Below are 53,133 nucleotides of genomic sequence, written 5' to 3'. Positions count from 1 at the left end.
AGGATCTTGATGGTGTCCTCGATCTGCACCGCAAGTTCGCGCGTCGGCGCCAGAATCAGCGCACGGGTCGTCTTGGCGCGCCGCTTGGTGCCGAGCGCGATGATCTTCGACAGGATCGGCAGCGCGAAGGCCGCCGTCTTGCCCGAGCCGGTCTGGGCGATGCCGAAAATGTCACGGCCTTCCAGCTGCGGCGGGATTGCCTGGACCTGGATTGGCTTCGGATCGCTGAAGCCCGCGGCATGGGTCGCCTTGAGCAGCGCGCCCGAAATTCCAAGTGCTGCGAAACCGTTCAGTTCCGCGGTGTTTTCATTAGTCAAAATAATCTTCTTTCACGCGGCTCCTGGCCGCAAACATCAATGGCGGCAGGGCGCAACCTGCCGTCGAAAAATCTGTCATGAACGACAAGGCGGGCGGACGGGATCGTCCACTCGGCTGCGCTGTCGTGCCCGCAGGCATCATGCCACGGGGCTTTTTCGCCACCTTGCCGATTTGCCGGAAAGAGGGAAAACAGACGCAACCAGTCTCATTTGTCGAGAAGGCCGGAATGTCCCGGCCCAAGCGCCTATGCCGCTGCATATGGCTGAGTTCGCCCCGGAATGCAAGGGGCGTCATGTTGCAGCGCAGCAAAAACGAGCGCGAAAGCGGCGCTTGCGCTCGCTTGCGGGCATCATTACCACAAATGCAGCTTTCCATTTTGGGGACCGGCGATGAAGGACGTGCTGAAGGAACTCGAGCGCCGCCGCGAGATCGCCCGCATGGGCGGCGGCAAGGCGCGCATCGACGCCCAGCACAAGAAGGGCAAGCTCACCGCCCGCGAGCGCATCGACGTCTTCCTCGACGAAGGCTCGTTCGAGGAGTTCGACATGTATGTCGAGCACCGATCGACCGATTTCGGCATGGAGAAGACCAAGATCGCCGGCGACGGCGTCGTCACCGGCTGGGGCACGGTCAATGGCCGCCCGGTCTATCTCTTCGCCAAGGACTTTACCGTCTTCGGCGGCTCGCTGTCGGAAGCCCATGCCGAGAAGGTGGTCAAGGTGCAGGAGATGGCACTGCGCAACCGCGCGCCGATCATCGGCCTCTACGACGCCGGCGGCGCCCGCATCCAGGAAGGCGTGGCGGCACTTGGCGGTTATGCCGAGATTTTCCAGCGCAACGTTCTGGCCTCCGGCGTCATCCCGCAGATCTCGCTGATCATGGGTCCTTGCGCCGGCGGCGATGTCTATTCACCGGCGATGACCGACTTCATCTTCATGGTACGCGACACATCCTACATGTTCGTCACCGGCCCGGATGTGGTGAAGACCGTCACCAACGAAACGGTGACCGCCGAGAGCCTCGGCGGCGCCAGCGTCCACACGACCAAATCCTCGATCGCCGACGGCGCCTATGACAATGATGTCGAGGCGCTGCTGCAGATGCGCCGGCTGGTCGATCTGCTGCCCGCTTCCAACACGGCAGAGCTTCCCGAGATCGAATGCTACCAGTCGGTGACCGACCACGATCTGTCGCTCGACCGGCTGATCCCCGACAACGCCAACAAGCCTTACGACATCAAGGAACTGATCCTCAAAGTCGCCGACGAGGGCGACTTCTTCGAGATCCAGCAGAGCTTTGCCAAAAACATCGTCACCGGCTTCGGCCGCGTCGAGGGCCGCACGGTCGGCTTCGTCGCCAACCAGCCGATGGTGCTGGCCGGCGTGCTCGATTCCGACGCCAGCCGCAAGGCGGCGCGCTTCGTGCGCTTCTGTGACTGCTTTTCGATCCCGATCGTGACCTTCGTCGATGTTCCCGGCTTCCTGCCAGGTACCGCGCAGGAATATGGCGGGCTGATCAAGCACGGCGCCAAGCTGTTGTTCGCCTATGCCGAAGCGACCGTGCCGAAGATCACCGTCATCACAAGAAAAGCCTATGGCGGCGCCTATGACGTGATGGCCTCGAAGCATCTGCGCGGCGACATGAACTATGCCTGGCCGACAGCGCAGATCGCTGTGATGGGCGCCAGGGGCGCCGTCGAAATCATCTACCGCAAGGATATCGGCGACTCCGAAAAGATCGCAGCCCATACAAAGGCTTACGAGGACCGCTTCCTGTCGCCCTTCGTCGCCGCCGAGCGCGGCTATGTCGACGAGGTGATCATGCCGCACTCGACCCGCCGCCGCATCGCCCGAGCGCTGCGCATGCTGCGCAACAAGGACATGCAGAACCCCTGGAAGAAGCACGACAACATTCCGCTGTGAGGCGCACCGTCGACGCAACCTTCTTCCCACCGAACAGGTAATCACCCATTGAGTCCTATCCTTGTCTTCTGCTTGCCGGCGATCGGCGATTTCGTTCGCTGCCATTCGGCCATTCAGGTCATCGCCGAACGGTTTCCCGGCCATCCCATCGATGTCATCACCTCGCCGCTTGCAGCACCCCTCGCGCGGCTGATGCCTCACGTCAGGAAGGCCTGGGTGCTGGAGAAGCGGCACTTGCAGGCTGGCTTCGGCAAGCGCATGCAGTTGGCCCGCCAGCTTCGCGAGCAGAACTATCGCGCATGCTATCTTCTCTCCAGCAGCACCAAGGCGGCCCTGGTGCCCTGGATGGCGGGCATCCCTGAGCGCATCGGCTATCCGCGCGAACTGCAGTTCGGCATCGTCAACCGGCTGCCGGCCGGCTGGCTGAAGAGCTTGGTGGCTTTCGGCCCGCGCAAGACAAGGCTGTTCGAGCAGGTCTGCGCCATCGCCATGCTGGGTGAGAAGCCGGCCGACGGAATGCGCTTGCCGCCGCCGCGAATGGCGGTTTCGCCCGAGGAGTTGTCGGCTTGGCGCGTCCGGCATGGGATCGACGCGGCAAGGCCGGCGCTGGCGCTCTACACGTCGGATTTCGCCAACTTCCGCTCATGGCCGGCGGAGCGTTTCGTCTCGGTCGCCAGGGATCACGCCAGGCGCGGCTGGTCGATATGGATTGTCGGCGGTCCGCGCGAACGCGAGGCCGCTGCCCAGATCCGGGCAGCGCTTCCGGAGGCGGTGGATTTCACATCGACCCCTGACATCACCGACGCCATGTGCCAGATCGCTGCCTCGACCGTCTTCCTTGGCGTCGATGGCGGCGTCGCGCATGCGGCCGCGGCCTTAGAGGGGCCGTGCGTGCTGATATTCGGATCGAACCGCTCCTACGAAACCGGTCCTGTGAACGACCAGGTCCGGTATGTCGAGCCGCCGATTTCGACGCCAAGCTGGATCGAGCATACGCGAGACATCAGCGAGGAAAGAGTGCTTTCCGCCTTGGCGGACGCTGTGGCGCAAGCGCGCCGTCCGCAAGGCGCCTGACCTGGATATCCGGCGCCCTATTCCTCTTCCGCCGCCCCGAACCCCGCGCCCATGGTGGCGCGCGCCGCACTCGCCCATGGCGTTGCATGGTTGTCGATGCGCATCTGGAAGATGAAATAGGTCGGCGAGCAGAAGCCGATGCCTTTGACCTTGGCCACGCCGGGCGTGTCGGGCGGCAGCGACTGGCACATATAGTCCTCGCGGCAAAAGTGATCGGTCGAGCAGGCCGGACGATTGCCGCGATTGACCGCGCCGCCGAGGCACTGGTCGAAATTGTTGGTCGCCACGCAGGTATCGAACTTTTTCCCGCCGACCAGCCCGCAGATCTCGCTGGGCATCGGCTTGCCCGCCTTGAAAGCGGCAAAGGCGCGATCCTTGTCGTCGCAGCCGCGATAGGCGATGCCGGCCGGCACGCCGATCTTCGGCGGACGGCACGTATAGGCGGTGCGTGAAATATCGGTCGCGAAAGCGGCGAACTGCCCAGTGATTTTGTAACGATCGTTGAAAGGCTGCCTCTCATTGCTGGCGATCGAGCCGGTCAGGCATGGATGGCCGGAAAACATGTCCTTGCTGTCCTTGGGCAGCAGGCATTGCGCCAGCTTGGTGCGCACGCCTGAAGCGGTGGCCAGCGGCGTGCAGACGGTGCCGCCGCCGCACTCCCAGATGGCGCCGAAGCGGGCGGCATCCTCCGGCACCAGGCACGGCATCGCCATCTCGGCCGGTGCGTAGTCGACATTGCCTGTATCCGTCCAGGCGGCCGGCGGCGCGAAGGACAGCGGCCGGAACCGGTTCGGCTCCTTGCCGTCTGCCGTGGCGCGCAGCCAGGCCTTGCGGCGCGGTATTTCGGCATGGAGATGCGGCGAGACGCCGACCTCGATGCGATTGAGCGGCGACGTCGTTCTGTCGTCGAGACCGATGAAATGGAAGCCAGCGGTCGAGCCTGCCTGATGGCAGCCCTGGCAGGCGCCATTGTCCAGCCGCTCGACCAGGGCCTCCGGCGTGCGCACCAGCTTGAGCCCGGAATAATCGAGCCCGCCGAAATCCGTTGGCTGGAACAATGGCGTAAACGGGTGGTTGGCCTGCCTGGCGCTGCCGAAGTCGACCACGAAATGACCTTTTTGGCCAGGAATTCATCGGGGATTTCGTAGACGCCGAGATCGACCACCGCGACGTTGGCGCTGATATAGTCGGCAAGCCTTTTCTTGAGCGCGGCGTCTTCCGTTAGCCGCGCCGCATCCGGCGTGTTTTCCAGCGGCTTCTCGCTGATGGCGGCACCGTCAAAGTCGAATATCCGCATCAGATAGGCAGCCTGGCCGCCGAACTCGGTCTCCTGGCCGGAGGGAAAGCGGACGACTTGTGCATTGAGTTCGAGCTGCTTGAAGCTGAGGCCAGCCTTTTCCAGCGGCCCTCCAACAAGCCAGCCGGCATCGACGCTCTCGTCGAGCTGCGACGTCCAGCGCCCGGCAACGCCAACGCAGCCGCCATCGGCATCCGGCGCGGCACTGTAGACGGCATTGAAATTGAACGGCAGGCGTGAGGCCAGCACCTTGCCGTTCTTCTTGAAGCTATAGGCAAGCCGGTAGATGAACCGCACTTCGCCACAGCTGCTTTCGCCCTGAACATCAGCGAAGTCGCGCCGGTCGATCCGGTTGATGACGCCGACCAGACGGAAGCGCGCCGCGGCCGTCTTCAGCCAGCGCATGTCCATGATGCGGCCGACATTGCCGTCGGTCACCTCATAGAGCGTCCGCCCGCCAGCCTTCATTTCCGCCCGCAAGGCGGCGACGTCGCCTGCCACCGTGTCGACAATCGCGTGATAGGCCGGCGCCTCGTCATAGAGGGCCTTCAGGTCGTCCTCGCCATCGACGGCGAAAACTCCGGCAAAGCCAAAACCCCTGGCATCGAGGGCGGCGAGAATCGCCGGATCGTCGACCATGCTCACCGGACCCTCGGCGCGCGCCACCTGCGCCATCAAGAGCGCCACAAGAAATCCAAGAAGCAGCGTGAAGCGGTGGGTCATCCAGCGATTCCCTTGCGGCTGCCGATCAACGCGCGCAGCACCGGCACCATGGCAAGCGGCAGGTCCTCGGCGATCAGCCCGGGTCCGACGCGGCTACCCGCCTCGGCATGGATCCACACCGCCGCACAGGCAGCCTCGAAAGGCGGCATGCCCTGCGCCAGCAGTCCGGCGATGATGCCCGCCAGCACATCGCCAGACCCAGCGGTGGCGAGCCAGGGCGCACCATTGCTGTTAATCGCCATCCGGCCATTTGGTGCTGCGATGACCGTGTCGGCGCCCTTGTAGACGATGATGGCATTGGCACGTGCGGCAGCCGTGCGCGCCTTGGTCAGTTTGGAGAGCGCGTTGTCGCCTGCAATGTCCGGGAAGAGCCGACCGAATTCGCCCTCATGCGGCGTCATCACCAGCGCCGGGGCTTTTGGCTGACGCGCCGCTTCGAACAGCGTATCCGGCTCATCGCGAAATGAGGTGATGCCGTCGGCATCAAGCACCAGCCCGTCGATCGAGCCGGCGGCACCTTGCCGTCCGGCACCCAGCATCGCCAAGGCAAAAACCCGGGTCTTGTCACCAACTCCGAAACCGGGACCGAGGACGAAGGCCGATGGTCGCCGATCGCCGATGAAATCGTGCACGTCCTCGACCGTATCGGCCTTGCGCAGCATGATCGAGGTGAGGTGCGCGGCGTTGACCTGCATGGCGTTCGCCGGCGACAGCACCGTCACCGCCCCTGCGCCGCTTCTGGCAGCGGCAAGCGCCGACAGCCGCGCAGCACCCGTCGCCGATGGCCCGCCGGAAAAGACACCGGCATGGCCGCGTCTGTATTTGTGTGCATCGACCGCCGGCACGGGAAGCGTGTCCAGCCAAAGCGCCGGCACGTTCTCGAAGGCCTGCGTCTTGAGTTGCGCAATGATCTCGGCCCCGATGCCGATGTCGGCAAGCACGACCTCACCGCACCGCTCGCACCCCGGCAGCAGCAGATGGCCGGGCTTCTTGCGCGCGAAGGTAACGGTGGCGTCGGCACGGAACGCCTGCCCCAGTATGTTGCCGCTTTCGCCGGAAACGCCGGAGGGCAGGTCGACGGCGACAACAGGCAGGTTCAGCGTCGTGACGATTTCGACTGCCCGGGCTGCATCGCCCGACAGTGGCTTGGACAGCCCTGCCCCGTAGAGCGCATCAACCACGACCGCGTTCTTCTCGGCGCTGAATGCCGACAGCGGCCGGGGCGCGACCGGGCATTCGGCGGCGGCTATCGCCGCATCGCTGCCCGCCCTGGGCGGACCGGACGCCCACAACCGGATATCGACGCCGCTGTCATGCAGCACGCCGGCAACGACATAGCCGTCGCCGCCATTGTTGCCGGGACCGCACAGCACGTGCACACGTGCCGCGGCCGGATAGCGCGTCAGCACAACCGCGGCCACCGCTTCGCCGGCACGGCGCATAAGGCCGAAGCCATCCAGCGGGCCGGCGGCGATCGCCAGCCGGTCGGCTTCGCCCATTTCGGCCGGAAACAGAAGTTCGTTGCTCATGGATTGCCGTCCGCATTTCAATCGAGCATTGTCCAGTTTTCAGTCTGACGCAAACGCCGATAGGCGGATTGCGAGAGCGAAAGCAGCGTTGGAGGAACGAAGCGCCGCGCAAACTGCCCGCAAAATATACGGATTGCCTAAATATTGGGCGGACAAGCGCAACCGTTGTGACTAGGCTTTGGGAGTCCATGCCGCATCCAATGCCGCGAATGACGCGGATGTGCATCCCGGTGCGGCATGGTGTTGAAATCGCGTGATACCGCTTCGTTTCAGCCGAAATTGGCACAGTTCGTGCTTGAAGGAGGCGCAAGCGGGGCTCACAACCCGTCTTTTTGGCAGTGGAGGCCATTTTTTACATGAAAAAGATCGAAGCGATCATCAAGCCGTTCAAGCTAGACGAAGTGAAGGAAGCGCTTCAGGAGGCCGGGCTGCAAGGCATCACCGTCACCGAGGCCAAGGGCTTCGGCCGGCAGAAGGGCCATACCGAACTTTACCGCGGCGCGGAATATGTCGTCGATTTCCTGCCCAAGGTGAAGATCGAGGTTGTGCTCGGCGACGACGCGGTCGAAGGCGCGATCGAAGCCATCCGCAAGGCGGCGCAGACCGGCCGTATCGGCGACGGCAAGATCTTCGTCTCCAACATCGAGGAAGTCGTTCGTATCCGCACCGGTGAAACGGGTATGGACGCCGTCTGAGCTTTCTGATTTCAGTTTCCTCGAACCGTCAGCACACAGGGAAGAAATGACATGACGACAGCCAAAGACATCATGAAGCAGATCAAGGACAACGACGTGAAATTCGTCGACCTGCGCTTCACCGATCCGAAGGGCAAGCTGCAGCACGTGACGATGGATGTCGTCGAGGTCGAGGAAGACATGTTCGCCGATGGCGTCATGTTCGACGGATCCTCGATCGCCGGCTGGAAGGCAATCAACGAGTCCGACATGGTGCTGATGCCCGACCCCGACACGGTGCATATGGACCCGTTCTTCGCCCAATCGACCATGGTCATCCTGTGCGACATCCTCGATCCGGTCTCCGGCGAATCCTACAACCGCGACCCGCGCGGCACCGCCAAGAAGGCCGAGGCCTACATGAAGTCGGAAGGCATCGGCGACACCATCTATGTTGGCCCGGAAGCCGAGTTCTTCGTCTTCGACGACGTCAAGTACAAGGCCGACCCTTACAACACCGGCTTCCGGCTCGACTCCACCGAACTGCCGTCCAATGACGACACCGACTACGAGACCGGCAACCTCGGCCATCGTCCGCGCATTAAGGGCGGCTACTTCCCTGTGCCGCCGATCGATTCCGCGCAGGACATGCGCTCGGAAATGCTGACCGTGCTCGCCGAAATGGGCGTGCGCGTCGAAAAGCATCACCATGAGGTCGCCGCCGCCCAACACGAGCTCGGCATCAAGTTCGACACGCTGGTCCGCAACGCCGACAAGATGCTGATCTACAAATATGTCGTGCACCAGGTCGCCAATGCCTACGGCAAGACGGCCACCTTCATGCCGAAGCCGATCTTCGGCGACAACGGCTCGGGCATGCACGTCCACCAGTCGATCTGGAAGGGCGGCAAGCCGACCTTCGCCGGCAACGAATATGCCGGCCTGTCGGAGAGCTGCCTGTTCTACATCGGCGGCATCATCAAGCACGCCAAGGCGATCAACGCCTTCACCAACCCGCTGACCAATTCCTACAAGCGCCTGGTGCCGGGCTATGAAGCGCCGGTGCTGCTCGCCTACTCGGCGCGCAATCGTTCGGCGTCCTGCCGCATTCCGTTCGGCTCGTCGCCGAAGGCCAAGCGCGTCGAGGTCCGCTTCCCCGATCCGGGCGCGAACCCCTACCTCGCCTTCGCCGCCATGCTGATGGCCGGCCTCGACGGCATCAAGAACAAGATCCATCCGGGACAGCCGATGGACAAGGATCTCTACGACCTGCCGCCGAAGGAACTGAAGAAGATCCCGACCGTCTGCGGCTCGCTGCGCGAAGCCCTGCAGAGCCTCGACAAGGACCGCGGCTTCCTGAAAGCCGGCGGCGTCTTCGACGACGACCAGATCGACAGCTACATCGAGCTGAAGATGGCCGAGGTGATGCGCTTCGAAATGACCCCGCATCCGGTCGAATACGACATGTATTACTCAGTCTAGCCTTGGAGCCCTTGGAAATGCTGGACTCCTTGCAATGTAAGTGGTTCAGCCTTCCAAACTGGTACGTTTAGTGGTACGGAAGGTGGTACGAACCCCTTCTGGACCATTTGTAATGCGTGTTCCCAAAGACAGCTACATTCACAAGCATCCCGGCTCCGCCAACCTCTGGTACGTTCGGGATATCCCCGAAAAACTCCGTCATCTGCTTCCGCCGACGAAGAACGGAAAGCAGCCGACGAAGTGGAAGGTGTCGCTTAAGACCGCTATCCGGCGCGAAGCAGCAATCGAGGCTCGAAAGCTCGCCTCAGAGCACGACGCCTTTATCGAGTCCGGCCGTGCGCCCGACCCAAGGTCAAACCTCAGCGAGGCCGTCCGGAGCGCAATCGACGCGGCCGGCGGCGAGCAAGCCTTTCTCGAATTGCTGGACAAACGCGCAATCCGTGCCACCAAACTTGCCGACGAAGCGGAGTCGTGGCGGGATTTCGCGGCTGAAGAGACATCCCCTTCCGAAGCGCCGGACCCCGATTGGATATCTGTTACCACGGCGGTTATGGACGCCGAGCGGCTCCAGATCGAGCGCCAGCTTGCTCGCGACGTGCCGGTTATAAAGGCTCTCGGCAGTACGCCCAAGAAGCTGAATGACGCCGGGCTGCACTATGCGGCCGATGCCGTTGCGTTGAAACGACGCGACCCTGACAAGATCACTCTTGCCGGCGTGGTTGCTGAATGGAAGGAACACGCTTCGCCGGTAGCGCCGGAGCAGTATGAATACCCGGTGAAGCTCTTCGAGGAACTGAATGGTGCCCTCCCCGTGAAACAAATCACGGTCGATCACGTGCGTGCCTTTCGAGACGCGCTGTTGAAAATGCCTCCGGCGTCTGGCGGCAAGTTCGACGACAAGACCATGCCCGAGATAATCCGGCTTGCGGAGAGGAAGGGCTTGAAGCCGCTAAAGGCATCCACGGCGGGAAAGCACTTTCGCTGCCTGAAAGCGATCTTCACGTTTGCAGTCGACGACGGCTACGTCGAGGTGAACGTCGCGGCCGGGATCAAGATGCGTCGGCCCAAGGGCAACTACGTCGAGGCGAAGAAAGCCAAGCGTCGGACGTTTAGCCCGGCCGAAATGGAGAAGCTGTTCGCCGCCGCAGTTATCGCACCGTGGCGCGACAAGGAGGAGAATCTTTGGTTCCTCCGGTTGATGACCTACACCGGCGCACGGCCCGAGGAACTGGCGCAACTCTCGGCGCGGGATATCGTGACGGTTGGCGGTCACGTGTGCCTTAGCCTTCACGACGAAGGCGACAACCACATGAAGAATCCATCATCGGTGCGCATGGTGCCCGTTCATCCTGAACTGCTGCGGCTGGGCTTTGCGGACTTCGTGAAGGCGGCAGACAACCGCCCGTACCTCTTTTCCACCTTGGAGCCGGACGGCCGTGGACGCCGCTACGGCCGCATGCAGCGGCGGTTGACAGCCTTGATCAATGGGAAGGTGTCCAACGACGCCCGTCTGGTCCCCTACTCTCTCCGCCATACGTTCAGGAACACGATGGAGAACACCGACGCTCCCGAATGGGTGATTGAGGGGATCATGGGCCATAGCAACCCGGAGCATAAGACCGGGCGGGGTTACGGGATGCAGCAAGTTGCCAAGATGGCGGAGTTCATCGCCAAGGCCGATCCATTCGACAAGGCCCGTGCTGTGTGTGAATTCGTGGATGAGGAAGAGTCCGAGGCATTGGAATGAAAATGCCCGCGCTGCTTCGCATCAGCGTGGGGCAAAGCTATCTCCCGAATTCCTTGACCATCAAGTTGCCGGCCCACATGAAGAAACACTCGGTCTCGCCTTGAAGCATGAGTCGTCCGCGCGAAGCTGGGTCGAAATCGCTATGCAGACCGATCTGGACGAAAGCGTTCCCTTCAAGAGCCCTCACCAGAACGATGTGCCCGCCGTCCCACTCCGCCAATTCCAGCGGAGTGTCGGTGTCGGCGTCGATCATGAGGGCCGGCGCTATTGTGCGCCGGAGGGTCCTGTGATCGCTCGTGGTCAGCCATTGTTCAATTCTCAATAGCATAGGGTCTCCCGGCGCTCTGAGGCGCGTGACGGATGGGTCTGTAGTGGTTGACGGTGCTCCGCACCATCGTTGGGGTGTTAGGGGCCGGGCCAGCATGGGCCGAAGGGAACGGCAAGGCTGGCCCGGCGTACCCGGCGTGCCTGACGCGCCGGGATCGGTGCGACCGCCGAAGGACAGGCGGCGGTCGCCGTGTAGGTCTCGCCAGCGGGGTGGTCCAGCGAGACACACGTTTCTTGGTCTACTTCTTTGCCTCGCGTCGGGTGCGAGGCGTTACCGGGTAGATCGTCGTCTGCGTTGGAAGCGGGCGCTCAATCGGCCTGGGTCGGTGATCCAGCATGCCGGCTCATTCCATGTATGGCGCAGTGATCAGCCGAGCCCATTCGATGTCTTTCTGCGAGACACCGCTCGCTGGCCCGACCGTGGGATTTTTCCGCAGGAGGGCGTAGGCACCGTCGATGTCGAGCCGATGTTCCGGAGACAGCCCGGCCGCGTTGAGCTTGGCAATGTTGAGCGTCTTCGGCTTAAACGCCATCGGCTCTGAGGATGCCTGCTCCGGGACTTCGGCTTCCGGCGCTGCCGGCCGCTTGCGGTGAATAGGATCGCCCCACGCCTCGAATTCCTTGCGCTGGGCCTCGGTCAGATTTGGAATGTCTTTCGGTGACAGGCGGGAGTCCCGGAGGAAAAAGAGTTGAGCGTCGGTAAGCTCATCCTCTTCTGCGACAGGCAACGGCTCCGGATCAGCAACGTCGCCAAGGTGGCCGATGAACAGCCGAATTTCTGGCGGAAGGTCGTTGAGTTGCTTGTCGGGATAGCGGGCCTGCATGTAGGCGTCTTGGGCAGCGTTTAGGGTCATGGTGTGGTCCTTAGTTTTTTGATTCACTGGTCTGTTCTTCGCGTTCAAGATACTGTTTCAAGGCCTTGCGAACGATGTCGGCGCGCGTAACGCCTTCCCGCCGACATTGCTGGGCAAGGCGGTAGACGAGGTCGTCGGACATCAGGACCCCGACGTTTTGTGTTGACTCAGTCATTTTAGTCACGGCTCTGAATCTCTAGTTCGATTGCGGCGGCACGTGCCTTGGTGGCGAAAGCAAAATCCAGATTTTCGCGGATGATTGCGGCCTCGCTAGTATCCCGGCGCTTGGCTTCGTCGCGCACAAGGTCCCGAAGCCTGTTTGGCAACGAAACGGCTAGGCGGCTTTCGTCGGCACGCTCACCGGGACGGCACCCATTGTCTAGGTAATTCATCGACCCGCCTCCCGATTACGAGCGGCGAAGTCAGCTTCCATGTCTCTCTGGACCAGCTCGCGCAGGTAGGAACTGATAGACCGGCAACCGGTTGTCGCTTTTGCGTTGAGGTAGGTCAGTTGGAGTCTCTCAAACGAAACGTTTACGCCCATTTTTGCCATGGCGTTGCACTCTCTAAATTGTGGGAAAGAAAGAGGGCACCCCGTGCCTCTTAGTGGATCAAAGTATAGCGCTTTATGAAGACGAATGTCAAGTTTTGCTTGACAGTGGCTCACTTTTTATCTGAGTCATCTACTGACTCACTGTTTATCTCTGCACTCAACCTTATTGTCTTCTCAATCCATCACGCCGTTGCATGGGTGGGTCCCACGCGGCACGGGGTTCCCTGCCTGAATGCGTCCGAAGGTCCAAACACAATTCGTGCGCCCTTCAAGGAAGTGTTGAGGTCGTGGGAGGACAATGGTGCGAGCCTATAAAGGGGCGATTGCATCCGAGGAGAGGGATAATGTGGATAGTTGGAGGGATCGTTTTGGGTCTTATAGGCTGGTATCTGCTGCGAAATGGCAGAAGAAACGGCGATCCGCTTAACAGGAAGTGTGCTGCTGAAATATGCGAGTATCTAACCCACTCGGAGCAAGTAAACGCAAGCGGCATAGCCGAAATTTTTATGCGAAATGCTCGCTATAGGACTCAGGCTAGGCATGTCGTTTCCATGGTGCCGGCAATTTTAATCAAGGCTGGCTATCCAAGTGAGCAATCTATGAGCTTCGTTCCGATTATGTTTCAAGCTGCCGCTTTGATTCCGGAATAAATTCAAAATAATCGACTCAACCTTTCCGGCCCCGATTGCGTCGCATTGGAAGCCTCGTGGGAGGTTTGATGACTTTTACATTTGCTCCCTGATCCGACAGTATCTCACCCAGAGCTTGGGTTACGATTTCTGAGGAGCCGCCGTCTTCGATGAACTGCTTCCGTAGGTGCCTTGCCTTCTCTACATTGTCGAGCTTTAGCGATATGATTTCCTCTTGCGATTTAGCATTCGCCAAGTCGCGACGTTGCGCCTCCTGCCGGTAGAAGAGGGTCCGATCAAGAATAAAGTCGGCTATTCCCTTTGGTACATCTTTAAGCAAACCGACAATGTCAAACGGATTTGAGTAACGGATATGCTGTATGACGACGCCACGGCTGGGCCCATAAACTGAAAATCGGCCGATATCTGCGTAGCCCGAGCAACCCAAATAGAAGAGTTCCAAAGCTGACACATTTAACTCTACGTCTAGAGGCAGAAGTTCGCCCAATGGCGACTCCTTCGTGTTCATCGTAATTCTGACCAAAGCCATCCTATGCCTCCCCAATATGCTGTTGAGTTCAGAATATTGCGCCCGTAGTGAGTCACCCTCTCTCAGTTTAGCGGCTAAATTTTTGCGCACTAGGGGGCGTATCCGACCCCGCCCCCATACGTATGGCTGGTTCCATCGAGGCCTTTTCCAGAAGGGGCGCGAGAATGTTTTGACTAGCTGATCTGAATGAGAATCCAGATCACGCCAAGCCAGAACAGAAGGGCCAGGGTCGAAGTGGCGAGGCGCATTGGGGCAGCTATCCCAGACGGTCCAACATGCGCTTAACGGACTTGGCATCCTTGCCGAACTCGGCCCCGATCTTGTGATAACTGAGACCTACCGCGCGGCGTTCGCTCATCTGCCGGAGAATGGTTTGCTCTTCCAAGTTCTCGACCAGCTTGCCGTCGACAATGTCATAGCCGAACTGGCGCTTGCCGCCGTTGTAGTCGCCCTGTGCCGCCTTGTGGCGCTTCACTTCCCGGATGCGCTCCCGCAACCGGTCACGTTCCGCTTCTGCCACGGCAGAAAGGATCGTGAAGACCAGCTTGGAGATACCGTTGCCCGTCACGTCGCCGCCAAGGTCCATCATGACCAGCCCGACGCTATCGGCCTTCAAGACCTCCAGCGTAGCAAGCGCATCGGAAGCGGAGCGAAACATGCGGTCCAGCTTGGGCGTGACAATGACATCGTGCTTACTCACGACCGCAAGGAGCTTCTGGCCTTCCGGGCGATCTGCGAGCGGTATGGAGCCGCTCACACCACGCTCGATAAAGATATCGTCATCGGCGATCGTCCAGCCCTGAGTCATGGCGTATCCCTTGATCCGCATGACCTGTGTATCGAGGCTCTCGCCCTCGTTCGCTTGAAGGGCCGTCGAGACCCGGCAATACCCCAAAACACGCATTACTCAATACCTCGTCTGTGGCGTTGCTAAAACAATGCCACAGAAAGGTCAATGCCACAAGCAGAATCGTGTGATCGCGGCGATGTCTTTGAAGGATTGATAGCAGATTAACAGTCTGTATTTATTCGATTTTTTAATAGTTGAGCATGGCATTGGGATTGCCACGGCCCGCACTTGTTAGCTTTGACCCTTAGGGTTAACGACATATGTGGCATTCGAGCCACATCTGATATATCAGATACATTCTGCGCCGTACCGACCGGTACGGCGGATCGGTTCGGTCTCGCTGTCTCCAGATTGCGCTCGAAACTTTGAAGGGAAATTATCTTCAAAGCCGCGATTTTGAGAGCTACGCTTTCACCGGCCCCGTAGTGCCCCACTGGACCCAAGGCGCAGTCTTACCGGTTACTTCCTTCACCGCTTGCAGCAGCGCTTGATTCAGCGCCACAAATGCCCGGTGATGATCGCAGCTAGGCGATATCAGCGGCTGGTGAGGAACGTGCGATGCATTATCTTCATAGATGATCCACGGACATCTTCAGATAGGACCTGAGGATGGCTTCAGCGACGTTCTTTCTGATGCCGCCGTACTTGCCCATCCCTGGGTCTTTGCCGGCTAGTTCCTTGGCCACCACCTTGATTCGACGAATGATCTCCGTATTGCCGCCGTTTTCGTCAAGGATGCGATCGACCTCCGAAAGAGCATTGATGACGTCCTCAATTTCTTCGCGGTGAGCGCGACCGTCTTCCATAGTTGTCGCCGCCCGTGGCATCAAAACCTTCTTTTCAGCCATTGGATGTCGTTTTCCTCCTCGGTTGGCAACGCCGGGCCGACGCCATGCGGAAAGGCCTCACTGAACTTGCGCGCCAGCAATTCCGGCTTCAGGCCGTGGTCCTTGGCGACCTCCGCGATTAGCGCATCGTCGGGCTGAGCACCGCGACGTACTTCATCGGCGATTTCGCGGATGGCCTCTCCGAGTTGCTTCAGGTCAACCGGCATGGTTCTGCTCCCGAAAGCGGTGTCTCTAATCTTATACGACCAACTGGGCCTTTTCCGAAACGAGAAGTTGTGGCTTGTTCTTGGGATAGATACAAGGAGGCTTTCTTGGAAACCCATATCGATCGGCGGGTCATTCTTTGTCAGGAGTCCGAGTTCAAGAGCCTCTACGAGTGGTCACTTCAAGAGTTAAACGCGGATGGCAAACAGGTCGGCCGCGATCAAATACCTTGGATTTGGACTCTCTCTTTCACGGCAAGCGAGCTAACTCTGCGTGACACAATAGCCATCAAGCCCAGCTATCCAGATGATCCCGAAGAGAGTCAGATGACCGCGAAGCAGGTCATCTTTGCAAAGCTGCATCCTATTGGGCGAGGCGGCATCGATTGGACCACCTCCTACTCGATGTTCGGAACTGATCGGACGATCGCAAACTTTCAACTCCAAATAATTCCGCTCACGGATGAAGATGAGCAGGAGCGATGCATAGCTTGGGGGGTCGTGAGCTACACGGCGGAGACTGATTTCCACGAAGAAACCACCGGCGACTCCATGGGCTTCTACCTGATCGTGCGTCCTGAGACATTTACACGATACGCGGAGAAGATTGCCGCCTCTGCTGTGGACGAAGTTGTGCTCCACGTGGGTCGAGTTGCAGGTTTCTATTCTGAATGGTCGCCGTCGATCTCCGCTGATCAGATCAAGGTGCTGACCGACGACAAAGAGCACAAGATCGAGATACCGGACAATTGCGAGATCGATCCTCCTCGTCTCGGAGAGGTGCTTCAAGCCGAACTTCACATCACCAAACTTGGGAAGGCGAGACTGAAGACCTCGGAAGATACAGAGGATCGGATTGACAGCAAGAGAAACCCTGCGGAACTGACTGGCGGTGCCGGTCAGACGAAGACCTTCGGGGAGGCGGAGGACGAGGATCGGATTGATGGCGAGGAGCAGATCGACGTCGCTAGTCAGGTTCAGCCTAATCAGCGACCGCCTGTCGACGCCGAAGTAGCCAGTCTCTTGTCCTCTATCCGGATTGCCGCATGGATCATTGCCGGCCTCTTGCTGTTGATCCTAGTCAATTGGAGGCTATAGCTGGACCGGTCGCTTTCCACCCCTTAGACCTAGCGGCGGGTGGGCGCGGCAGGTGGCATGGTCTTGCGTCATTCCGGCCGATCGGCTAGAATAACCCTATGATTGAGCTAGTAACAGACACGTTGGTGTTTCTGACGGCCTTATTTGCCTTGGTACAATCGGGGTTCTTTGCGCTCCGCTTTTCAAAAAATACCTGAAAAATCACATCTGTTTTTTTCCATACAAGCGAAAACACCTTCGCCAGATTGTAAATCTTGAAGGACATTGGCACAAAGGACTGGAAAGACCTTTGCGAGACTTCTGGCGCGAGCCAAACGAGTGGCCGACAGTCAAATCTCAGAGCCAGAGTTTATCCGGTCGGTGATCGCGGGGCAACTGGTGCCCGCGATCTGAACTCAGCCTCTCAAGCATAAAGCCGCGTCACCATGGTGCTGGCGGTCGAGGTGGATGGCCTGCGTAGCTTGCGCAGTTACCGCAGGCATTCGGGCGTTGTGGTCGACGAAAGAACTCCAGCCCCGTAGGGGGTTCAAGGTTGAGTTCAGACGAGTCCGCACTTTGTCCGCACTTTGTCCGCACTTGGATTTCCAGACGGAAACGCAAAGATCCTCATTACCTGAATAATTACAAATACTTATAGAGATATCTGATTTTGCTTGTCCGCACTGTCCGCACTGTCCGCACTTTTTCAGAAATAACCCTTCGCGCGGTCCAAAACGCATCCTCCCCTTTCGAAACGGGGACCATCAACGTTACCAACCATGCAGGGCCTATACCCTATTTCAGGAAAAGTGCGGACAGTGCGGACAGTGCGGACAGATTTCGCAAGCCGTTGATTCTACGTCATATTTGAGTCCGCACTTTTAGGCCAAAGTGCGGACTCAAGTGCGGACAAGTGCGTCAGTCGGCGAAATGTTTCTCGACGTAAGCAGCGAGGGCCAGCATGTTGACGCGCCAGTGAGAGAATGAGCGACGATCTGGCAACCGACTCCACGACGGTCGCTTCTTCTCGCCTTCAAGCTCCAGAAGCCCGGCCCGGTTCATCGCGTTGCGAAGGCCGGTATCCGTCATGCCTGTCACCTCGCACAGCTTGGCGAGCTTACCGGGCTTGGTCGAGATGCAAAGGAGGTCATGCTGTTCGTGCTTGATCGACCGATACGCCGCAAGCTCTCCGCCGCGCCAATGGTCTACCTCCTCCAGGTCCGTGATGTCGGTCCCGTGCCGCGTCTGAGCGTTGTTCAGAAGGGTTCGCATGGCTGACACGAAGTCATCGGTGCCGGTGCCCTCGGCACGGCGCTCCCAAGCCCAGCGCACGACCCGCGCAAGGTCACAGGCGGGGATAAGGCCAAGCTCCTGCATGACGACTCCTGAATACCAAACCAGCGCCAGAATCTTGGCGGAGCGCAACTGTATAGGATCGGCCCCGACGCCAGCGATCTCAGAAGCCAAGCGGTTCACCTCACCCCGGACGCGGGATACGCCAAGCTCCTGCAACCGGAGCACGATCGGCCTCCACGCATGGCCGTAGTTCTCAGCCATCATGTCGAGAGCGCCGGGGACGTGTTCCTTGACGACAACGCCGTCCGGCCGGTGAACCTCGATATCGTCGCCGAACAGGTCAACGTATTCGCTGCCCTCCAGCTTCTTCACGCCGGTGATGTCGATATCCAAGACGCGGACGTTGAAGCCGCCCGGCTGCTTCTTCCCGGCGTTGGAGAGAACCTGGGCCAACGGGATTTCGTTGGTCATGACGACCAAACCGCTGAATTCCTTCTCCGGCCGCGCATCACCCACGACCGTGGACCGCCCCTTCCCAACGCGTGACGCGATCTTCCAGATGATCGACTGGAGCATGTCCGGCGTCGTCGTCTTCCCTTCGTCAAAGATCATGGTGATGCCAGAACGCGCGGCAAGCACGGCCTCAATGGAATTGTCGGTCTTGTTCAGCGTGTGGAAGTTGCCACGCTTGTTCGGCGCTGCGCAGACCGTTGCTGCGGCCTTGGCTGACTTGGACTTTCCGTGCGAGGTCTTGCCGCTGAAATTGACGATCGGCATTTCGTCAAGGTCGAGGTAGTCGGCGACGATGCCAGCGCCGCCCATCATGACGCCAAGGGCGAACTGTTCCCGATCGACCCCACCATTCTTGTAGAGGAAGCCTGCGCCCTCCTTCCAACCGTCAAGGTCACCCCGGCTCCAGTCCCCGCGCACCGCACCGCCACGGAGTCGAAGCTTGGTCGGTCTGAGCCGGGCAACCTTCAGATCGTCCGTGTCGTCCTCATCGACCGGCGCGCCGTCCGGCGCGGACGTAACCTCGCCGCTCGGATGAAGGAAAGCGCCGCCGTGCCAGCCCGTCCGCTCCACCAGCATCGTGTCAACGGGGAAGTCGAGAAGCTTGAACAGGTCGATCACGCCATTCTCGAAAATCATCGGGAACAGGTTCGATGACAGGCGCTTCAACAATTCCTGCCGATCATAAATTAGGTCTTTTGCGAAGGTGAGTTCGCGCGGACCGTTGTGCCGCGTCTCGTATGCGATGGTGATGGTGGCGCTACCGCCGAAGGCATCCACGGCCGTGCTCTCAACCCTGAAGACCGGACAGCACGGCAACCAGACCGGTTCGCTGTCATCGGCCCCGTCCTTCTTGGACTTGTATTCGATCCAGAACCAAAGCCGTCCCTCGTGCTCATCAATCTTGAACCGGCTGTCATCGGACACGAACACAGTGCCATCGTCGGCGAGGCTGACAGCGAAGCCGGAGCCGCCATCACGCGCAGCGCCAGACCTCTTGTGACCGCCGCGCTTCCGAAATTCCTTCAGAGCCTTGGCGAAGTCGTCAGGATGCATGCAGCTATAAGCCGGGTCCGTCAGAGCTTCGATTGGGAACCATTCCAATTCGATCGCTCTCTTGATCCGGTCCAGCGGATCATGGTCCGCACAAGACTCATGGCTGCAATAGAAAGCGAACCTCTCGGCGTCCAGTCCTCCATCCTCGATATAGGCACCGGGATCGTCTTCCGTACTCTCGCTCCCGTGGCCATCGCTTTCGCCATGTGGACACACACACGCGAACTTGGTCGGGCTGCGCTCCTTGCGACGATGCTCCGGGCAGTGTTCGGCAAAGACTTTCGACGGCTCGAAATAAGTGCCGAAGATCGCAGCCCACTTCCGAAGGTTGAAGTCGCCGATCAAGTAACGGCCGGCATCGTCTCGCCCACCCATACCATCGGCAGCGATGTCATAGGGGTCGGTGGAAATCTTTTTGTAGTCGCGTGCCGAGACCGGCTTGATTTTCGTCCAGTCCAGCGCCTTGCCGGCTGAAACGATAATCCGAGCATTGGTTGCGCCTTTGGCCTTCGACGCTAGGTAGAACAGGCGCGCGGGATCACGGGCGGCGCGATCGACGCTGATGCCGAGTTCCCGGCCCATGCCAAGGATTATGTCACCCCACGCAGTGATCGCGTCTTTCTGCGAGCCGGGTTGTTTGGAGATGTCGTAAGGCTCCTCCAGCACAAAGAGCAGGCGGAATTTATCGATCGACCGCGTCCGGACATTTATCGCGACGCCTGCCGTCGTATCGTGCCTTGTGTCCACGTATTCTGCCGAAGCGATCACATCCGGGACATACTTCCCTTCGTCGGTCATGAAGAGCCGAAGGAGCCGGTTGGCTTGATCTGCGGAAACGGAGTCCGGATCGGTTGGATGGCCGTTCTTCGTTGCCCACTTGTAAAACACGTCCTTCTTATAGGGGACGTACGTCGTCTCGTGACTGTGCGTGGTGTAGGCGACGAAGAACAGCCCCATGGACTGGAGCTTGCGCATCGTGTCTTGCATCGACGCGCCTGAGTCTACGTCGAGCCCCATCATGTAGAGCTTGGTCACGGCTTGGTTCAGCCGGCGACCATCGACGAGGATGCCCGGCACAAAGCAGTTGCCGTCTTTCTTGCCGACACGAACCTTCGACAGGTTTTTGACCAACAGGTCGACGAAACTCAGTTCCTGCGAGACTTTGAAAAACTTCTCTTCGCGCCCTTTGGCCGTCGAAACGAAGAGCTTCTTTTTCAAGATATCATCCGAAATCACGCCGTAGACCTCGGCGTCACCGATCGTTTCAGTAGGGCTGTCGTCGAGCGATCCGACAGTACGGCCGGTGATTACGGTGTCGTTCTCTGGACTCAACCCTGCATCTTCGACACCAGCCGGCGCATCCAACAGAAACGCCGCCTCAATCTCCTCGATCGTAGAGACATGAAAGCCGCCGTCCAGCGCAGCCAAATCATCCTCATGAAGCCTGTACTCGCCATAGGCCAGCGGCATGTCGTCAGCCACGTAGGCGTCATCGTCATCCTCATCGTCGAGGTCGTCGAGGAGCGTAGCCAGTCGATCGTCCGGCTTCATAAGATAGACAAGATGGATGCCGTCATCCGGGCCATTGACGACGTAGGAAGGGTCCAGCCGATCGGCTGCGGCCTTGGCGCGGGCTCTGTCCTTAAACGCCAGACGGATGCCCGTGATGGCGGAAAACACATGCCGGTCACCGGCCAAGTTGCGAGCCTCATGGATCGCGGCTGCAATATCGGCGATGGGCTTGGTGACGACGCCCGCCCGTTTGCTTTCGTTGAAGTGGAACAGCGTCACCGTCGAGGCGTTCGGCAGCATCGCGAGCAATTGCCGCGCTGTACGGGCAGGCTCAAAGGGGAGGATGGACGCCGAAGGTTGTTCGATGTTGGGAGTGGTTTCGGCAGGAGTTTGATTGTTTGACATTACCTGTCTCCCAGATGCTTGGAAACGAAGCTCTCCATCTGCTCCATCGAATAGATGGTGAACTCTCCTTCCTGCTCCAGCGCTTGCTGGTCAGACGACTCCAACTGAAAAATTGCTGTGGGAAGCGGGAAGCTGAGCGAGATAACGCCGTCTTCGCAACTGTCGCGCCAACGTGCAAAAATCGCATAGCCGCGATCATTCGGCGGAAACTTTGCAAGGTGAAGGTTGTCATGATCAAGGTCAGCAAGCCAATTGTTGATCTCCCACGTTTGATCATGCGGTTCGAAAAGGTAGATGAGGTGGTATACTTCCGGCCCGTCGACCACAAACGACGGGACCAACAAGGTTTCCAATTCGTCCAATTCGGACACTGCACGAGCACCGGAAAGGCGGATGCAGATGCCGCCGACCTTGTTAGGTGTCGCAGCCTTATTGCTGATCAGTGATGCGCGATTGTCCGGCGAGACATGGAACCCCCCGAGGTGCTGGCGAAGAAATTGGCACACCGGGTTGCTGATGGAAGATTCGGCCGAAGGGTTGGACTCAGACATAGTACTACTCCGAAAACGCACGCGAACGATCGCGCGCGGTGCTTGCGCACTGCGTTGGAAAACCGCATGTTTTCGGAGGTGTGAAAATATACTCAGTCGAAAACACCGGCGTCAGTCGAATCAAACGCCCGGCGTCAGGTGAAAACCGGCGCGACGATCTGCGGAGCAGTCACGTCGCGCCGTTGACTGAGTATTTTCACGAATTACGTATAACACGCTTTCATGGTGCTGTCGCGAAAGAGTTAGAAACGTCCATGACAAAATTGTAATCTTCTCTATACAGCGCATTCTGCGGGACATATTGTTGTATGTTTCTGCTCTCATTCTGAGAGGTGGTGAATCCTCTAGGTCCGGCCGATTGCTATTCGGCCCGACAGCGAGGCGCGCTTTGCGTTCGGTGCGGAGGCCGGGAATTTAGCGATCCGATAAACGTTGTCTTGAATATACTCTGCGAATATGTCCTCCGACCGTGAATTGAAGGGGGCGGCAGGTGGCAAAGGACGACAGACAAACTTTCGGCGCGAGAGGAAGTTGTGTCGATCACCCCCGTTCATATAGGCAAACTCAGAAGCAGCCCGATATAAAGACGCCATGAACATTCGTGGTGATTCGCTAGATGATCTGCTGAGGTCGGTGTACCGCCGAATAGTGCGCGATGGCATGAACATCAGCCCTCGCAAGGGAGACGCACGCGAAATCATCGGCGCAAAATTGACCCTAACAAATCCACGCGCAAGATTCAGCAGGGCCGAGTCCCGATCTATACTATTTAGTTGCTTGGGAGAATTCACGTGGATTCTCTCTGGGTCAGAATCTTTGTCACAGATAGCCTATTATATTTCGCGGTACCGCGAGCTTTCCAACGACGGCCTTATATTGCGTGGAGCCTACGGACCTCGAATCTTCGGGGGCGGTGCGAACTCGCAATTTAACCAGATTGCCCGTGCCCTTTCTCGAAACACTGACTCGCGGCAGAACGTTATTCAAATTTTCGACCCCGAGGACTTGGCCGACGACAACTTGGACGTGCCTTGCACCTGTACCATGCAGTTCTTCAAACGACAGAACCGACTGCACATGATGGTTAGCATGCGCTCGAATGATGCATTCATTGGAATGCCTCATGACATCTTCTGCTTCACGATGTTGCAGGAAATTATGACTCGCAGAATAGGATGCGAACTGGGCGAATATCACCATGTCGCTGGCAGTTTGCACCTTTATGATGCAGATCGAGGTAAGGCCCAGCAATACTTGGGTGAGTCGGTTCAGTCGCGTTTGGCCATGCCCGCGATGCCTATCGGTGACCCTACCGAAGCTGTCGCACGGCTCGTGGAGTTAGAGCGGTTGTACCGGACAGGCGCGGTTGAAGACTTTACCGTAGATGGTCTTGAGCCCTATTGGGCCGACCTAGCTCGGCTCCTCATGGCAAAGCGACTTTTTGTGGAGCACAGGCGCGGCGCAATGCGTCAAATCCGAAGTGAAATGCATTCGCCGGTCTACGACGCCTACATCCGTGGAGAACACGACCGGCTGGCAGCTAGAGAAGCCCGCCGCGCAGCGCAAATGCAACTGCCAAACCTTGAGCTAGTAGTGGGCGCAGACGATGAAGCCAAGTGAACGGGCGCGAGGAGCCCGGCTCCACGACGGTTTGATGAACTTCCATCAATCTGTCATGCCGCTGCCGGGCATCATTCCGGCCAACCGATTGGACGTTTTGGTCGATCAGTTGATCGATAGCTTGCGCCGCATTGAGTATATTTATCACATCCGCGATCACGATCATGATGAGCGGCGCAAGGACCCGAACTCCGACCTTTTTGATCCGCTAAAGGCAGCGGCCTTGCACGGACGACAAGGAGATCATGACGAAGCCTTCTGGCTAGTCTTTCTTGCTACACATTTCGGCAAGCATGCCATCGATGGCTGGCAACTGTGCCGCGATGTTTACGGCAGGCTGGGGCAAGCACCGTTCTGGACATGGGATCAGTTGATTGCGGACGCACCGGCTTTCGGACAATGGCTTCGTGAGAACGTTGCACGCTTGCGCACGGATGGTGTGAGCCGTCGTTTCAGCAATCATCGCAAATACGAAAGCATAGTTGCCCCGCGCGGTGCCGGGACGCCTGAGGTGGTTCAGTCTTTCGCGGAATGGGTCCTAGAAGCGGGGGACAACAGGAGGTTGATCGTCGCTGCACACCAAGCCGTGGGACAACATCCTGGGGAAACCTTCGACTACCTGTACACCGCCATGAACCGCGTTCGACGCTTCGGCCGCTTAGCCAAGTTCGACTATCTGACGATGTTGGGCAAACTGCATCTTGCCCCGATTGAACCACCATCGGCCTATCTAAGCGAGGCCACAGGTCCGCTTAGAGGAGCACGTCTGCTATTCGACAATGACGCCAATTCCGCAACCACCGCTGCGGTACTCGAAGACCGTGCGCAGCTATTGAACCAACATCTCAACGTGGGCATGCAAGCGCTGGAAGACTCAATGTGTAACTGGCAAAAGAGCCCAACGATCTATCGCTACTTCAAAGGCTAGACAGTTTCCGGCATGGCATGCCAGCTCAATCGTCTTTTTAAGAAATTGAGTTGGTTGAATCTGAGATGCCCCTTGTGCTGCATCTGACCCACTAGAATTCCGGGTGATGTGCCGATCGACACAGCTTGTCGGACGACGCTCCTAAAATCCTTGATGCCCGGCGAGAGCCTTTCCCATGTTTCCGATGGCACCAAAAGATTCGCCGAGAACTCATTGGCCTCATCTTCTTCTGTTTGTGTGACATCGCTTCCATCTTCAAGGAAAAATGCTCTGTCGGAATGCAAGAGGAGGTGCCCAGCTTCGTGGAAGAACGTGAACCAAAACTGATCGTCGGTCTTGTAGCGCAAGCTCAAAGCGATCATTGCAGTTCCGCTGGACAACAAGCGTGTTGCGCCGCTGGCTGGACAACCCTGGGGCGTGGGTGCGACCACCAATGCGACGCCGCAGGCGGCGCAAAGCTCCCGCAGCTTTGGCATGAAAACCTTTGGGTCCTTCAATAGTGTAAGTGCTCGTAGGTTGGGCAACGCCTTCCTAAAGGCCACGGCATCGAAGTTGTTTGCCGAAATATGTTGGGCCTTTGTCTCAACAAACCGAAGCCAAGTAACGATCGACATGGGATCAGAAACGTAGGATTTTGAGAGCCTGTACGCGGCAGCGCGCGCAAGCGGCCGATAGGTCGCTTCCCAATCGACTAGAGACCCAACGTCGAAGAACCTTAGGCATTCGGCCAAGAGATTTTCCGGTCCCCGTGCACTCGATATCCATCCAAATTTCTTCATGTCGGAAATTGGCAGCCTTCCCAACCACTCCGCAGGAGAGGACGTCGGCGCGTTAGACCTAGCCCTTTCCCGCGCTGTGCGAAACTGCACCTCGCGTTCCAGCCAAAAGGCCTTTGACGCACCCAAGATATCAGCCAGCGACTCGGCTATGTCGTTATCAATAGGCACGTCCCCAGTTAGCAACTGAGATGTGAATTCGCTGGACTCGCCTAGCAGATCGGCGAGGCTTTCGAGAGTCATGGAACGTGCAGCCATTAAGTTGCCAATCGTGGCTCCTGGCGGAGAACACCATCGAGGCTGGAAGTTAGCTAGGTCAGGCATCGTCGCCCTCTATTTTTTCTACCCGCACCCTACTCACCATAGACCAGTCAACCTTGCCCAAGGCCGACATAGGGGGATTCAGGTGGCTGCATCTCAAAATCATCGAATGATCGAAACCAATGCTAATAGAAACGGTCTCAGCCAGACCTGCTTCCGATACGACAGGAGTGCCAGCCACGACATCTGCGATGCATTCCGCTGCCAAGAGGTCGGCCATGCGATTGAAAAGATCGCGGGCCACGTCTACGCCATACCGCGCGGTAGCGGCCTCCGGTTCTTCGCATAGTGTGCGAAGCGATCTGTTTTTGAAGGACACTTCCATCCCACTGCCGAGTTCTGCTTTCGTCGGCCCTCAAAGGCTTTAACTCAATGCGAGAATCACACCGGAACGCCCTCCGAACTGATACTGCTGTTCCGGCGAAAGTAAATCATTGGCACTTTGGCAATGCCCGTCTTCGCTGGTACGTAAGCGGGTACGGTGGCTGGAACGTAGTCTCGCCTAAGGTATTGATTTTCCTACACGATAAGCGCCAAACGCAATTCGACATGTACTATTCGGTCTGAGCGATCGTCTCAGAGGCAAAGAAAACCCCGGCGGAGACGCCGGGGTTTTTGTTTGGGGCACGCCGAAGTCGATCATGGCTGACCTCTTCACTCCGAACCTTTCCGATCGGCCCCACGATGCACACAAGTCGTCCGCGCCATGCGCGCCCGGCCGGAGGCCATCTACAAAAGCTTCACCACGGGCTGGGAAGGCTGGTTCGCTTTGCCCGGAGGGCTGATCGCAAAACCGGTTCCGCAGGGACAATTGTTCTTCGTGGTTGAGCATGAGGGCAAGCGCCATCCCCACTACGGGCGCTTCCTGACGCTTGAACCGAACCGAAAGGTGGAACTGACATGGCTTACCGGAAAGAGCGGAACCCAAGGTGCCGAAACCGTCCTGTCAGTCGACATCGAACCGCACGGCGACGGATGCACTGTCACTCTGAGACATCGCGGGTTTTATGATCAGGACCGCGCTGACGGCCACGGAAAGTCATGGGAACAGATCCTCGCCAATCTTGATGCACGATTGACCGCATGAAGAGCGAGCGTTTCAGAAGCAAAGAAAAACCCCGGCGAAAACACCGGGTTTTTTTTGGGGCGGCGTAGACACTGAGGTCTACGCCGCAGCGAATATTCAGGCAGCAGCCGAAACCTCGCCGCTGGCTGGAACCGAGGCGATCGTCTTCAGGATCTGCGAAGCGATCTGGTAGGGGTCGCCCTGCGAGTTGGGGCGACGGTCTTCCAGATAGCCCTTGTAGCCGTTGTTGATGAACGAGTGCGGCACGCGGATCGAAGCGCCGCGGTCGGCGATGCCGTAGCTGAACTTGTTCCACGGCGCGGTCTCGTGCTTGCCGGTCAAACGCTTGTCGTTGTCCGGGCCGTAGACGGCGATGTGATCCATCAGGTTCTTGTCGAAGGCCGCCATCAGCGCTTCGAAATAGGCCTTGCCGCCGACTTCGCGCATATAGGCGGTCGAGAAGTTGGCATGCATGCCCGAACCGTTCCAGTCGGTGTCGCCGAGCGGCTTGCAGTGATATTCGATGTCGATGCCGTACTTCTCGGTCAGGCGCTGCATCAAATAGCGCGCCATCCACATCTGGTCGGCAGCCTTCTTGGAGCCCTTGCCGAAGATCTGGAATTCCCACTGGCCCTTGGCCACTTCGGCGTTGATGCCTTCGTGGTTGATGCCGGCGGCGAGGCACTGGTCGAGATGCTCCTCGACGATCTGGCGCGCGACCGAGCCGACATTCGAATAGCCAACGCCGGTGTAATAAGGGCCCTGCGGCGCCGGATAGCCGCTCTCCGGGAAGCCGAGCGGACGACCGTCCTTGTAGAAGAAATATTCCTGCTCGAAGCCGAACCAGGCGCCCTCGTCGTCGAGGATGGTGGCGCGCTTGTTGGAGCTATGCGGCGTCACGCCATCGGGCATCATGACTTCGCACATCACCAGCACGCCATTGGTGCGGGCCGGATCCGGGAACACGGCGACCGGCTTCAGCACGCAGTCGGAGCTGTGGCCTTCGGCCTGCTGCGTCGAGGAACCGTCGAAGCCCCACAGCGGCAGCTGCTCGAGCGTCGGGAACTCGGCATAGTCCTTGATCTGAGTCTTGCCGCGCAGATTGGGGACCGGGGTGTATCCATCGAGCCAGATATACTCGAGCTTGTATTTGGTCATTCTAGAGCCTCTCGTTGCTTGACCACCGCACACGGTGTCGACGCATGGCCGGATCGAGCCGGCCTGCCGGACCGTTAAAATGCAAATCGTGTGCCATTCGCGTTGCCGCGGGTGCGGCAAAATGGTCGGGCCATCGCGTTGAATTTACAGAGCCGCCTCAGCAATGCGTCCAGATCGATCAAAAGCATATCGTGCATAAATATTGGGCAAATACTGATCTTTTCGTAGGCATATTGCTTAAATGAATCGCAGAACCTATCTTGGGGAAAAGGTGAATCGGCAAGTTCCTAAAGGAAGAAGGGGGCCGGCAATGGAAATCGTCTCTGCACGCCCATCGGCAAAAATCCTGATGTTCCCAATGGCAGCGCGCATGCCTGCCTCAAATTTAGGCGCAAAGGCCAAGTTCGCGGCAGAGCTTGCCTCGCTGCGCAACACGCATGCCGATTTTGACGGCTGGTACCATGAGGCTGCGATCGAGGAAGAGAACCAGCAGCGCAAGAGCTGATCTTTTCCTGCAAACGCTTTCGCATAAAAAGCCCGGCGTGATCGCTCACGCCGGGCTTTCTTACAGAGCGACTGATCGGCCCTACTGCTTGTCGTGCAGGTTGGTGCCGAGCGTATCCCTGACGAAGATCATGCCGATGATCAGCGACATCGCCGCGATCACCACCGGATACCAGAGGCCGTAGTAGATATCGCCCTTGTAGGCACTGAGCGCGAACACCGTTGCCGGCAGCAACCCGCCGAACCAGCCATTGCCGATGTGATACGGCAGCGACATGCCGGTGTAGCGGATGCGGGTCGGGAACATCTCGACCAGGATCGCCGCGATCGGTCCGTAGACCATCGTGACGAAGATGACGAGGATGAACAGGATGCCGATCGTCATCGGCCAGTTCACCGCCGCCGGATCGGCGAACATGGCGAAGGCGCCGCCGCCCGGTATGGTGTAGACGGTGACCTCGGGCGCGCCGGCGGCCTCGTCGGCGGTCAGGAGCTTGTCCTTGATCGCCTGCTCGGTCGCAACCGTCGCCTTCTCGCCGGCGCGGATTGCGGCGGCATCGAGCTTCAGCTCAGGGTTGGCAGCGACAAAGGCATCGAGCTTCTGGTCCGTTACCTTGGCGGCAGCACGCTTCAGCGGATAGCCGCCGTCCTGCAGCGACATGTTGACGGCCTTGATGAAGGCGGTTTCCTTGGCCTTGGCCTGATCGCCGGCGGCGATCGCGTCGTACGACTCCACCGTCTCGTTGCCGATCTTGACCGACGCGGCGGTTCCCGGTGCTGCCGTCGCCACGACGTCATAAGGAACCGAGTTCTTGGTCAGGAACGACGTGGCGATATCGCAGGATGTCGTGAACTTCGCCGTGCCGACCGGGTTGAACTGGAACCTGCAGTCGCCCGGTGCGGCGGTCACGGTTGCACGCGTGTTCTGCTGCGCGGTGGCGAGCGCCGGGTTGGCCGCCCAGGTCAGCGCCTTGAACAGCGGGAAGGTGCAGACGATGGCCAAAGCGAGACCCGCCATGATGATCGGCTTGCGGCCGATCTTGTCGGACAGCCATCCGAATACGACGAAGAAGATCGAACCCACCGCCAGCGCGATGGCGATCATGATATTCACCGACTGCGCATCGACCTTAAGCACGTTGGTCAGGAAGAACAGCGCGTAGAACTGGCCGTTGTACCAGACCACGGCCTGGCCGGCGGTGAGGCCGAGCAGCGCCAGCAGCGCGATCTTGGCATTCTTCCATTGACCGAAGGCTTCCGTCAGCGGCGCCTTCGAGCCCTTGCCCTCGTCCTTCATGCGCTGGAAGGTCGGCGATTCAGACAAAGAAAGCCGGATCCAGATCGAGATGCCGAGCAGCACGAAGGAGACGATGAATGGAATACGCCAGCCCCAGGCAGCATAGTTTTCATTGGTCAATGAAGCCTGCACGATCAGGATCACGACCAACGACAGGAACAGGCCGAGCGTGGCCGTCGTCTGGATCCACGATGTATAGTAGCCGCGCCGGTTGTCCGGCGCGTGCTCGGCGACATAGGTGGCCGCACCGCCATACTCGCCGCCCAGCGCCAGGCCCTGCAGCATACGCAAGATGATCAGGATCACGGGTGCCGCGATGCCCAAAGTTGCATATCCAGGCAGCAAGCCGACCAGGAAGGTCGACAGACCCATGATCGTCATGGTGACAAGGAAAGTATATTTGCGGCCGACAAGGTCACCGATGCGGCCGAAGAGCAGCGCGCCGAACGGGCGCACCAGGAAACCGGCGGCGAAAGCAAGCAGCGCGAAGATATTGCGCGTCGCTTCCGGAATGGTTGGACTGAAGAAAGTCGAACCAATGAACACTGCCAGCGAACCGTAGAGATAGAAATCGTACCATTCGAAAACGGTGCCGAGCGAGGAAGCGAAGATGACCTTCTTCTCCTCCCGCGTCATGCCGCGGCTGGTTTCGCCGGCGGTCGATGCCATTGCCATTGATATGTCCTCCCGTGAGATCCCGTCTGTCCTCGATGCTGCGGGTGATTGTCGGCGTTTTCCTCGAAAACGCGGACTCAGTGCAGCCATCGGCGCAAAAAATGACAGAAAGCACCTCCCAGAGGCAGACCAACCTTGGGATTATGACTTTGGTCTAATGTGCAGTGCAAAAAGAAGCCGGGAAACGATCGTCAGCCCTTGAGCGCATCGAGAAGTCCGACCGCCGCCATCATGTCACGCTTGCGGGCCGACCGGCGCGCGACAGCTTCGGCATCCTGCCCCCAATGCTCGACCTGCCAGTCTTCATCGACGTGACCGGCAGCCCAGGCCGCCTCGCCGTCGAGCTCGCCGAAATCGACCGCCAGCGCCAGCAGCGCCGAACCCGTCAGCGACGTCATGACATGGATGGCCGCCAGCCGCAGCGGTTCTTTGCGCTGGGCAAGGTGGACGCCCAGCACCGCAATGGTCTCGCGCGGCTGCTCGACATGGATGATGCCTTCGGCAAGGTTGAAGCGAGCGCCAAGCGCGGTGCGCGCCCAGTCGATGACCGGATCCCAGAGCTCGTTCTGGCGATCGACCAGCCCTTGCGGCGCGTCGGCGCGGTAGCAGAGGAGATCGGACGAGGCAAAGCGCAGAATATCCTCCAGCACCGCCTGCGGGTCGCTGGCGACGCCGTCGATGGCCGTGTTGACGAGACGCATCACCGGCATCGAAACCGGGGCGATGGTCTCGCCCTGCGCGTCGAACTCGCCGGCGACCAGCGCCGCCACCTGCTCGGTCGGCAGCACCAGCAGCGCCTTGCCGGGTGTGCGCACCGGTTTGCCGTCGAGATGAACAGCAAATGCCTCATCGGCCGGCACGACCGAAACGTCCTTGTAGAAGCGCTTCGGCAGCGGCGTCTTCATCTGGATCTGGGCGCGGCGCACCGGATCCGGATCGGACAGCTGCTTTCCCGCTTCGAGGTCGTTGAGGATATCGCGCATGCCAGAACTTTCTATCCGGGGATTTGCTTGCGCACCGGCCTGTTGACGATGATCAGACCAGCCGCGATCAGGCCGAGTGCCAGAAAGATACGCACGGTCAGCGGCTCGCTCAAGATCACCGCGCCGCACAGCACGCCGAACACCGGCGACAGGAAGGTGAAGCTCGACAGGCCGGATGCCGGGTAGCGCCTGAGCAGCCAGAACCACAGCACATAGGTGAAGGCGACGACGTAGACAGCCTGGAACAGCAGCGCCAATGTCGGCAAGGCGGCAAAGTCGCGGATCGAGGGTCCGGCGAAAGGCAGGACCAGGACACCGACGACGACGGCACCGGCCAATTGATAGAGCAGCAACTTCTCGGCGCTGGTCTCGGCCAGTTTCGAGCGCTTGATGACGATGCTGGTCAAGGCCCAGAGGATGCCGGCGGCGAGGCTGAGCAGATCACCTGTCAATGTCGAGCCACCGGCGGCACTCATCTTGTCGGAGAACACGGCGGCCAGTCCGCCAAACGCCAGCACAAGGCCGACAAGCTTGCGCCCCGTGACGCGCTCGTCGAGCAGGAAGTGCCCGCCGACCAGCACCCAGAACGGCATGGTGTTGACCAGAAGCGTGTTACGGGCAACGGTGGTGTGTTCGAGCCCGACATAGAGGCACAGGAACTCGACGCCAAACAGAGCGCCCACCAAGGCCCCTGAGACAAGGGTTTTGTCTGGCGTAAACAGCGCAATACCGCGCCAGCGGCACCAGCCGAATACGCAGAGGCCGCCGATGATCGAGCGTGCGATCGACAGGAAAACCGGATCGTAGCCGGCATAGGAGATCTTGGCGGCGACGTAGTTGAGCCCCCAGGAAAACGTCAGCCCGACCATGATGGCCGCCGCCGCCAGGTCGACCGCGTCGCGACGATCCAATGCGGGCGCAACGGCCAATCTCAGTCCTCCGCGCTGGCGTCGTCGAAGCCGATCAGGTTCCAGCTCTGGCGCATATGGGGCGGCATCGGCGCGGTCACATCGATGACGCCCTTGTCCGGGTGCGGGATGACGATACGGCGCGCATGCAGATGGAGGCGGTTTTGAATGCCGCCCGGAAAGTCCCAATTGGTATCGGCCTCGAAATATTTGGGGTCGCCGATGATCGGACAGCCGATATGGGCGGCATGAACGCGAAGCTGGTGGGTACGGCCCGTATAAGGCTCCATTTCCAGCCAGGTCATGGTCTGTGCCGCCTGCTCGATGACGCGATAATAGGACACGGCGTGATCGGCGCCCTTTTCACCATGCGCGGCCACGCGCACCCGGTCGCCGTCCGGCGTCGGCTCCTTGATCAGCCATGTCGAGATCTTGTCCTCGCGCTTCGGCGGGACGCCCTTGACCAGGGCCCAGTATGTCTTCTTGGTCTCGCGCGCCCGGAACGCCTCGGAGAGCTTCATCGCCGCGAGCCTGGTGCGGGCAACAACCAGCACGCCTGACGTGTCGCGGTCGAGCCGGTGCACCAGGCGCGGCTTCTCGCCCTTCTGGTTGCGCCAGGCCTCCAGCATGTCGTCGACATTGCGGGTGACACCCGAGCCGCCCTGAACGGCCAGACCCGCCGGCTTGTTGAAGACGAAGACCTTTGGATCCTCGTGGATCAGCATCTTGGCGAGCACGTCGGCGTCGCCCTGGTTGCGGATCGAGTGGCCGGTGAGCGGGCTCTCGCCCTTCTTGTCGACTTCGAGCGGCGGCACGCGGACCATCTGGCCCGGCTCGACACGGGTGTCGGCCTTCACCCGGCCGCCATCGACGCGGATCTGGCCGGAGCGCAGCAGCTTCTGCAGATGGCCGAAACCGAGACCCGGGAAATGGGTCTTGAACCAGCGATCGAGCCGCATGCCCGCCTCGCCGGCCTCCACTGTGATCTGCTCTACGCCTGCCATATTCGCCTATCCGTGTTTCTCGCGCATGACCCTGAAAATCGATTCCGATTTTCGGAAAGGATCGTGCGCAAGATCAAGGTTTTTACAGTCCTTTGCGCGTCCAACAGGATGCGCGGCGCGGTAGGCCGCGGCAATAGCACTATGAAACGGTTCTTGCGAGCCAAAGACCCAGAAACAGCGCAAAGATCGCGCCAATGACGCTGACAAGCGCGTATCCGAACGCCGGCAGCGCCTCGCCCCGCCCCCACAGCGTCGCGAAATCGAGCGAAAAAGCCGAAAACGTGGTGAAGCCGCCCAGGATGCCGGTGGCAATGAAAAGCCGAAGCTCGTTCGATCCGCCGCGCCGCGCCATGATGGCAATGAACACGCCCATGCCAAACGAGCCGACGACGTTGATCGCCATCGTGCCCCAGGGAAAATTCGGGCCGGCAAAGCGCAATGCGGCGAAATTCACCAAATGGCGGATACCGGACCCAATGGCGCCGCCCACGGCAACGAGGAGGAGATCAATCATCGCCGGTCTACCGTCCTTGATCGCTATTTCAGTTCGCGCCGACCTTCTTCGGCTTGCTGGAGCCGATCATCTTCCAGTTCTTGTAGAACATGGAATTGATCCGCTCGACACTGACCGAGACGATGGCAAGCAGCGCCGAAATCAGGCGCGGAAACGGCGACGGACGGATGATGTCCATGAACACACAGTAGCGGCGCCCGTCATATTCGTTGACCGAACGGTGCAGCAACGTGTCGTCGAAAATGTACAGCGGATTGTCGTGCCAATAGTTCTTGGCGTTGTTGCACTCGACGAAAACCTCGGCCTTCACCGGGAGAAGGTTGTAGAGGATGCGCAGGCTGAGGCGCAGCGGCCCGAAATGCCAGGAGGTCGATTCCTTCCCCCTGAAAACCGATACGGCGATCGTCTTGATGTATTTGAAATCCTTGTTGAATTCGGCAACGTTATCGATCTTGTGCTTGCCGTACCACTGGTAGACATACATGCCCCGGCGGCCGGTGCCGAAATTGGCGTCGATATCGGCAATGATTTCATCCTTGCGCGCCTTGAAGACGTCGAGAACCTCGTTGACCTCGCGCTGATAGTCCGGCGGAAACTGCTCCAGCTTCCAGACGCCCGGGTTCCTGTAGCAAAGCAGGTCGACCAGCAGATTGAAGGGCGACAGCAGCCAGGTGAAGATTCCGTTGCCGAGGAAATAGCCGCGAAACAGCGACAGGTTCTTGTTGGCGTTGCGCAGCACGTCGATCAGGCCGCAGACGATCCAGATCGTGGTCAGCATCGGAATGAAGTAGAAACCGATTGCAAGCAGCGGCACCGCTATGACCAGCTGGCGGAGGGATTTGCGAAGGGATTTTGTCATTTCTTGCTCGCGCCAGGCGCGATTCCTGTTCCGAGTGATTATCGCCAAGCATCTTGACAGCGACCACCCCTGAGGTCGTGCGCCTTGATAAGGTCTTTTGTTCCCCGGCACAATGCCATCGCATTTCGTCCGCCTGGCCGACGGCCATTGCCAACGAAAATATTTGGAGTTTCCCGCTCCACTTCAGATCAATGGACGCGCGCGCCAAGCCTACCTTTCCCGCTCGCTGCGCAGCTTCGCCCAATACTCCAGCCGCTTGCGGATATCGCGCTCGAAGCCGCGCTCGGGCGGGTCGTAGAAGGTTCGCCGGCCCATCTTTTCCGGAAAGTAATCCTGGCCTGAAAAGGCGTCGGGCTCGTCATGGTCGTAGCGATAGCCGGCGCCGTAATCCTCTTCCTTCATCAATTTGGTCGGCGCGTTGAGGATGTGTTTCGGCGGCAGCAGCGATCCGTATTCCTTCGCCGCCTGCGTCGCCGCCTTGAACGCGGTGTAGACGGCATTCGATTTCGGTGCAGTGGCCAGATAGACCGTGGCCTCGGCGAAAGCGAGTTCGCCCTCGGGCGAGCCCAGGTAGTCGTAGGCATCCTTGGCGGCGTTGGCGACGACCAGCGCCTGCGGGTCGGCCAGCCCGATATCCTCCATCGCCATGCGCACCAGCCGGCGCCCGAGATAGAGCGGATCCTCGCCGGCATCGAACATGCGGGCGAGGTAGTAGAGTGCCGCATCCGGGTCGGACCCCCGCACCGATTTGTGCAGCGCCGAGATCAGATTGTAGTGGCCGTCCTGGCCCTTGTCGTAGATCGGCGCGCGGCGCTGGACGATGCGCTGCAGGCCCTCCGGAGTGAACACCTCGCCGGCCTTGGCTGCCCGCCAGACTTCCTCCGCCAGCGTCAGCGACGCACGACCGTCGCCGTCGCTCATGCGTATGAGCATCGCCCTCGCCTCGTCGTCGAGCGGCAGCGCCCTGCCCTCGGTCTCCTCGGCCCGCGCCAGGAGTTTCGCGATGCTCTCCTCGCCCAGCGAATGGAACACCAGCACGCGTGCACGGGAAAGCAGCGCCGCATTCAACTCGAAGGACGGGTTCTCGGTAGTGGCGCCGACCAGCACCACCGTGCCGTCTTCCATCACCGGAAGGAAAGAATCCTGCTGGGCGCGGTTGAAGCGGTGGATCTCGTCGACGAACAACAATGTCTGGCGGCCATTGGCGCGGCGAAGCTTCGCCGCCTCGAACACTTTCTTCAGGTCGGCGACACCGGAGAACACCGCCGATATCTGCTCGAAGGCGAGACTGGTTTCGCCGGCGAGCAATCGCGCGACCGTGGTCTTGCCGGTGCCTGGCGGACCCCAGAAAATCATCGAGCCGAGCGAGCCGGAACCGATCAGCCTGGTCAGAGCGCCGTCCGGTCCGGTCAGATGCTCCTGGCCGACGACCTCGCCCAGGTTTCTCGGCCGCAGCCGGTCGGCCAGCGGCCGGCCGGGCGGCGCCCCTTCTGGTTCATCGACGCTGAACAGATCGGCCATGCTGGTCTTTTGGTTGGAGCCATATCTCTTCGGAAAGACCGGCTCAGTAACGCAACACCTGGCGCAGTATCTGCCCGCCGCGCTCGACGGTAAAGCGCCACCAGCGCGTATCCTGCTGGGCTATCTGTGCCAGCGTCGCTGCCGTATCGATGGAGGTGCCATTCACTTCACGCACGATGTCGCCCGGCTGGAAGCCGAAATCGGCGGCGGGCGAATCGCGATTGATATCGACCACGGCGATGCCTTTGATGTCCGTGCGCAGGCCAAGCCGCTGGGCAAGCCGGGGCGACAGCTCAGCGACCTTGGCGCCGGAAAAAGGACTGCGGCCGTGCAGTATCACCTCGGAGGCCTTGGCGCCCTCCGGCGCCCGCTCCAGCGCGATGTCCATCGTCGCCTGCTGGCCCTTGCTCAGCACGGCGAAGCTGGCCTTGGTGCCGATCGACAGCGTCGCCATCCGGTAGTCCAGCGCCTCGATGCTTTCGACAGTCGTGCCGTTGAGCGACAGCACGACATCGCCGGGCTTGAGGCCCGCCTTGCCGGCAGGTCCGGCTGCATCGACCGACGAGACCAGCGCTCCGGTCGGCTTCTCCATGGCAAGCGATTCAGCGATCTGCGGCGTCACCGCCTCGAATTCGGCGCCGATATAGGGCCGCTCGAAGAAGTCGAGCCCGGCCTTGGCTGCATCGGCGAAGGCGCGCACCATGTTCGAGGGGATGGCAAAACCGATGCCGATCGAGCCGCCGCTGCGACTGTAGATGGCCGTGTTGATGCCGACCAGTTGGCCGCCCATGTTGATCAGCGCGCCGCCGGAATTGCCGGGATTGATGGCGGCATCGGTCTGGATGAAGTAGCCCGAATCCGAAACGCCGATATGGCTGCGGGCAAGTGCCGAAACGATGCCGCTGGTGGTGGTCTGGCCGACACCGAACGGATTGCCGATGGCCAGCAACAGGTCGCCCACTTCGAGCGCGTCGGAATCGCCGATCGCAATCACCGGAAACGGCTTGTCGGAAGAAATCTTGAGGACGGCAAGATCGAGCGTCTCGTCCTTGAGCATGACCTTGCTGGTGAACTCGCGTCCGTCCGCGGTGGCCACTTTGACTTCGTCGGCGCCCTTGATGACGTGGAAATTGGTGACGATGACACCACTCGGATCGACCAGCACACCGGAGCCCAGCGAGGACTGCGCGCGAGGCTGCGCCCGCCCGAAGAACTCCTCGAAGAACGGGTCGCCTTCGAAAGGCGACGTCACCTTGGCCGTCTGCGAGGCATAGACATTGACCACGGCCGGCGCCGTCTGCTTGACCAGCGGCGCGAAGGAAAGCTGCACTTCCTCGCGGCCGAACGGCACACGCTTGTCTGGGCCGGAGGTCGCGTTCTCGCCCTCGACGCCATGCAGCAGATCGGTCAGCACGTCGGACAGGCCGGGGTCGGCGGTCTTGGGGGCGTCTTCGGCCAGCGCCTGCCTGGCAGCCGGCACGAAGGCCAGCGCCATGAGGGCGCAGATAAGAGCAAGGGACAGCCGTTTCACGCGCATTCCGAATCCTCCAAATCGGGCGCCATTGTCCCGACGATTGTGCAAAATGAAAGGCTAAGCCGCTGAAATCCGATTATTCTAGGCGGCAATTGCAGCTATAGGACGACTTGAAACCGAAAGCCTAGTCAGCCTCATGAAAAAACCGATCGTTTCATTCCGCAATTTTTTGAAGACCGGCAAGTTGGGTGCGGTCTCTCCCAACATGACAATGGACGAGATCGCCGAAGCGCTCGGCAGACCCGAGCACGCCGATCCAGTCAACTGGACTTTCGGAAAACTCGAAATTTCCTTTGATGACGAAGCGCCTCACCAGATGAACTGGTTTCAGATTGAAGAAGCTGGTTATCTCGAAGGCGACTTTGAGGTTTTCACTGATCGCCTTGCGCTTTCACTGGATGGGTTCAGCGGAAATACGAAGCCATCGGAATTCCTGGCAGCGGGCCTGTGGGCTCCGGATGAAGCCAAGGTGTTCTACGCCGCTATGAGCGATGGTATCTTGCTGAACATCTGCGCCGGCCCGATTCAGATACACTTCCGGGTCGACACCCAGTTCGACGACCAAAGGTACCTGGCGGAATCAGCTGTATCGCGATTGGTCAGCAACATCGATTCCCGCACCGCGCTCGACAGCATCTATTCTTACCCCTACCCGAAGGTCGAAAAGATCCCCGGCGCTTTCAACTGGAAGCTGCTAAGCGGTCCCGACTACCTGAGTCTTGCCCGATTGACGACAACAACAGCAAGCAAAAAGGGGCCCGCGGGCCCCTTTGAACTCTCTCAGGATACCGAGCCTTATGCGGCTGCGGCTTCCTCGTCGGTGCCTTCGGCTTCGATGCGGGCGCGGTCGCCGGCGCCCTTGGCCGAGGTGTCGCGATCGACGAACTCGATGACCGCCATTGCGGCATTGTCGCCGTGGCGGAAGCCCGCCTTCATGATGCGCAGATAGCCGCCGTTGCGGGTGGCGTAGCGCGGCGCGATGGTGTCGAACAGACGCTTGACGACGCCTTCATTGCCGATCTGGGCAATCACCTGGCGGCGCGCATGCAGGTCACCGCGCTTGCCGAGCGTCACCAGCTTCTCGACGATCGGACGCAAATCCTTCGCCTTCGGCAGGGTGGTGACGATCTGCTCGTGCTCGAGCAGCGACACGGCGAGGTTGGCAAACATCGACTTGCGATGGCTGACGCTGCGGGCGAACCGGCGGCCTTTAAATCCGTGGCGCATGGCTCTTCTCCTTCATTCCGGGTTCACGAGGCCTCAGCCTCAGTATTGATCTTCGTAACGCTTGGCGAGGTCTTCGATGTTTTCCGGCGGCCAATCCGGCACTTCCATGCCGAGGTGCAGGCCCATCGCCGCCAAGACTTCCTTGATCTCGTTTAGCGACTTGCGGCCGAAGTTCGGGGTGCGCAGCATCTCGGCTTCGGTCTTCTGGATCAGGTCGCCGATATAGACGATGTTGTCGTTCTTCAGGCAGTTGGCCGAACGCACCGAAAGCTCGAGCTCGTCGACCTTCTTGAGCAGCGCCGGGTTGAAGGCGAGCTCGGTGACGGCCTCGGCCGCGACTTCCTTCTGCGGCTCGTCGAAATTGACGAACAGGCCAAGCTGGTCCTGCAGGATGCGGGCAGCGAAAGCCACCGCGTCCTCGCCCGAGATCGAACCGTCGGTCTCGATCGTCATGGTCAGCTTGTCATAGTCGAGGACCTGGCCCTCGCGGGTGTTCTCGACCTTGTAGGACACCTTCTTGACCGGCGAATAGAGGCTGTCGACCGGGATCAGGCCGATCGGCGCGTCCTCGGCACGGTTGCGCTCTGCCGGCACGTAGCCCTTGCCGGTGTCGACGGTGAATTCCATGCGGATTTCGGCGCCTTCGTCCAGCGTGCAGATGACGTGGTCGGGATTGAGGATCTCGACGTCGCCAACCGTCTGGATGTCGCCGGCGAGCACGGCGCCAGGGCCCTGCTTGCGCACGACCATGCGCTTGGGGCCATCGCCTTCCATGCGGATGGCGATTTCCTTGATGTTCAAGACGATATCGGTCACGTCTTCACGCACGCCGGCGATGGACGAGAATTCATGCAGAACGCCGTCGATCTGCACGGCGGTCACAGCCGCACCGCGCAGCGAAGACAAAAGCACGCGGCGCAGGGCGTTGCCGAGCGTCAGGCCAAAGCCGCGCTCCAGCGGTTCGGCGACCAGCGTGGTCAGCGTCTTCTTCTTCGACGAGAACTCGATCTTGTTCGGCTTGATCAGTTCCTGCCAATTTTTCTGGATCATGATGCTTTCCTTCCGTTGCCCCGCCACCATCCAATCGTGGCGGGCGACCTGGAATGCCGCGGAGGAACGCTTTTGGCGTTCGCGCGGCGTTCGGTAATCTTAGACGCGGCGCTTCTTGCGCGGGCGGCAGCCATTGTGCGGGATCGGCGTCACATCGCGGATCGAGGTGATGGTGAAGCCGGCCGCCTGCAGGGCGCGCAACGCCGATTCACGACCGGAGCCGGGTCCGCAGACCTCGACCTCGAGCATACGCATGCCGTGTTCCTGGGCCTTCTTGGCGACGTCCTCAGCAGCCATCTGGGCAGCGAACGGGGTCGACTTGCGCGAACCCTTGAAGCCCTGGGCACCGGCCGACGACCAGGCGATCGAATTGCCCTGCGCGTCGGTGATGGTGATCATCGTGTTGTTGAAGGTCGAATTGACGTGGGCAACGCCCGACGAGATGTTCTTGCGTTCGCGACGGCGAACACGAGCGGCTTCCTTGGCCATGATGGTCCTTTCAGTTGATCTCTACACCGCCGTAATGCCAGCGGCTCCACCGAGTGAGGGGTGAATGGTCAATGGTGAATAGACCGAGCTATTCACCATTCACGATTTCACCATTCACCAATTACTTCTTCTTGCCGGCGATCGACTTGGCCGGGCCCTTGCGGGTGCGCGCATTGGTATGCGTGCGCTGGCCGCGAACCGGCAGCGAGCGGCGGTGACGCAGGCCGCGGTAGCAGCCGAGGTCCATGAGCCGCTTGATGTTCATCGAGACTTCGCGGCGCAGGTCGCCCTCGACCTGGTAGTCGCGGTCGATCGTCTCGCGGATCTGCAACACTTCCGCGTCGGTCAGCTGGTTGACGCGGCGCTCGGCCGGGATGCCGACCTTGTCGACGATCTCCTGGGCGAACTTCTTGCCAATGCCGTGAATGTACTGAAGCGCAATGACGACGCGCTTGTTGGTCGGAATGTTGACGCCGGCTATACGAGCCATCTTCTTCTCTTCTCCATATGGGCCGGACGAACCGGCGCTTCAGTTGCCCCGCGTCCGGTGGAGGCCGGCCCATGCGGGAGTTTCCAGTTCAAAGCGGCTGCCTTGCCCTTGCGGACAAGCAAAGCTCATGCCTGATAGGAAGACGGGCCGCCATACCCCAGCGGACCGCTCCAGTCAAGCGCAATCGTCTACTTTCTCTATGCCGCCGCCTGGGTGACCGATCTGAGCACCGCTTCGATCTCTCTCGTCACCGTATCGATGTCGGCCATGCCGTCGACGCTCTTCAGCCTGCCCTTGGCATAATAGTAGCCGATCAGCGGCGACGTCTTCTTGTAGTATTCCTTCAGGCGCTCCTCGAACACCGTCGGATTGTCGTCCTTGCGCACCGGCTGTCCGGCCGCCTTGGCCTCTTCGGCGCGTCTGACGATTCGGCCGACCAGCGCCTTATCGTCGACGACAAGTTCGATGACCGCGTCGAGATGGAGGCCGCGGTCCGCAAGCATCGATTCAACCGCATCCGCCTGCACCAGGGTGCGCGGGTAACCGTCGAGGATGAAGCCCTTCGCGCAATCGGCCTGATCGATACGCTCGGCCACGATGGCATTGACGATGGCGTCGGATACCAGCTCGCCGGCATCCATCACCGCCTTGGCGCGCTTGCCGACTTCCGTGCCGGCCTGAACGGCAGCCCGCAGCATGTCCCCCGTGGATAGCTGGGGTATGCCATGTTTTTCCACCAGTCTCTGTGCTTGCGTCCCCTTGCCCGCTCCTGGCGGCCCAAGCAATATCAACCTCATCTGGCCTTCTTCCCCCCGCGCAGCTTCGACTTCTTGATCAGGCCTTCATATTGATGCGCGATCAGGTGGCCCTGAATCTGCGCCACCGTATCGAGCGTGACACTGACCACGATCAGAAGCGATGTGCCACCGAGGTAGAATGGTACGCCAGTCGCTGAAATCAGGAATTCGGGCAGCAGACACACCAGCACCAGGTAGATTGCGCCGACGACGGTGATGCGCGTGAGAACATAGTCGATGTAATCGGCGGTGCGCTCGCCCGGACGGTAACCCGGGATGAAGCCCGAATGCTTCTTGAGCTGGTCGGCGGTGTCCTTCGGGTTGAAGACGATCGCCGTATAGAAGAAGGCGAAGAACACGATCATCGCCGCATAGAACGCCATATAGAGCGGCTGGCCATGGCCGAGCGCCGCCAGGATGGTGCTTGCCCAGGCAGGCATGTTGGTGGTCTGCGAGAAGCCCGCGACCGTTGCCGGCAGCAGCAGCAGCGAGGACGCGAAGATCGGCGGGATGACGCCCGACGTGTTGAGCTTCAACGGCAGATGCGAAGTGTCGCCCTGGAACATGCGGTTGCCGACCTGACGCTTCGGATACTGGATCAGCAGGCGGCGCTGGGCGCGCTCGAAAAACACGATGAGCGCAATGACGACGATGGCCAGCACGATGATCGCCAGGATGAGGCCGGTCGACAGCGCGCCGGTACGGCCAAGTTCCAGCGTGCCGGAGATGGCGTGCGGCAATCCCGCGACGATGCCGGAGAAGATGATCAGCGAGATACCGTTGCCGATACCGCGCGCGGTGATCTGTTCGCCGAGCCACATCAGGAACATGGTGCCGCCGACCAGCGTGACGACGGTCGAGATGCGGAAGAACATGCCGGGATCGTTGACGATGCCGTTGCCGCCTTCCAGGCCGACCGAAATGCCATAGGCTTGGACCAGCGCCAGCAGCACGGTGCCGTAGCGCGTGTACTGGTTGATGATCTTGCGGCCCTGCTCGCCTTCCTTCTTCAACGCCTCCAGCGACGGGATGACCGAGGTCATCAGCTGCATGATGATGGAGGCGGAGATGTAGGGCATGATGCCCAGCGCAAAGATCGCCATGCGCTGCACGGCGCCGCCGGCGAACATGTTGAACATGCCGAGCACGCCCTTGCTCTGCGAGGTGAAGGCCTGGGCGAAAGCGTCGGGATTGATGCCGGGAAGCGGGATGTATGTGCCGAGACGGTAGACGAGCAGCGCGCCGATGGTGAACCAGATGCGTTTCTTCAGGTCCTCCGCCTTGGCGAAAGCCGAAAAATTCAGATTCGAGGCTAGTTGTTCAGCAGCCGAAGCCATGCCTGATTCTCCGCTTGGTCACGCTCGATGGCCTGCCGCTCAGGCGGTGCGTGTCACCGAAGCTCACGAGATAAGCTCCGGACCTTGAACATGCAAGCGGCCGCGTTGACGCGGCCGCCTTATTGATCGGATCAAAGCGCGTTTCGGGGCAAAACCGAAGTCCGGCTCTTGCCGATCGCGCTTCAAATCGCCGTTACTCGGCGGCTGCCTTTTCCGGCACCTTCACCGAACCGCCGGCCTTCTCGATCTTCTCGATCGCGGCCTTGGAGGCGCCGGCGACGTCGAAGGCGAGCTTCGCCTTCAGATCGCCGTCGGAGAGGACGCGCACGCCGTCCTTGACGCGGCGGATGACACCGGCGGCGACGAGGGCCTCGGCCGTCACGGTCGCCTTCGCATCGAGCTTCTTGGCGTCGATCGCGGCCTGGATGCGGGCCAGCGACACAACGGTGAAGCTCTTGGCGAAGATGTTGTTGAAGCCACGCTTCGGCAGGCGCCGATAGAGTGGCATCTGGCCACCCTCGAAGCCGTTGACGGCAACGCCGGAGCGCGCCTTCTGGCCCTTGACGCCGCGACCGGCGGTCTTGCCCGAGCCGGAACCGATGCCGCGGCCGAGACGCTTCTTGGAATGCGTCGCGCCGTCCTTGTCACGCAGATCGTTGAGTTTCATCTTGCTTCTCCTGCGCTCTTGCTCAGCCCTCGTCCACGACGCGGACGAGATGCTGGACGGCAGCGATCATGCCGCGCACGGAGGGCGTATCTTCCAGCGTGCGCTGCTTGTGCATCTTGTTGAGGCCGAGGCCGACCAGCGTCGCGCGCTGCTCCTTCGGCCGGCGGATCGGCGAACCGATCTGCTCGACGGTGATGGTCTTGGTTGCTTTCTTGGCCATGGTCAAAATCCCTGGTCAGCGTCGACTATTCTTCGGTCGCGACGGCGGTGCCGCGGCGAGCCTGAAGGGTCGAATACTTGATGCCGCGCGCGGCAGCCACATCCTTCGGATGCATCTGGCTCTTCAGCGCGTCGAACGTGGCGCGAACCATGTTGTACGGGTTCGACGAACCCATCGACTTGGCGACCACGTCATGCATGCCGAGCGTCTCGAAGACGGCGCGCATCGGGCCGCCGGCGATGATGCCGGTACCCTGCTTGGCAGCGCGCAGTAGCACGCGTCCGGCACCCCAGCGTCCCTCGACGTCGTGGTGCAGCGTACGGCCCGAGCGCAGCGGCACGAAGATCATGTCGCGCTTGGCCGATTCGGTCGCCTTGCGGATCGCCTCCGGCACTTCGCGCGCCTTGCCGTGGCCGAAGCCGACGCGGCCCTTCTGGTCGCCGACGACGACGAGTGCTGCAAAACCGAAGCGACGGCCGCCCTTGACGACCTTGGCGACGCGGTTGATGTGGACGAGCTTGTCCACCATGCCATCGTCGCGCTCTTCGCGATCACGGCCGCGGCCGCCATCCCTACGTTCCTGTGCCATATCCTGTTCCTTGTTTTTTTCCGGAAGCACGGTTGATGATGATATCCGGTGCCGCTTTGGGTCACCGGGGGCGAAAAATTAGAAGCTGAGCCCACCTTCGCGGGCAGCCTCGGCCAGCGCCTTGACGCGGCCGTGATAGATGTACGGACCACGGTCGAAGACGACTTCCTTGACGCCGGCCTTCGAAGCACGCTCGGCGATCAGCTTGCCGATCGCGGCGGCAGCCGCGGTGTCGGCGCCGGTCTTGAGCGAACCCTTGAGGTCCTTCTCCAAGGTCGAGGCGGCGGCGATGGTGTGGCCCTTGGCGTCGTCGATCACCTGGACGTAGATGTTCTTCGACGTGCGGTGGACCGAGAGCCGCGGACGCTCGCCGGCGACCTTCTTGATCTGGCGGCGGACGCGCTGCGCACGGCGCTGCGTGGATTCCTTGGTACCCATGGTGGTTCTTCCTAGCCTTCAAAAAACGGGGGCCGCCATGTGCGGTAAGCGAAAGCGCCTCCCGCGACCGCTCCCCGCGGCGTTACACTTACTTCTTCTTGCCTTCCTTGCGGACGATCTTCTCGCCGGCGTAACGCACGCCCTTGCCCTTGTAGGGCTCGGGACCGCGATACTCGCGGATCTCCGCGGCAACCTGGCCGACCATCTGCTTGTCGATGCCGGTCACGGTGATTTCCGTCGGCTTCGGCACGGTGATCGTGATGCCCTGCGGCGTCTCGTAGACGACGTCATGGCTGAAGCCGAGCGCGAGCTGCAGGTTCTTGCCCTGCATGGCGGCACGATAGCCGACGCCGGTGATCTCGAGCTTCTTCTCAAAGCCGTCCTTGACGCCCTGCAGGATGTTGACGATCTGCGTGCGCGACATGCCCCACTTGGCGCGGGCGGTCTTGGTCTGGTCGCGCGGCTGGACGGCGATCTCGGTGCCTTCCATCTTGACCAGCACTTCGTCGTTCACCACGAACTTCAGCTCGCCCTTGGGGCCCTTCGCCGTCACGGTCTGGCCGTTGACGGACGCGGTCACGCCCTGCGGCAGCGAAACGGGTTTCTTTCCAATACGAGACATTTTGTTGTCCTCGTCACTTCTCTTGGTTCAGGTTCCAGTTTCCGGGCATTCCCGAAAACCGGATACCGCTTTCGATATCTCGTGCCAGATCAGAAGATCTGGCAGAGGATTTCGCCACCGACATTCTGCTCGCGCGCTTCGTGGTCGGCCATCACGCCCTTCGGTGTCGAAAGGATGGCGATGCCGAGGCCGTTGGCGACGTGCGGAATCGACTTGGCCGAAACGTAGACACGGCGGCCAGGCTTCGAGACGCGGGCGATTTCGCGCACGACCGGCGCACCGTCGAAATACTTCAGCTCGATCTCGATTTCGGACTTGCCGTTGTCGAAGTCGGTCTGGCTGTAGTCGCGGATATAGCCTTCCGCCTTCAGCACGTCGAGGACGCGGGTACGCAGGCGCGAGGCCGGCGTCGAAACGCTCGACTTCTTGCGGCCATAGGCGTTGCGGATGCGGGTCAGCATATCGCCGAGAGGATCGCTCAATGACATGTTATGTCCTCCTTACCAGCTCGACTTGACCAGGCCCGGGATCTGGCCGTTATTGCCGAGATCACGAAGCGCGATGCGCGATACCTTGAGCTTGCGATAGTAGGCACGCGGACGGCCAGTGACTTCGCAGCGGTTGCGGATGCGGATCTTGGCCGAGTTGCGCGGCAACGCCGCGAGTTTCAACTGGGCGCGGAAGCGCTCTTCCATCGGCTTGGACTGATCCATGATGATGGCCTTGAGCGCCTTGCGCTTGGCGGCAAACTGGTCCGCAAGCTTCCGGCGCCTGTTGTTCTTCTCGACTGAGCTGGTCTTTGCCATTTCAGATTTTTCCTTTTTCGCTGCCGTTACTGGCGGAAGGGGAAGTTGAAAGCCTTGAGCAATGCCCTGGCTTCGTCGTCCGTCTTCGCCGTCGTACAAACGATGACGTCCATGCCCCAGACCTGATCAACCTTGTCGTAGTTGATCTCCGGGAACACGATGTGTTCCTTGATGCCCATGGCGTAGTTGCCACGGCCATCGAAGCTCTTCGGATTGAGTCCGCGGAAGTCGCGGACGCGCGGCAGCGCGATGTTCACGAGACGGTCGAGGAACTCGTACATGCGTTCCTTGCGCAGCGTGACCTTGGCGCCGATCGGCATCTTCTCGCGGACCTTGAAGCCGGCGATCGAATTGCGGGCGCGGGTGACGACGGCCTTCTGGCCGGCGATCATCGCCAGGTCTTCGGCCGCGATCGAAGGCTTCTTCGAATCGCCGGTCGCTTCGCCGACGCCCATGTTCAGCACGATCTTGTCGATGCGCGGAACCTGCATCTCGTTCTCGTAGCCGAACTGCTCCTGCAGCGCCTTGCGGATGGTCTCGTTGTAGACCTGCTTGAGGCGCGGCGTGTTGGCGGCAGCCGCCTGCTTGGATTGAGCCTTAGCCATTGATGACTTCTCCCGAGCGCTTGGCGACGCGCACCTTCTTGCCGTCCTTCTGGAAGATGAAGCCGACGCGGGTCGGCTTGCCATCCTTGGGGTCGGCCAGCGCGATGTTCGACAGCTGGATCGGCGCTTCCTTGGTGATGATCCCGCCCTCTTGGGACTGGGACTGCTTCTGGTGACGACGGATCATGTTGACGCCGCGCACCAGCGCGGTGTCGTCCTTCGGCTGCACCGAGAGGACTTCGCCCGAACGGCCCTTGTCCTTGCCGGCCAGCACGACGACCTTGTCGCCTTTTCTAATCTTTTGCATTGGTCCGGCTCCTTACAGCACTTCAGGCGCGAGCGAGATGATCTTCATGTGGTTCTTGGCGCGGAGTTCGCGCGGAACCGGTCCGAAGATACGCGTGCCGATCGGCTCTTTCTTGTTGTCGACCAGAACGGCCGCGTTCTTGTCGAAACGGATCACGCTGCCGTCCGGGCGGCGGATGTCCTTGGCCGTGCGAACCACGACCGCCTTCATCACATCGCCCTTCTTCACGCGGCCGCGCGGAATGGCTTCCTTGATCGACACCACGATGATGTCGCCCACGGAAGCGTATTTCCGCTTCGAGCCGCCCAGCACCTTGATGCACATGACACGACGAGCGCCGGAATTATCCGCGACGTCGAGGTTTGTTTGCATCTGAATCATGACTGGCCGCCTTCTTCTCTTCTTAACGGGACGGGTTCTTCACCCTTCCCCGGTCTGTCCAAAATTCGTTTGTTACGCCTGGTCCGAGGCTACGACGATCCAGCGCTTGTCCTTGGAAATCGGCTTCGATTCCTGGATGAACACCTGATCGCCAACCTTGTGGGCGTTGTTCTCGTCGTGCGCCTTGTACTTCTTGGTCATGCGCACGGTCTTCTTCATCACGGGATGCGTGAAGCGCCGTTCGACCTTGACGACAACCGTCTTCTCGTTCTTGTCGCTGACGACGGTGCCCTGCAGAATGCGCTTTGGCATGGTTTTCGTCCTTAAGCCTTCTTGGCCGCGGACTTTTCCGCAGCGATGGTCTTGATGCGCGCAATGTCCTTGCGGACCTGCCTCACGCGCGCGGTCTTCTCGAGCTGGCCGGTGGCCTTCTGAAAGCGCAGGTTGAACTGCTCCTTCTTCAGGCTGGCCAAATCGTCGGTCAGCTGGTCCTGGGTCTTGGTCCGGATGTCTTCGGCTTTCATGATCAGCCCGTCCTTATTCTGCGATGCGCTGTACGAAGCGCGTCCTGACCGAGAGCTTGGCCGCGCCGAGACGCAGCGCCTCACGGGCGGTTTCTTCGTTGACGCCGTCGATCTCGAACATGATGCGGCCCGGCTTGACGCGCGCCGCCCAGTAGTCGACCGCGCCCTTACCCTTGCCCATGCGGACTTCGGTCGGCTTCGAAGTGACCGGCACGTCCGGGAAAATACGGATCCAGACGCGGCCGGCGCGCTTCATCTCGCGGGTGATCGCGCGGCGAGCCGCCTCGATCTCGCGCGCGGTGACGCGGTTCGGCTCAAGCGCCTTCAGCCCGAAACCGCCGAAATCCAGGTTGGTGCCGCCCTTGGCGGTACCATGGATGCGGCCCTTGAACTGCTTGCGGAACTTTGTGCGCTTTGGCTGCAGCATCGTTCTAACTCCAAATTCCTAAATGTCTCAGGCGTTTTCGCGACGGCGACCGCGTTCGCGCTCGCCACCACCACCGCCATGCGAATGATCGCCCTCGGTGGCGCGGCGCTCCGAAGCCATCGGGTCGTGCTCGAGGATCTCGCCCTTGAACACCCAGACCTTGACGCCGCAGATGCCGTAGGCGGTCTGCGCCTCGGCCGTGCCGTAGTCGACGTCGGCGCGCAGCGTATGCAGCGGCACGCGGCCTTCGCGGTACCATTCCATGCGCGCGATTTCGGCGCCGCCCAGACGTCCCGAGCAGTTGATGCGGATGCCTTCGGCACCGAGGCGCATCGCCGACTGCACGGCGCGCTTCATGGCGCGGCGGAACGCGATTCGGCGCTCGAGCTGCTGGGCGATCGACTGGGCGACCAGCGTCGCGTCGATCTCGGGCTTGCGCACCTCGACGATGTTGAGGTGCGTCTCGGACTTCGTCATCTCCATCAGCTTCTTGCGAAGCTTCTCGATGTCGGCGCCCTTCTTGCCGATGATCAGGCCCGGACGCGCCGCATGGATGGTGACGCGGCACTTCTTGTGCGGACGCTCGATCACGACCTTCGAGATCGCGGCCTGCTTGAGTTCCTTCTCAAGATACTTGCGGATCTTGATGTCCTCATGCAGCAGCTGGCCGTATTCGCCGGTGTTCGCGAACCAGCGCGAATCCCAGGTACGGTTGATGCCGAGACGCAGCCCGATCGGATTGACTTTCTGGCCCATTATGCGGCCTCCCCTTTTTCCTCGACTTCACGAACGACGATCGTGAGGTGCGAGAACGGCTTCTCGATACGGCTGGCGCGACCACGGCCACGGGCATGGAACCGCTTCATGACGATCGACTTGCCGACATAGGCTTCCGCCACGATCAGCGCATCGACGTCGAGGTCGTGGTTGTTTTCCGCGTTGGCGATCGCCGATTCCAGCGTCTTCTTGACCGTGCCGGAAATCCGCTTGGCCGAGAATTCGAGGTCGGAAAGCGCTGTCGCGACCTTCTTGCCGCGGATCAGCGCGGCAACCAGGTTCAGCTTCTGCGGGCTGATACGGATCGTGCGCAGAACGGCGCGCGCTTCGTTGTCAGCAAGCCTGCGCGGAGCTTTGGCCTTGCCCATGATTATTTCCTCTTCGCCTTCTTATCCGCGCCGTGACCGTAATAGGTCCGGGTCGGAGCGAATTCACCGAACTTGTGACCGACCATGTCCTCGTTCACGGAGACGGGAACATGCTTCTGGCCGTTGTAGACACCGAAGGTGAAGCCGACGAACTGCGGCAGGATGGTGGAGCGGCGGCTCCACATCTTGATCACCTCATTGCGACCACCTTCACGAACCTTGTCCACCTTCTTGAGAAGGTAGCCGTCGATGAAGGGGCCTTTCCAAATAGAACGAGTCACTTGGCGTTACCTCTTCTTAGCTCTTGCGCTGATGGCGCGAGCGCAGGATGAACTTGTCGGTCGCCTTGTTGGACCGCGTCTTCTTGCCCTTGGTCGGCTTGCCCCAGGGCGAAACCGGATGGCGGCCACCCGAGGTGCGGCCTTCGCCGCCGCCATGCGGATGGTCGACCGGGTTCATGGTCACGCCGCGATTGTGCGGGCGCTTGCCGCGCCACACGGTGCGGCCTGCCTTGCCGTCATTGATGTTGCCGTGGTCGGGGTTCGACACCGCGCCGACGGTCGCCATGCAGGAGCCGTGCACGACACGCTGCTCGCCCGAGTTGAGGCGCAGGATCGCCATGCCCTGGTCGCGGCCGACGAGCTGGGCGTAGCCGCCCGCCGAACGGGCAACCTGGGCGCCCTTGCCCGGCTTCAGCTCGATGTTGTGGACGATCGTGCCGACCGGCATCGAGGCCAGCGGCATCGCATTGCCCGGCTTCACGTCGACCGCTTCGCCGGCCACGATCTTGTCGCCGGCGGCAAGGCGCTGCGGGGCGATGATGTAGGACAGCTCGCCATCGTCGTACTTGATCAGAGCGATGAAGGCGCTGCGGTTCGGATCGTATTCGATGCGCTCCACCGTGCCGACGACGTCGAACTTGCGGCGCTTGAAGTCGATGATGCGGTACGTACGCTTGTGCCCGCCGCCGATGAAGCGGGCAGTGATGCGGCCGTGATTGTTGCGGCCGCCCGACTTGGTCAGGCCTTCGGTCAGGCCCTTGACGGGCTTGCCCTTGTAGAGGCCCGAGCGGTCGACGATGACCAGCTGGCGGGTGCTCGGCGTTACCGGGTTGAATTTCTTAAGTGCCATTGTCCTGTCCTCGCGGCCTAGCTCAGAGACCCGTCGCGACGTCGATCGACTGGCCGTCGGCCAGCGTCACTACCGCCTTCTTGACGTCGCTCTGGCGGCCGATCGTGCCGCGGAAGCGCTTGATCTTGCCCTTGCGGACAAGCGTGTTCACGGCCATCACCTTGACGCCAAACAGCGCTTCGACAGCGGCCTTGATTTCCGGCTTCGACGCCTTCTTGGCGACGTTGAAGACGACCTGATTCTGCTCGGAAGCCATGGTCGACTTTTCGGTGATCGCCGGCGAAACGATCACGTCGTAGTGACGAAGGTCGGTCATTTGAAGCGCTCCTCGAGAGCCTCGACGGCGGCCTTCGAAAGGACCAGCGTGCCGCGGCGCAGAATGTCGTAGACGTTGATGCCCTGGATGGGCAGCACGTCGATGTTCGGGATGTTGGTCGCCGCCAGCTTGAAGTTCTGGTCAAGCTCGGCGCCGCCGATCACCAAGGCGTTGGTCAGGCCGAGCGTCGCGAAATTCGCGATCAGCGCCTTTGTCTTGGCCTCGGTCATCTTCAGCTCGTCGATGACGATGATCGACGCGCTCTTGGCCTTGGCCGAGAGAGCATGCTTGAGGCCGAGCGCGCGAACCTTCTTCGGCAGGTCGTGCTCGTGGCTGCGAACGACCGGGCCGTGTGCCTTGCCGCCGCCGCGGAACTGCGGAGCGCGTGCCGAATGGTGACGGGCGCGGCCCGTACCCTTCTGCTTGTACATCTTGGCGCCGGTGCGCGCGATCTCGGCGCGGCCCTTGGCCTTGTGCGTGCCCTGCTGCTTCTTGGCCAGCTGCCAGCGCACGACGCGCTGCAGGATGTCCTCGCGCGGATCAAGGCCGAAAATCTCCTCGGAGAGTTTCACCTTGCCGGCGTCCTTGCCGCCCAGCGTTGTGATCTTGAGGTCCATTATTCCGCTCCCTCTGTGGCCGAGGCATCGTTCTTGGCGCCACTTTCGGCAGCAACGGCACGGATCGCGGCAGGCTTCGGCGCATTGGCCGGCAGCGCAACCTTGGCCGCGTCGCGGACCAGGATCCATGCACCCTTCGAACCGGGAACCGCACCGCGGATCAGGATCAGGCCGCGGTCGGCGTCGGTCGAAACGATCTCGACATTCTGCGTGGTGACGCGGGTGTCACCCATGTGGCCAGCCATATGCTTGCCCTTGAACACCTTGCCCGGGTCCTGGCGCTGGCCGGTCGAGCCGTGCGTACGGTGCGATACCGAGTTACCGTGCGTTGCGCGGCCGCCACCCATGTGGTGACGCTTGATGACGCCCTGGAAACCCTTGCCGATCGTCGTGCCCGTCACATCGACCTTCTGGCCGGCGACGAAGTGCTCGACCGTGATCTCGGCGCCGACATCGATCATGTTGTCGGCGGAGACGCGGAACTCGGCGACCTTCGCCTTCGGCTCGACGGAAGCGGTCGCGAAATGGCCGCGCATCGCCTTCGACGTGTTCTTCACCTTGGCAAGGCCAACGCCGAGCTGGACGGCGGTATAGCCGTTCTTCTCCTGCGTGCGCTGCGCCACGACCTGGCAGTTCTCCATCTGGAGAACGGTGACGGGAACATGCTCCCCGGCATCATTATAGATGCGGGTCATTCCCACCTTCTTTGCAATCACACCTGAACGCATCGGTTCAATTCCTTTAGAGTTCCGGGCCAGGGGCACCGCCCCTTACCGCGCTCTCATTCCCTTAGAGCTTGATCTCGACGTCCACACCGGCGGCCAGATCGAGCTTCATCAAAGCATCGACCGTCTGCGGGGTCGGATCGACGATGTCGAGCAGACGCTTGTGCGTGCGCATCTCGAACTGCTCGCGGCTCTTCTTGTCGACGTGAGGCGACCGGTTGACCGTAAACTTTTCGATCCGCGTCGGCAGCGGAATGGGGCCGCGGACGTTGGCGCCGGTGCGCTTGGCCGTCGACACGATTTCCCGTGTCGAGGCGTCGAGCACCCGGTGATCAAACGCCTTCAGGCGGATGCGGATATTCTGTCCGTTCATGCGTCACTTCCTTGTTCTGGCGCGGCGCGGGCAACTCCCGCGCCCGCGACAGATCGGTTTAAGTCCAAATTACTCTTTGATGGTGACGACGATGCCGGCACCGACGGTGCGGCCGCCTTCACGGATGGCGAAGCGCAGCTTCTCTTCCATGGCGATCGGCACGATCAGCTCGACATCGACCGTGATGTTGTCGCC

At 60.5% G+C, this 53,133-nt stretch carries 64 protein-coding genes and 1 pseudogene (1 of these 65 only partly in view); 11 read left to right on the top strand and 54 right to left on the bottom strand.

Features of this window, described 5'->3' with window-relative positions; all coding sequences use genetic code 11:
* Both ACFX5Q_RS25850 and ACFX5Q_RS25845 read right to left on the bottom strand, forming a co-directional pair.
* On the bottom strand, positions 1–317 hold the beginning of the coding sequence (locus ACFX5Q_RS25850) for a DEAD/DEAH box helicase (protein ID WP_404282624.1). Its footprint begins 1,099 nt before the window's first position; 317 of the gene's 1,416 nt are visible here — the first part of the coding sequence; it begins with the start codon at positions 315–317; the stop codon falls past the left edge of the window.
* Entirely contained in the window at positions 310–693 is a 384-nt protein-coding gene (locus tag ACFX5Q_RS25845; RefSeq protein ID WP_404282622.1) for a hypothetical protein, read from the bottom strand. Before ACFX5Q_RS25845 ends, ACFX5Q_RS25850 begins: the two co-directional genes overlap by 8 nt.
* Before the next feature lie 14 nt (positions 694–707).
* On the opposite strand from ACFX5Q_RS25845, the gene ACFX5Q_RS25840 reads away from it, so the two are divergent.
* Entirely contained in the window at positions 708–2,240 is a 1,533-nt protein-coding gene (locus ACFX5Q_RS25840; RefSeq protein WP_006205426.1) for an acyl-CoA carboxylase subunit beta, read from the top strand.
* A gap of 48 nt (positions 2,241–2,288) precedes the next feature.
* Entirely contained in the window at positions 2,289–3,314 is a 1,026-nt protein-coding gene (gene waaF, locus ACFX5Q_RS25835) for a lipopolysaccharide heptosyltransferase II (RefSeq protein ID WP_404282620.1), read from the top strand.
* A 17-nt stretch (positions 3,315–3,331) separates the two neighbouring features.
* On the opposite strand, the gene ACFX5Q_RS25830 is transcribed toward waaF, so the two are convergent.
* Genes ACFX5Q_RS25830 through ACFX5Q_RS25820 form a run of 3 tightly spaced genes read right to left on the bottom strand, consistent with a single transcriptional unit; the run spans position 3,332 to position 6,863 of the window.
* Positions 3,332–3,877, bottom strand: a complete 546-nt coding sequence (locus tag ACFX5Q_RS25830) for a hypothetical protein (protein ID WP_404282618.1) — start codon at positions 3,875–3,877, stop codon at positions 3,332–3,334.
* The gene (locus ACFX5Q_RS25825; RefSeq protein WP_404282616.1) at positions 3,853–5,334 is read right to left on the bottom strand and encodes a hypothetical protein; all 1,482 of its coding nucleotides are present in this window, start codon (positions 5,332–5,334) and stop codon (positions 3,853–3,855) included. Before ACFX5Q_RS25825 ends, ACFX5Q_RS25830 begins: the two co-directional genes overlap by 25 nt.
* Positions 5,331–6,863, bottom strand: a complete 1,533-nt coding sequence (locus tag ACFX5Q_RS25820) for an NAD(P)H-hydrate dehydratase (protein WP_404282614.1) — start codon at positions 6,861–6,863, stop codon at positions 5,331–5,333. Before ACFX5Q_RS25820 ends, ACFX5Q_RS25825 begins: the two co-directional genes overlap by 4 nt.
* Before the next feature lie 356 nt (positions 6,864–7,219).
* Here ACFX5Q_RS25820 and ACFX5Q_RS25815 point away from each other — a divergent pair, with 356 nt between their 5' ends.
* From ACFX5Q_RS25815 to ACFX5Q_RS25805, 3 genes are all read left to right on the top strand, one after another.
* Positions 7,220–7,558, top strand: coding sequence for a P-II family nitrogen regulator (locus tag ACFX5Q_RS25815; protein ID WP_006205430.1), 339 nt, complete (start codon positions 7,220–7,222; stop codon positions 7,556–7,558).
* Positions 7,559–7,609: 51 nt separating this feature from the next.
* Complete coding sequence (glnA, locus tag ACFX5Q_RS25810; protein WP_006205431.1) at positions 7,610–9,019, top strand: type I glutamate--ammonia ligase; 1,410 nt, start codon at positions 7,610–7,612, stop codon at positions 9,017–9,019.
* A 112-nt stretch (positions 9,020–9,131) separates the two neighbouring features.
* The gene (locus tag ACFX5Q_RS25805; protein WP_404282608.1) at positions 9,132–10,766 is read left to right on the top strand and encodes a tyrosine-type recombinase/integrase; all 1,635 of its coding nucleotides are present in this window, start codon (positions 9,132–9,134) and stop codon (positions 10,764–10,766) included.
* Between the two features lie 37 nt (positions 10,767–10,803).
* Here ACFX5Q_RS25805 and ACFX5Q_RS25800 read toward each other — a convergent pair whose 3' ends face one another.
* From ACFX5Q_RS25800 to ACFX5Q_RS25785, 4 genes are all read right to left on the bottom strand, one after another.
* Positions 10,804–11,019, bottom strand: coding sequence for a hypothetical protein (locus ACFX5Q_RS25800; protein WP_404282606.1), 216 nt, complete (start codon positions 11,017–11,019; stop codon positions 10,804–10,806).
* A 418-nt stretch (positions 11,020–11,437) separates the two neighbouring features.
* The gene (locus ACFX5Q_RS25795) at positions 11,438–11,947 is read right to left on the bottom strand and encodes a hypothetical protein (RefSeq protein ID WP_404282605.1); all 510 of its coding nucleotides are present in this window, start codon (positions 11,945–11,947) and stop codon (positions 11,438–11,440) included.
* 10 nt (positions 11,948–11,957) lie between these two features.
* Positions 11,958–12,089: a ribbon-helix-helix protein, CopG family gene (locus ACFX5Q_RS25790; protein WP_404282603.1), complete on the bottom strand. Its 132-nt coding sequence runs from the start codon at positions 12,087–12,089 to the stop codon at positions 11,958–11,960.
* Positions 12,090–12,123: 34 nt separating this feature from the next.
* Entirely contained in the window at positions 12,124–12,339 is a 216-nt protein-coding gene (locus ACFX5Q_RS25785) for a hypothetical protein (RefSeq protein ID WP_404282601.1), read from the bottom strand.
* 505 nt (positions 12,340–12,844) lie between these two features.
* On the opposite strand from ACFX5Q_RS25785, the gene ACFX5Q_RS25780 reads away from it, so the two are divergent.
* Positions 12,845–13,150, top strand: coding sequence for a hypothetical protein (locus tag ACFX5Q_RS25780; RefSeq protein WP_404282599.1), 306 nt, complete (start codon positions 12,845–12,847; stop codon positions 13,148–13,150).
* A gap of 16 nt (positions 13,151–13,166) precedes the next feature.
* Here the strand turns inward: ACFX5Q_RS25780 and ACFX5Q_RS25775 are convergent, their stop codons facing one another.
* The 4 genes from ACFX5Q_RS25775 to ACFX5Q_RS25760 all read right to left on the bottom strand — a co-directional run bounded on the left by ACFX5Q_RS25775 (position 13,167) and on the right by ACFX5Q_RS25760 (position 15,583).
* The gene (locus tag ACFX5Q_RS25775; protein ID WP_404282597.1) at positions 13,167–13,637 is read right to left on the bottom strand and encodes a hypothetical protein; all 471 of its coding nucleotides are present in this window, start codon (positions 13,635–13,637) and stop codon (positions 13,167–13,169) included.
* 298 nt (positions 13,638–13,935) lie between these two features.
* Positions 13,936–14,583: a recombinase family protein gene (locus ACFX5Q_RS25770; protein ID WP_404282595.1), complete on the bottom strand. Its 648-nt coding sequence runs from the start codon at positions 14,581–14,583 to the stop codon at positions 13,936–13,938.
* A 515-nt stretch (positions 14,584–15,098) separates the two neighbouring features.
* A complete protein-coding gene (locus ACFX5Q_RS25765) occupies positions 15,099–15,377 on the bottom strand; it encodes a hypothetical protein (protein WP_404282594.1) in 279 nt (92 codons plus the stop codon).
* Positions 15,356–15,583: a hypothetical protein gene (locus ACFX5Q_RS25760; protein ID WP_404282592.1), complete on the bottom strand. Its 228-nt coding sequence runs from the start codon at positions 15,581–15,583 to the stop codon at positions 15,356–15,358. Before ACFX5Q_RS25760 ends, ACFX5Q_RS25765 begins: the two co-directional genes overlap by 22 nt.
* A 105-nt stretch (positions 15,584–15,688) precedes the next feature.
* On the opposite strand from ACFX5Q_RS25760, the gene ACFX5Q_RS25755 reads away from it, so the two are divergent.
* Entirely contained in the window at positions 15,689–16,678 is a 990-nt protein-coding gene (locus ACFX5Q_RS25755) for a hypothetical protein (protein ID WP_404282590.1), read from the top strand.
* Positions 16,679–17,575: 897 nt separating this feature from the next.
* Here ACFX5Q_RS25755 and ACFX5Q_RS25750 read toward each other — a convergent pair.
* On the bottom strand, positions 17,576–21,436 hold the full coding sequence (locus ACFX5Q_RS25750; RefSeq protein ID WP_404282588.1) for a DUF927 domain-containing protein: 3,861 nt from the start codon (positions 21,434–21,436) through the stop codon (positions 17,576–17,578).
* Positions 21,436–21,987, bottom strand: coding sequence for a hypothetical protein (locus ACFX5Q_RS25745; RefSeq protein WP_404282586.1), 552 nt, complete (start codon positions 21,985–21,987; stop codon positions 21,436–21,438). Before ACFX5Q_RS25745 ends, ACFX5Q_RS25750 begins: the two co-directional genes overlap by 1 nt.
* Positions 21,988–22,578: 591 nt before the next feature.
* Between ACFX5Q_RS25745 and ACFX5Q_RS25740 the strand changes: the two genes are divergently transcribed.
* Both ACFX5Q_RS25740 and ACFX5Q_RS25735 read left to right on the top strand, forming a co-directional pair.
* Complete coding sequence (locus ACFX5Q_RS25740; RefSeq protein WP_404282584.1) at positions 22,579–23,607, top strand: thymidylate synthase; 1,029 nt, start codon at positions 22,579–22,581, stop codon at positions 23,605–23,607.
* Positions 23,608–23,641: 34 nt separating this feature from the next.
* Positions 23,642–24,535, top strand: a complete 894-nt coding sequence (locus ACFX5Q_RS25735) for a hypothetical protein (protein ID WP_404282582.1) — start codon at positions 23,642–23,644, stop codon at positions 24,533–24,535.
* Here the strand turns inward: ACFX5Q_RS25735 and ACFX5Q_RS25730 are convergent.
* A complete protein-coding gene (locus ACFX5Q_RS25730) occupies positions 24,532–25,569 on the bottom strand; it encodes an ImmA/IrrE family metallo-endopeptidase (protein WP_404282581.1) in 1,038 nt (345 codons plus the stop codon). The two genes, ACFX5Q_RS25735 and ACFX5Q_RS25730, sit on opposite strands and share 4 nt — an antisense overlap.
* A gap of 58 nt (positions 25,570–25,627) precedes the next feature.
* Positions 25,628–25,876: a hypothetical protein gene (locus tag ACFX5Q_RS25725; protein WP_404282579.1), complete on the bottom strand. Its 249-nt coding sequence runs from the start codon at positions 25,874–25,876 to the stop codon at positions 25,628–25,630.
* A 462-nt stretch (positions 25,877–26,338) separates the two neighbouring features.
* Between ACFX5Q_RS25725 and ACFX5Q_RS25720 the strand changes: the two genes are divergently transcribed.
* On the top strand, positions 26,339–26,719 hold the full coding sequence (locus tag ACFX5Q_RS25720; protein ID WP_404282577.1) for an SRPBCC domain-containing protein: 381 nt from the start codon (positions 26,339–26,341) through the stop codon (positions 26,717–26,719).
* Positions 26,720–26,815: 96 nt separating this feature from the next.
* Here ACFX5Q_RS25720 and ACFX5Q_RS25715 read toward each other — a convergent pair whose 3' ends face one another.
* Positions 26,816–27,856 (bottom strand): glutamine synthetase beta-grasp domain-containing protein, encoded by a 1,041-nt coding sequence (locus tag ACFX5Q_RS25715; RefSeq protein WP_006205432.1) that lies wholly within the window; start codon positions 27,854–27,856, stop codon positions 26,816–26,818.
* Between the two features lie 241 nt (positions 27,857–28,097).
* Here ACFX5Q_RS25715 and ACFX5Q_RS25710 point away from each other — a divergent pair, with 241 nt between their 5' ends.
* On the top strand, positions 28,098–28,361 hold the full coding sequence (locus tag ACFX5Q_RS25710; protein ID WP_404282575.1) for a DUF2735 domain-containing protein: 264 nt from the start codon (positions 28,098–28,100) through the stop codon (positions 28,359–28,361).
* Between the two features lie 81 nt (positions 28,362–28,442).
* On the opposite strand, the gene ACFX5Q_RS25705 is transcribed toward ACFX5Q_RS25710, so the two are convergent.
* From ACFX5Q_RS25705 to tuf, 36 genes and pseudogenes are all read right to left on the bottom strand, one after another.
* On the bottom strand, positions 28,443–30,332 hold the full coding sequence (locus ACFX5Q_RS25705; RefSeq protein WP_404282573.1) for an MFS transporter: 1,890 nt from the start codon (positions 30,330–30,332) through the stop codon (positions 28,443–28,445).
* A gap of 191 nt (positions 30,333–30,523) precedes the next feature.
* Positions 30,524–31,315 carry an ATP12 family chaperone protein gene (locus tag ACFX5Q_RS25700; protein WP_404282571.1) on the bottom strand — a complete coding sequence of 264 codons (792 nt, stop codon included), beginning with the start codon at positions 31,313–31,315 and terminating at the stop codon, positions 30,524–30,526.
* An 11-nt stretch (positions 31,316–31,326) separates the two neighbouring features.
* Positions 31,327–32,184, bottom strand: a complete 858-nt coding sequence (locus tag ACFX5Q_RS25695) for a DMT family transporter (RefSeq protein WP_404282705.1) — start codon at positions 32,182–32,184, stop codon at positions 31,327–31,329.
* 62 nt (positions 32,185–32,246) lie between these two features.
* A complete protein-coding gene (locus tag ACFX5Q_RS25690; protein WP_404282570.1) occupies positions 32,247–33,227 on the bottom strand; it encodes an RluA family pseudouridine synthase in 981 nt (326 codons plus the stop codon).
* Positions 33,228–33,366: 139 nt separating this feature from the next.
* On the bottom strand, positions 33,367–33,741 hold the full coding sequence (crcB, locus tag ACFX5Q_RS25685) for a fluoride efflux transporter CrcB (protein WP_404282568.1): 375 nt from the start codon (positions 33,739–33,741) through the stop codon (positions 33,367–33,369).
* Positions 33,742–33,769: 28 nt separating this feature from the next.
* Positions 33,770–34,600, bottom strand: coding sequence for an aspartyl/asparaginyl beta-hydroxylase domain-containing protein (locus ACFX5Q_RS25680; protein ID WP_404282566.1), 831 nt, complete (start codon positions 34,598–34,600; stop codon positions 33,770–33,772).
* A gap of 210 nt (positions 34,601–34,810) precedes the next feature.
* Entirely contained in the window at positions 34,811–36,121 is a 1,311-nt protein-coding gene (locus ACFX5Q_RS25675; protein ID WP_404282564.1) for a replication-associated recombination protein A, read from the bottom strand.
* A gap of 43 nt (positions 36,122–36,164) precedes the next feature.
* Positions 36,165–37,658: a DegQ family serine endoprotease gene (locus ACFX5Q_RS25670; RefSeq protein ID WP_404282562.1), complete on the bottom strand. Its 1,494-nt coding sequence runs from the start codon at positions 37,656–37,658 to the stop codon at positions 36,165–36,167.
* Between the two features lie 792 nt (positions 37,659–38,450).
* Positions 38,451–38,882: a 50S ribosomal protein L17 gene (gene rplQ, locus ACFX5Q_RS25665; RefSeq protein WP_192181208.1), complete on the bottom strand. Its 432-nt coding sequence runs from the start codon at positions 38,880–38,882 to the stop codon at positions 38,451–38,453.
* Positions 38,883–38,921: 39 nt separating this feature from the next.
* Positions 38,922–39,932: a DNA-directed RNA polymerase subunit alpha gene (locus ACFX5Q_RS25660; RefSeq protein WP_006205443.1), complete on the bottom strand. Its 1,011-nt coding sequence runs from the start codon at positions 39,930–39,932 to the stop codon at positions 38,922–38,924.
* Positions 39,933–40,031: 99 nt separating this feature from the next.
* Positions 40,032–40,421: a 30S ribosomal protein S11 gene (gene rpsK / locus ACFX5Q_RS25655; protein WP_006205444.1), complete on the bottom strand. Its 390-nt coding sequence runs from the start codon at positions 40,419–40,421 to the stop codon at positions 40,032–40,034.
* 121 nt (positions 40,422–40,542) lie between these two features.
* A complete protein-coding gene (rpsM, locus tag ACFX5Q_RS25650) occupies positions 40,543–40,911 on the bottom strand; it encodes a 30S ribosomal protein S13 (RefSeq protein ID WP_006205445.1) in 369 nt (122 codons plus the stop codon).
* Positions 40,912–41,108: 197 nt separating this feature from the next.
* Complete coding sequence (locus ACFX5Q_RS25645) at positions 41,109–41,708, bottom strand: adenylate kinase (RefSeq protein WP_192181209.1); 600 nt, start codon at positions 41,706–41,708, stop codon at positions 41,109–41,111.
* On the bottom strand, positions 41,705–43,045 hold the full coding sequence (gene secY, locus ACFX5Q_RS25640) for a preprotein translocase subunit SecY (RefSeq protein ID WP_404282557.1): 1,341 nt from the start codon (positions 43,043–43,045) through the stop codon (positions 41,705–41,707). The genes ACFX5Q_RS25645 and secY overlap by 4 nt, the downstream gene beginning before the upstream one ends.
* A gap of 193 nt (positions 43,046–43,238) precedes the next feature.
* On the bottom strand, positions 43,239–43,712 hold the full coding sequence (gene rplO / locus ACFX5Q_RS25635) for a 50S ribosomal protein L15 (protein ID WP_006205448.1): 474 nt from the start codon (positions 43,710–43,712) through the stop codon (positions 43,239–43,241).
* Between the two features lie 22 nt (positions 43,713–43,734).
* The gene (gene rpmD / locus ACFX5Q_RS25630; RefSeq protein WP_006205449.1) at positions 43,735–43,932 is read right to left on the bottom strand and encodes a 50S ribosomal protein L30; all 198 of its coding nucleotides are present in this window, start codon (positions 43,930–43,932) and stop codon (positions 43,735–43,737) included.
* 25 nt (positions 43,933–43,957) lie between these two features.
* Positions 43,958–44,521, bottom strand: a complete 564-nt coding sequence (rpsE, locus tag ACFX5Q_RS25625; RefSeq protein ID WP_006205450.1) for a 30S ribosomal protein S5 — start codon at positions 44,519–44,521, stop codon at positions 43,958–43,960.
* A gap of 78 nt (positions 44,522–44,599) precedes the next feature.
* Positions 44,600–44,959, bottom strand: a complete 360-nt coding sequence (gene rplR, locus ACFX5Q_RS25620) for a 50S ribosomal protein L18 (RefSeq protein WP_006205451.1) — start codon at positions 44,957–44,959, stop codon at positions 44,600–44,602.
* Between the two features lie 88 nt (positions 44,960–45,047).
* A complete protein-coding gene (gene rplF / locus ACFX5Q_RS25615) occupies positions 45,048–45,581 on the bottom strand; it encodes a 50S ribosomal protein L6 (RefSeq protein ID WP_006205452.1) in 534 nt (177 codons plus the stop codon).
* Positions 45,582–45,670: 89 nt separating this feature from the next.
* The gene (gene rpsH / locus ACFX5Q_RS25610; RefSeq protein ID WP_006205453.1) at positions 45,671–46,069 is read right to left on the bottom strand and encodes a 30S ribosomal protein S8; all 399 of its coding nucleotides are present in this window, start codon (positions 46,067–46,069) and stop codon (positions 45,671–45,673) included.
* Between the two features lie 12 nt (positions 46,070–46,081).
* Complete coding sequence (rpsN, locus tag ACFX5Q_RS25605; protein ID WP_404282552.1) at positions 46,082–46,387, bottom strand: 30S ribosomal protein S14; 306 nt, start codon at positions 46,385–46,387, stop codon at positions 46,082–46,084.
* Positions 46,388–46,413: 26 nt separating this feature from the next.
* Positions 46,414–46,992 (bottom strand): 50S ribosomal protein L5, encoded by a 579-nt coding sequence (rplE, locus tag ACFX5Q_RS25600; RefSeq protein WP_006205455.1) that lies wholly within the window; start codon positions 46,990–46,992, stop codon positions 46,414–46,416.
* Positions 46,985–47,299, bottom strand: a complete 315-nt coding sequence (gene rplX / locus ACFX5Q_RS25595; protein ID WP_006205456.1) for a 50S ribosomal protein L24 — start codon at positions 47,297–47,299, stop codon at positions 46,985–46,987. Before rplX ends, rplE begins: the two co-directional genes overlap by 8 nt.
* 12 nt (positions 47,300–47,311) lie before the next feature.
* Positions 47,312–47,680, bottom strand: coding sequence for a 50S ribosomal protein L14 (gene rplN, locus ACFX5Q_RS25590; protein ID WP_006205457.1), 369 nt, complete (start codon positions 47,678–47,680; stop codon positions 47,312–47,314).
* Positions 47,681–47,752: 72 nt separating this feature from the next.
* Positions 47,753–47,992 carry a 30S ribosomal protein S17 gene (rpsQ, locus tag ACFX5Q_RS25585; protein WP_006205458.1) on the bottom strand — a complete coding sequence of 80 codons (240 nt, stop codon included), beginning with the start codon at positions 47,990–47,992 and terminating at the stop codon, positions 47,753–47,755.
* 11 nt (positions 47,993–48,003) lie between these two features.
* Positions 48,004–48,204: a 50S ribosomal protein L29 gene (rpmC, locus tag ACFX5Q_RS25580; protein ID WP_006205459.1), complete on the bottom strand. Its 201-nt coding sequence runs from the start codon at positions 48,202–48,204 to the stop codon at positions 48,004–48,006.
* Positions 48,205–48,217: 13 nt separating this feature from the next.
* The gene (rplP, locus tag ACFX5Q_RS25575; RefSeq protein ID WP_006205460.1) at positions 48,218–48,631 is read right to left on the bottom strand and encodes a 50S ribosomal protein L16; all 414 of its coding nucleotides are present in this window, start codon (positions 48,629–48,631) and stop codon (positions 48,218–48,220) included.
* Between the two features lie 27 nt (positions 48,632–48,658).
* Positions 48,659–49,387, bottom strand: coding sequence for a 30S ribosomal protein S3 (gene rpsC / locus ACFX5Q_RS25570; RefSeq protein ID WP_192181211.1), 729 nt, complete (start codon positions 49,385–49,387; stop codon positions 48,659–48,661).
* On the bottom strand, positions 49,387–49,776 hold the full coding sequence (gene rplV / locus ACFX5Q_RS25565; protein WP_006205462.1) for a 50S ribosomal protein L22: 390 nt from the start codon (positions 49,774–49,776) through the stop codon (positions 49,387–49,389). The genes rpsC and rplV overlap by 1 nt, the downstream gene beginning before the upstream one ends.
* A gap of 2 nt (positions 49,777–49,778) precedes the next feature.
* Positions 49,779–50,057 (bottom strand): 30S ribosomal protein S19, encoded by a 279-nt coding sequence (gene rpsS, locus ACFX5Q_RS25560; protein WP_006205463.1) that lies wholly within the window; start codon positions 50,055–50,057, stop codon positions 49,779–49,781.
* A 16-nt stretch (positions 50,058–50,073) separates the two neighbouring features.
* Positions 50,074–50,907 carry a 50S ribosomal protein L2 gene (gene rplB, locus ACFX5Q_RS25555; RefSeq protein WP_006205464.1) on the bottom strand — a complete coding sequence of 278 codons (834 nt, stop codon included), beginning with the start codon at positions 50,905–50,907 and terminating at the stop codon, positions 50,074–50,076.
* A gap of 22 nt (positions 50,908–50,929) precedes the next feature.
* A complete protein-coding gene (locus ACFX5Q_RS25550; protein WP_006205465.1) occupies positions 50,930–51,223 on the bottom strand; it encodes a 50S ribosomal protein L23 in 294 nt (97 codons plus the stop codon).
* On the bottom strand, positions 51,220–51,840 hold the full coding sequence (rplD, locus tag ACFX5Q_RS25545) for a 50S ribosomal protein L4 (RefSeq protein WP_404282542.1): 621 nt from the start codon (positions 51,838–51,840) through the stop codon (positions 51,220–51,222). The genes ACFX5Q_RS25550 and rplD overlap by 4 nt, the downstream gene beginning before the upstream one ends.
* The gene (gene rplC, locus ACFX5Q_RS25540; RefSeq protein ID WP_404282540.1) at positions 51,840–52,568 is read right to left on the bottom strand and encodes a 50S ribosomal protein L3; all 729 of its coding nucleotides are present in this window, start codon (positions 52,566–52,568) and stop codon (positions 51,840–51,842) included. Before rplC ends, rplD begins: the two co-directional genes overlap by 1 nt.
* Before the next feature lie 61 nt (positions 52,569–52,629).
* Positions 52,630–52,938, bottom strand: a complete 309-nt coding sequence (gene rpsJ, locus ACFX5Q_RS25535; RefSeq protein WP_006205468.1) for a 30S ribosomal protein S10 — start codon at positions 52,936–52,938, stop codon at positions 52,630–52,632.
* A 69-nt stretch (positions 52,939–53,007) separates the two neighbouring features.
* Positions 53,008–53,133: pseudogene (gene tuf / locus ACFX5Q_RS25530) on the bottom strand (elongation factor Tu); the annotation flags it as partial.

Origin of the sequence: Mesorhizobium sp. IMUNJ 23033 (assembly GCF_044778005.1) — a bacterium.
GTDB classification, from domain to species: domain Bacteria; phylum Pseudomonadota; class Alphaproteobacteria; order Rhizobiales; family Rhizobiaceae; genus Mesorhizobium; species Mesorhizobium amorphae_A.
Note: the sequence above shows the minus strand (reverse complement) of the source record. Positions and strands in the feature narration are given on the sequence as shown.

Excerpts from the sequence above, each read along its gene's own strand:
- ACFX5Q_RS25845 (WP_404282622.1), bottom strand. The coding sequence starts at position 693 with ATGGAAAGCTGCATTTGTGGTAATGATGCCCGCAAGCGAGCGCAAGCG.
- ACFX5Q_RS25840 (WP_006205426.1), top strand. The coding sequence starts at position 708 with ATGAAGGACGTGCTGAAGGAACTCGAGCGCCGCCGCGAGATCGCCCGC.
- ACFX5Q_RS25830 (WP_404282618.1), bottom strand. The coding sequence starts at position 3,877 with ATGTTTTCCGGCCATCCATGCCTGACCGGCTCGATCGCCAGCAATGAG.
- ACFX5Q_RS25825 (WP_404282616.1), bottom strand. The coding sequence starts at position 5,334 with ATGACCCACCGCTTCACGCTGCTTCTTGGATTTCTTGTGGCGCTCTTG.
- ACFX5Q_RS25820 (WP_404282614.1), bottom strand. The coding sequence starts at position 6,863 with ATGAGCAACGAACTTCTGTTTCCGGCCGAAATGGGCGAAGCCGACCGG.
- ACFX5Q_RS25815 (WP_006205430.1), top strand. The coding sequence starts at position 7,220 with ATGAAAAAGATCGAAGCGATCATCAAGCCGTTCAAGCTAGACGAAGTG.
- glnA (WP_006205431.1), top strand. The coding sequence starts at position 7,610 with ATGACGACAGCCAAAGACATCATGAAGCAGATCAAGGACAACGACGTG.
- ACFX5Q_RS25805 (WP_404282608.1), top strand. The coding sequence starts at position 9,132 with ATGCGTGTTCCCAAAGACAGCTACATTCACAAGCATCCCGGCTCCGCC.
- ACFX5Q_RS25800 (WP_404282606.1), bottom strand. The coding sequence starts at position 11,019 with ATGATCGACGCCGACACCGACACTCCGCTGGAATTGGCGGAGTGGGAC.
- ACFX5Q_RS25795 (WP_404282605.1), bottom strand. The coding sequence starts at position 11,947 with ATGACCCTAAACGCTGCCCAAGACGCCTACATGCAGGCCCGCTATCCC.
- ACFX5Q_RS25790 (WP_404282603.1), bottom strand. The coding sequence starts at position 12,089 with ATGTCCGACGACCTCGTCTACCGCCTTGCCCAGCAATGTCGGCGGGAA.
- ACFX5Q_RS25785 (WP_404282601.1), bottom strand. The coding sequence starts at position 12,339 with ATGAATTACCTAGACAATGGGTGCCGTCCCGGTGAGCGTGCCGACGAA.
- ACFX5Q_RS25780 (WP_404282599.1), top strand. The coding sequence starts at position 12,845 with ATGTGGATAGTTGGAGGGATCGTTTTGGGTCTTATAGGCTGGTATCTG.
- ACFX5Q_RS25770 (WP_404282595.1), bottom strand. The coding sequence starts at position 14,583 with ATGCGTGTTTTGGGGTATTGCCGGGTCTCGACGGCCCTTCAAGCGAAC.
- ACFX5Q_RS25765 (WP_404282594.1), bottom strand. The coding sequence starts at position 15,377 with ATGGCTGAAAAGAAGGTTTTGATGCCACGGGCGGCGACAACTATGGAA.
- ACFX5Q_RS25760 (WP_404282592.1), bottom strand. The coding sequence starts at position 15,583 with ATGCCGGTTGACCTGAAGCAACTCGGAGAGGCCATCCGCGAAATCGCC.
- ACFX5Q_RS25750 (WP_404282588.1), bottom strand. The coding sequence starts at position 21,436 with ATGTCAAACAATCAAACTCCTGCCGAAACCACTCCCAACATCGAACAA.
- ACFX5Q_RS25745 (WP_404282586.1), bottom strand. The coding sequence starts at position 21,987 with ATGTCTGAGTCCAACCCTTCGGCCGAATCTTCCATCAGCAACCCGGTG.
- ACFX5Q_RS25740 (WP_404282584.1), top strand. The coding sequence starts at position 22,579 with ATGAACATTCGTGGTGATTCGCTAGATGATCTGCTGAGGTCGGTGTAC.
- ACFX5Q_RS25735 (WP_404282582.1), top strand. The coding sequence starts at position 23,642 with ATGAACTTCCATCAATCTGTCATGCCGCTGCCGGGCATCATTCCGGCC.
- ACFX5Q_RS25730 (WP_404282581.1), bottom strand. The coding sequence starts at position 25,569 with ATGGCTGCACGTTCCATGACTCTCGAAAGCCTCGCCGATCTGCTAGGC.
- ACFX5Q_RS25720 (WP_404282577.1), top strand. The coding sequence starts at position 26,339 with ATGCGCGCCCGGCCGGAGGCCATCTACAAAAGCTTCACCACGGGCTGG.
- ACFX5Q_RS25715 (WP_006205432.1), bottom strand. The coding sequence starts at position 27,856 with ATGACCAAATACAAGCTCGAGTATATCTGGCTCGATGGATACACCCCG.
- ACFX5Q_RS25710 (WP_404282575.1), top strand. The coding sequence starts at position 28,098 with ATGAATCGCAGAACCTATCTTGGGGAAAAGGTGAATCGGCAAGTTCCT.
- ACFX5Q_RS25705 (WP_404282573.1), bottom strand. The coding sequence starts at position 30,332 with ATGGCAATGGCATCGACCGCCGGCGAAACCAGCCGCGGCATGACGCGG.
- ACFX5Q_RS25700 (WP_404282571.1), bottom strand. The coding sequence starts at position 31,315 with ATGCGCGATATCCTCAACGACCTCGAAGCGGGAAAGCAGCTGTCCGAT.
- ACFX5Q_RS25695 (WP_404282705.1), bottom strand. The coding sequence starts at position 32,184 with ATGGTCGGGCTGACGTTTTCCTGGGGGCTCAACTACGTCGCCGCCAAG.
- ACFX5Q_RS25690 (WP_404282570.1), bottom strand. The coding sequence starts at position 33,227 with ATGGCAGGCGTAGAGCAGATCACAGTGGAGGCCGGCGAGGCGGGCATG.
- crcB (WP_404282568.1), bottom strand. The coding sequence starts at position 33,741 with ATGATTGATCTCCTCCTCGTTGCCGTGGGCGGCGCCATTGGGTCCGGT.
- ACFX5Q_RS25680 (WP_404282566.1), bottom strand. The coding sequence starts at position 34,600 with ATGACAAAATCCCTTCGCAAATCCCTCCGCCAGCTGGTCATAGCGGTG.
- ACFX5Q_RS25675 (WP_404282564.1), bottom strand. The coding sequence starts at position 36,121 with ATGGCCGATCTGTTCAGCGTCGATGAACCAGAAGGGGCGCCGCCCGGC.
- ACFX5Q_RS25670 (WP_404282562.1), bottom strand. The coding sequence starts at position 37,658 with ATGCGCGTGAAACGGCTGTCCCTTGCTCTTATCTGCGCCCTCATGGCG.
- rplQ (WP_192181208.1), bottom strand. The coding sequence starts at position 38,882 with ATGCGCCACGGATTTAAAGGCCGCCGGTTCGCCCGCAGCGTCAGCCAT.
- ACFX5Q_RS25660 (WP_006205443.1), bottom strand. The coding sequence starts at position 39,932 with ATGATCCAGAAAAATTGGCAGGAACTGATCAAGCCGAACAAGATCGAG.
- rpsK (WP_006205444.1), bottom strand. The coding sequence starts at position 40,421 with ATGGCCAAGGAAGCCGCTCGTGTTCGCCGTCGCGAACGCAAGAACATC.
- rpsM (WP_006205445.1), bottom strand. The coding sequence starts at position 40,911 with ATGGCTCGTATAGCCGGCGTCAACATTCCGACCAACAAGCGCGTCGTC.
- ACFX5Q_RS25645 (WP_192181209.1), bottom strand. The coding sequence starts at position 41,708 with ATGAGGTTGATATTGCTTGGGCCGCCAGGAGCGGGCAAGGGGACGCAA.
- secY (WP_404282557.1), bottom strand. The coding sequence starts at position 43,045 with ATGGCTTCGGCTGCTGAACAACTAGCCTCGAATCTGAATTTTTCGGCT.
- rplO (WP_006205448.1), bottom strand. The coding sequence starts at position 43,712 with ATGAAACTCAACGATCTGCGTGACAAGGACGGCGCGACGCATTCCAAG.
- rpmD (WP_006205449.1), bottom strand. The coding sequence starts at position 43,932 with ATGGCCAAGAAAGCAACCAAGACCATCACCGTCGAGCAGATCGGTTCG.
- rpsE (WP_006205450.1), bottom strand. The coding sequence starts at position 44,521 with ATGGCACAGGAACGTAGGGATGGCGGCCGCGGCCGTGATCGCGAAGAG.
- rplR (WP_006205451.1), bottom strand. The coding sequence starts at position 44,959 with ATGGGTACCAAGGAATCCACGCAGCGCCGTGCGCAGCGCGTCCGCCGC.
- rplF (WP_006205452.1), bottom strand. The coding sequence starts at position 45,581 with ATGTCTCGTATTGGAAAGAAACCCGTTTCGCTGCCGCAGGGCGTGACC.
- rpsH (WP_006205453.1), bottom strand. The coding sequence starts at position 46,069 with ATGTCATTGAGCGATCCTCTCGGCGATATGCTGACCCGCATCCGCAAC.
- rpsN (WP_404282552.1), bottom strand. The coding sequence starts at position 46,387 with ATGGCAAAGACCAGCTCAGTCGAGAAGAACAACAGGCGCCGGAAGCTT.
- rplE (WP_006205455.1), bottom strand. The coding sequence starts at position 46,992 with ATGGCTAAGGCTCAATCCAAGCAGGCGGCTGCCGCCAACACGCCGCGC.
- rplX (WP_006205456.1), bottom strand. The coding sequence starts at position 47,299 with ATGCAAAAGATTAGAAAAGGCGACAAGGTCGTCGTGCTGGCCGGCAAG.
- rplN (WP_006205457.1), bottom strand. The coding sequence starts at position 47,680 with ATGATTCAGATGCAAACAAACCTCGACGTCGCGGATAATTCCGGCGCT.
- rpsQ (WP_006205458.1), bottom strand. The coding sequence starts at position 47,992 with ATGCCAAAGCGCATTCTGCAGGGCACCGTCGTCAGCGACAAGAACGAG.
- rpmC (WP_006205459.1), bottom strand. The coding sequence starts at position 48,204 with ATGAAAGCCGAAGACATCCGGACCAAGACCCAGGACCAGCTGACCGAC.
- rplP (WP_006205460.1), bottom strand. The coding sequence starts at position 48,631 with ATGCTGCAGCCAAAGCGCACAAAGTTCCGCAAGCAGTTCAAGGGCCGC.
- rpsC (WP_192181211.1), bottom strand. The coding sequence starts at position 49,387 with ATGGGCCAGAAAGTCAATCCGATCGGGCTGCGTCTCGGCATCAACCGT.
- rplV (WP_006205462.1), bottom strand. The coding sequence starts at position 49,776 with ATGGGCAAGGCCAAAGCTCCGCGCAGGCTTGCTGACAACGAAGCGCGC.
- rplB (WP_006205464.1), bottom strand. The coding sequence starts at position 50,907 with ATGGCACTTAAGAAATTCAACCCGGTAACGCCGAGCACCCGCCAGCTG.
- ACFX5Q_RS25550 (WP_006205465.1), bottom strand. The coding sequence starts at position 51,223 with ATGACCGACCTTCGTCACTACGACGTGATCGTTTCGCCGGCGATCACC.
- rplD (WP_404282542.1), bottom strand. The coding sequence starts at position 51,840 with ATGGACCTCAAGATCACAACGCTGGGCGGCAAGGACGCCGGCAAGGTG.
- rplC (WP_404282540.1), bottom strand. The coding sequence starts at position 52,568 with ATGCGTTCAGGTGTGATTGCAAAGAAGGTGGGAATGACCCGCATCTAT.
- rpsJ (WP_006205468.1), bottom strand. The coding sequence starts at position 52,938 with ATGAACGGACAGAATATCCGCATCCGCCTGAAGGCGTTTGATCACCGG.